General features: G+C 72.2%; 54 protein-coding genes and 2 pseudogenes (2 of these 56 running past the window's edge). 9 read left to right on the forward strand and 47 right to left on the reverse strand.

What is annotated here, in order from left to right:
• From LIV37_RS15870 to proS, 15 genes are all read right to left on the reverse strand, one after another.
• Positions 1-909 carry the 5' portion of a YifB family Mg chelatase-like AAA ATPase gene (locus LIV37_RS15870; RefSeq protein WP_020868139.1) on the reverse strand. It extends 714 nt beyond the left edge of the window, so the window shows 909 of its 1623 coding nt (coding positions 1-909); it begins with the start codon at positions 907-909; its stop codon lies beyond the left edge, outside the window.
• Complete coding sequence (locus LIV37_RS15875; protein WP_121824896.1) at positions 909-1268, reverse strand: YraN family protein; 360 nt, start codon at positions 1266-1268, stop codon at positions 909-911. The genes LIV37_RS15870 and LIV37_RS15875 overlap by 1 nt, the downstream gene beginning before the upstream one ends.
• 154 nt (positions 1269-1422) lie before the next feature.
• Entirely contained in the window at positions 1423-1731 is a 309-nt protein-coding gene (locus LIV37_RS15880; protein ID WP_009714730.1) for a DUF2469 domain-containing protein, read from the reverse strand.
• Between the two features lie 39 nt (positions 1732-1770).
• Positions 1771-2301 carry an NUDIX hydrolase gene (locus tag LIV37_RS15885; RefSeq protein ID WP_020868141.1) on the reverse strand — a complete coding sequence of 177 codons (531 nt, stop codon included), beginning with the start codon at positions 2299-2301 and terminating at the stop codon, positions 1771-1773.
• A complete protein-coding gene (gene lepB / locus LIV37_RS15890) occupies positions 2294-3064 on the reverse strand; it encodes a signal peptidase I (RefSeq protein WP_121824895.1) in 771 nt (256 codons plus the stop codon). Before lepB (LIV37_RS15890) ends, LIV37_RS15885 begins: the two co-directional genes overlap by 8 nt.
• A gap of 96 nt (positions 3065-3160) precedes the next feature.
• Positions 3161-3958: a signal peptidase I gene (lepB, locus tag LIV37_RS15895; RefSeq protein WP_020868143.1), complete on the reverse strand. Its 798-nt coding sequence runs from the start codon at positions 3956-3958 to the stop codon at positions 3161-3163.
• 82 nt (positions 3959-4040) lie between these two features.
• Positions 4041-5234: a signal peptidase I gene (lepB, locus tag LIV37_RS15900; RefSeq protein ID WP_121825432.1), complete on the reverse strand. Its 1194-nt coding sequence runs from the start codon at positions 5232-5234 to the stop codon at positions 4041-4043.
• The gene (lepB, locus tag LIV37_RS15905; RefSeq protein WP_020868145.1) at positions 5227-6075 is read right to left on the reverse strand and encodes a signal peptidase I; all 849 of its coding nucleotides are present in this window, start codon (positions 6073-6075) and stop codon (positions 5227-5229) included. The genes lepB (LIV37_RS15900) and lepB (LIV37_RS15905) overlap by 8 nt, the downstream gene beginning before the upstream one ends.
• Positions 6076-6158: 83 nt before the next feature.
• On the reverse strand, positions 6159-6509 hold the full coding sequence (gene rplS, locus LIV37_RS15910) for a 50S ribosomal protein L19 (protein WP_020868146.1): 351 nt from the start codon (positions 6507-6509) through the stop codon (positions 6159-6161).
• Positions 6510-6641: 132 nt separating this feature from the next.
• Positions 6642-7508, reverse strand: a complete 867-nt coding sequence (trmD, locus tag LIV37_RS15915; RefSeq protein ID WP_020868147.1) for a tRNA (guanosine(37)-N1)-methyltransferase TrmD — start codon at positions 7506-7508, stop codon at positions 6642-6644.
• On the reverse strand, positions 7505-8173 hold the full coding sequence (gene rimM / locus LIV37_RS15920) for a ribosome maturation factor RimM (RefSeq protein ID WP_121825431.1): 669 nt from the start codon (positions 8171-8173) through the stop codon (positions 7505-7507). Before rimM ends, trmD begins: the two co-directional genes overlap by 4 nt.
• An 81-nt stretch (positions 8174-8254) precedes the next feature.
• Positions 8255-8494, reverse strand: coding sequence for an RNA-binding protein (locus LIV37_RS15925; RefSeq protein ID WP_020868149.1), 240 nt, complete (start codon positions 8492-8494; stop codon positions 8255-8257).
• 2 nt (positions 8495-8496) lie between these two features.
• Positions 8497-8940, reverse strand: a complete 444-nt coding sequence (gene rpsP, locus LIV37_RS15930; protein ID WP_020868150.1) for a 30S ribosomal protein S16 — start codon at positions 8938-8940, stop codon at positions 8497-8499.
• Between the two features lie 155 nt (positions 8941-9095).
• Positions 9096-9689, reverse strand: coding sequence for a hypothetical protein (locus LIV37_RS15935; RefSeq protein ID WP_020868151.1), 594 nt, complete (start codon positions 9687-9689; stop codon positions 9096-9098).
• 261 nt (positions 9690-9950) lie between these two features.
• On the reverse strand, positions 9951-11366 hold the full coding sequence (gene proS / locus LIV37_RS15940; protein WP_020868152.1) for a proline--tRNA ligase: 1416 nt from the start codon (positions 11364-11366) through the stop codon (positions 9951-9953).
• Positions 11367-11700: 334 nt separating this feature from the next.
• Between proS and LIV37_RS15945 the strand changes: the two genes are divergently transcribed.
• Positions 11701-12603, forward strand: coding sequence for an SAM-dependent methyltransferase (locus tag LIV37_RS15945; protein ID WP_121824894.1), 903 nt, complete (start codon positions 11701-11703; stop codon positions 12601-12603).
• 86 nt (positions 12604-12689) lie between these two features.
• Here the strand turns inward: LIV37_RS15945 and ffh are convergent, their stop codons facing one another.
• From ffh to nsdA, 5 genes are all read right to left on the reverse strand, one after another.
• Positions 12690-14237 (reverse strand): signal recognition particle protein, encoded by a 1548-nt coding sequence (ffh, locus tag LIV37_RS15950; RefSeq protein ID WP_020868154.1) that lies wholly within the window; start codon positions 14235-14237, stop codon positions 12690-12692.
• Between the two features lie 455 nt (positions 14238-14692).
• Positions 14693-17266 (reverse strand): [protein-PII] uridylyltransferase, encoded by a 2574-nt coding sequence (locus tag LIV37_RS15955; RefSeq protein WP_020868155.1) that lies wholly within the window; start codon positions 17264-17266, stop codon positions 14693-14695.
• A 40-nt stretch (positions 17267-17306) separates the two neighbouring features.
• The gene (locus tag LIV37_RS15960; protein ID WP_014055184.1) at positions 17307-17645 is read right to left on the reverse strand and encodes a P-II family nitrogen regulator; all 339 of its coding nucleotides are present in this window, start codon (positions 17643-17645) and stop codon (positions 17307-17309) included.
• Positions 17642-18934, reverse strand: coding sequence for an ammonium transporter (locus LIV37_RS15965; RefSeq protein WP_121824893.1), 1293 nt, complete (start codon positions 18932-18934; stop codon positions 17642-17644). Before LIV37_RS15965 ends, LIV37_RS15960 begins: the two co-directional genes overlap by 4 nt.
• Positions 18935-19141: 207 nt before the next feature.
• Entirely contained in the window at positions 19142-20656 is a 1515-nt protein-coding gene (gene nsdA / locus LIV37_RS15970; RefSeq protein WP_121824892.1) for a transcriptional repressor NsdA, read from the reverse strand.
• Between the two features lie 450 nt (positions 20657-21106).
• On the opposite strand from nsdA, the gene LIV37_RS15975 reads away from it, so the two are divergent.
• Positions 21107-21778, forward strand: coding sequence for a bifunctional DNA primase/polymerase (locus LIV37_RS15975; RefSeq protein WP_020868158.1), 672 nt, complete (start codon positions 21107-21109; stop codon positions 21776-21778).
• 96 nt (positions 21779-21874) lie between these two features.
• Here the strand turns inward: LIV37_RS15975 and ftsY are convergent, their stop codons facing one another.
• The 5 genes from ftsY to LIV37_RS16000 all read right to left on the reverse strand — a co-directional run bounded on the left by ftsY (position 21875) and on the right by LIV37_RS16000 (position 26905).
• The gene (gene ftsY, locus LIV37_RS15980; RefSeq protein ID WP_020868159.1) at positions 21875-23092 is read right to left on the reverse strand and encodes a signal recognition particle-docking protein FtsY; all 1218 of its coding nucleotides are present in this window, start codon (positions 23090-23092) and stop codon (positions 21875-21877) included.
• A 35-nt stretch (positions 23093-23127) separates the two neighbouring features.
• Entirely contained in the window at positions 23128-23754 is a 627-nt protein-coding gene (locus LIV37_RS15985) for a response regulator (protein ID WP_202979606.1), read from the reverse strand.
• A 148-nt stretch (positions 23755-23902) separates the two neighbouring features.
• Positions 23903-26035 carry a sensor histidine kinase gene (locus LIV37_RS15990; RefSeq protein WP_020868161.1) on the reverse strand — a complete coding sequence of 711 codons (2133 nt, stop codon included), beginning with the start codon at positions 26033-26035 and terminating at the stop codon, positions 23903-23905.
• A gap of 1 nt (position 26036) precedes the next feature.
• Entirely contained in the window at positions 26037-26345 is a 309-nt protein-coding gene (locus tag LIV37_RS15995) for a hypothetical protein (RefSeq protein ID WP_020868162.1), read from the reverse strand.
• Positions 26346-26476: 131 nt separating this feature from the next.
• Complete coding sequence (locus LIV37_RS16000; protein WP_020868163.1) at positions 26477-26905, reverse strand: hypothetical protein; 429 nt, start codon at positions 26903-26905, stop codon at positions 26477-26479.
• A gap of 203 nt (positions 26906-27108) precedes the next feature.
• Here LIV37_RS16000 and LIV37_RS16005 point away from each other — a divergent pair, with 203 nt between their 5' ends.
• Entirely contained in the window at positions 27109-28095 is a 987-nt protein-coding gene (locus LIV37_RS16005) for an LLM class flavin-dependent oxidoreductase (protein ID WP_020868164.1), read from the forward strand.
• Positions 28096-28139: 44 nt separating this feature from the next.
• Here LIV37_RS16005 and LIV37_RS16010 read toward each other — a convergent pair whose 3' ends face one another.
• The 4 genes from LIV37_RS16010 to LIV37_RS16025 all read right to left on the reverse strand — a co-directional run bounded on the left by LIV37_RS16010 (position 28140) and on the right by LIV37_RS16025 (position 35171).
• Positions 28140-29558: a sugar porter family MFS transporter gene (locus tag LIV37_RS16010; RefSeq protein WP_020868165.1), complete on the reverse strand. Its 1419-nt coding sequence runs from the start codon at positions 29556-29558 to the stop codon at positions 28140-28142.
• Between the two features lie 216 nt (positions 29559-29774).
• Positions 29775-34070, reverse strand: coding sequence for a chromosome segregation SMC family protein (locus tag LIV37_RS16015; protein WP_121824890.1), 4296 nt, complete (start codon positions 34068-34070; stop codon positions 29775-29777).
• Between the two features lie 239 nt (positions 34071-34309).
• Positions 34310-34516, reverse strand: coding sequence for a hypothetical protein (locus LIV37_RS16020; protein ID WP_020868169.1), 207 nt, complete (start codon positions 34514-34516; stop codon positions 34310-34312).
• 373 nt (positions 34517-34889) lie between these two features.
• Positions 34890-35171 carry an acylphosphatase gene (locus LIV37_RS16025; protein ID WP_037948581.1) on the reverse strand — a complete coding sequence of 94 codons (282 nt, stop codon included), beginning with the start codon at positions 35169-35171 and terminating at the stop codon, positions 34890-34892.
• 191 nt (positions 35172-35362) lie between these two features.
• On the opposite strand from LIV37_RS16025, the gene LIV37_RS16030 reads away from it, so the two are divergent.
• Together LIV37_RS16030 and LIV37_RS16035 are read left to right on the forward strand one after the other, a co-directional pair.
• Positions 35363-36307: a CAP domain-containing protein gene (locus LIV37_RS16030; protein ID WP_121824889.1), complete on the forward strand. Its 945-nt coding sequence runs from the start codon at positions 35363-35365 to the stop codon at positions 36305-36307.
• A 161-nt stretch (positions 36308-36468) separates the two neighbouring features.
• Positions 36469-36963 (forward strand): winged helix-turn-helix transcriptional regulator, encoded by a 495-nt coding sequence (locus LIV37_RS16035; protein WP_020868172.1) that lies wholly within the window; start codon positions 36469-36471, stop codon positions 36961-36963.
• Here the strand turns inward: LIV37_RS16035 and mutM are convergent.
• The 9 genes from mutM to LIV37_RS16080 all read right to left on the reverse strand — a co-directional run bounded on the left by mutM (position 36873) and on the right by LIV37_RS16080 (position 46252).
• Positions 36873-37811, reverse strand: a complete 939-nt coding sequence (gene mutM / locus LIV37_RS16040; protein WP_020868173.1) for a bifunctional DNA-formamidopyrimidine glycosylase/DNA-(apurinic or apyrimidinic site) lyase — start codon at positions 37809-37811, stop codon at positions 36873-36875. The genes LIV37_RS16035 and mutM overlap by 91 nt on opposite strands.
• Before the next feature lie 125 nt (positions 37812-37936).
• Positions 37937-38770: a ribonuclease III gene (gene rnc / locus LIV37_RS16045; protein ID WP_020868174.1), complete on the reverse strand. Its 834-nt coding sequence runs from the start codon at positions 38768-38770 to the stop codon at positions 37937-37939.
• Between the two features lie 19 nt (positions 38771-38789).
• Positions 38790-38963 carry a 50S ribosomal protein L32 gene (gene rpmF / locus LIV37_RS16050; protein WP_037948573.1) on the reverse strand — a complete coding sequence of 58 codons (174 nt, stop codon included), beginning with the start codon at positions 38961-38963 and terminating at the stop codon, positions 38790-38792.
• A gap of 2 nt (positions 38964-38965) precedes the next feature.
• Positions 38966-39556 (reverse strand): YceD family protein, encoded by a 591-nt coding sequence (locus LIV37_RS16055; protein ID WP_185057970.1) that lies wholly within the window; start codon positions 39554-39556, stop codon positions 38966-38968.
• Positions 39557-39754: 198 nt separating this feature from the next.
• Positions 39755-40837, reverse strand: a complete 1083-nt coding sequence (locus LIV37_RS16060) for a hypothetical protein (RefSeq protein ID WP_020868177.1) — start codon at positions 40835-40837, stop codon at positions 39755-39757.
• A gap of 107 nt (positions 40838-40944) precedes the next feature.
• Complete coding sequence (coaD, locus tag LIV37_RS16065; protein ID WP_086885393.1) at positions 40945-41454, reverse strand: pantetheine-phosphate adenylyltransferase; 510 nt, start codon at positions 41452-41454, stop codon at positions 40945-40947.
• A complete protein-coding gene (gene rsmD, locus LIV37_RS16070) occupies positions 41451-42038 on the reverse strand; it encodes a 16S rRNA (guanine(966)-N(2))-methyltransferase RsmD (RefSeq protein ID WP_020868179.1) in 588 nt (195 codons plus the stop codon). The genes coaD and rsmD overlap by 4 nt, the downstream gene beginning before the upstream one ends.
• A 111-nt stretch (positions 42039-42149) precedes the next feature.
• Complete coding sequence (recG, locus tag LIV37_RS16075; protein ID WP_243146334.1) at positions 42150-44297, reverse strand: ATP-dependent DNA helicase RecG; 2148 nt, start codon at positions 44295-44297, stop codon at positions 42150-42152.
• 152 nt (positions 44298-44449) lie between these two features.
• A complete protein-coding gene (locus LIV37_RS16080) occupies positions 44450-46252 on the reverse strand; it encodes a DAK2 domain-containing protein (protein ID WP_167525881.1) in 1803 nt (600 codons plus the stop codon).
• Positions 46253-46468: 216 nt separating this feature from the next.
• Between LIV37_RS16080 and rpmB the strand changes: the two are divergent.
• Positions 46469-46579: pseudogene (gene rpmB, locus LIV37_RS53030) on the forward strand (50S ribosomal protein L28); the annotation flags it as partial.
• A 175-nt stretch (positions 46580-46754) separates the two neighbouring features.
• Here rpmB and thiD read toward each other — a convergent pair.
• The gene (gene thiD, locus LIV37_RS16090; protein WP_121824886.1) at positions 46755-47594 is read right to left on the reverse strand and encodes a bifunctional hydroxymethylpyrimidine kinase/phosphomethylpyrimidine kinase; all 840 of its coding nucleotides are present in this window, start codon (positions 47592-47594) and stop codon (positions 46755-46757) included.
• A gap of 92 nt (positions 47595-47686) precedes the next feature.
• Positions 47687-48655 (reverse strand): thiamine-phosphate kinase, encoded by a 969-nt coding sequence (locus LIV37_RS16095; protein WP_020868182.1) that lies wholly within the window; start codon positions 48653-48655, stop codon positions 47687-47689.
• Positions 48656-48791: 136 nt separating this feature from the next.
• On the opposite strand from LIV37_RS16095, the gene LIV37_RS16100 reads away from it, so the two are divergent.
• A complete protein-coding gene (locus tag LIV37_RS16100) occupies positions 48792-49025 on the forward strand; it encodes an Lrp/AsnC family transcriptional regulator (RefSeq protein WP_020868183.1) in 234 nt (77 codons plus the stop codon).
• A 20-nt stretch (positions 49026-49045) separates the two neighbouring features.
• Positions 49046-49543 (forward strand): DUF3515 domain-containing protein, encoded by a 498-nt coding sequence (locus LIV37_RS16105; RefSeq protein ID WP_167525808.1) that lies wholly within the window; start codon positions 49046-49048, stop codon positions 49541-49543.
• A gap of 69 nt (positions 49544-49612) precedes the next feature.
• On the opposite strand, the gene LIV37_RS16110 is transcribed toward LIV37_RS16105, so the two are convergent.
• Genes LIV37_RS16110 through LIV37_RS16120 form a run of 3 tightly spaced genes read right to left on the reverse strand, consistent with a single transcriptional unit; the run spans position 49613 to position 52576 of the window.
• Positions 49613-50785 (reverse strand): D-alanine--D-alanine ligase family protein, encoded by a 1173-nt coding sequence (locus LIV37_RS16110; protein WP_020868185.1) that lies wholly within the window; start codon positions 50783-50785, stop codon positions 49613-49615.
• 34 nt (positions 50786-50819) lie between these two features.
• A complete protein-coding gene (locus LIV37_RS16115) occupies positions 50820-51821 on the reverse strand; it encodes an NAD(P)H-dependent glycerol-3-phosphate dehydrogenase (RefSeq protein ID WP_020868186.1) in 1002 nt (333 codons plus the stop codon).
• A complete protein-coding gene (locus LIV37_RS16120) occupies positions 51818-52576 on the reverse strand; it encodes a lysophospholipid acyltransferase family protein (RefSeq protein WP_020868187.1) in 759 nt (252 codons plus the stop codon). Before LIV37_RS16120 ends, LIV37_RS16115 begins: the two co-directional genes overlap by 4 nt.
• A gap of 170 nt (positions 52577-52746) precedes the next feature.
• On the opposite strand from LIV37_RS16120, the pseudogene cofC reads away from it, so the two are divergent.
• A pseudogene (gene cofC / locus LIV37_RS16125) lies at positions 52747-53361 on the forward strand (2-phospho-L-lactate guanylyltransferase); the annotation flags it as partial.
• 381 nt (positions 53362-53742) lie between these two features.
• Here the strand turns inward: cofC and LIV37_RS16130 are convergent.
• The 4 genes from LIV37_RS16130 to leuC all read right to left on the reverse strand — a co-directional run.
• Positions 53743-54318 carry an HU family DNA-binding protein gene (locus LIV37_RS16130; RefSeq protein WP_020868189.1) on the reverse strand — a complete coding sequence of 192 codons (576 nt, stop codon included), beginning with the start codon at positions 54316-54318 and terminating at the stop codon, positions 53743-53745.
• A gap of 125 nt (positions 54319-54443) precedes the next feature.
• Complete coding sequence (locus LIV37_RS16135) at positions 54444-54689, reverse strand: SCO5555 family protein (protein ID WP_020868190.1); 246 nt, start codon at positions 54687-54689, stop codon at positions 54444-54446.
• A gap of 124 nt (positions 54690-54813) precedes the next feature.
• A complete protein-coding gene (leuD, locus tag LIV37_RS16140; protein ID WP_020868191.1) occupies positions 54814-55407 on the reverse strand; it encodes a 3-isopropylmalate dehydratase small subunit in 594 nt (197 codons plus the stop codon).
• A gap of 6 nt (positions 55408-55413) precedes the next feature.
• Positions 55414-56086: the 3' portion of a 3-isopropylmalate dehydratase large subunit gene (leuC, locus tag LIV37_RS16145; protein ID WP_020868192.1), read on the reverse strand. It continues 758 nt past the right edge of the window; only the last 673 of its 1431 coding nucleotides appear in the window; the start codon falls outside the window, past its right edge; its stop codon occupies positions 55414-55416.

Below are 56086 nucleotides of genomic sequence, written 5' to 3' on the forward strand. Positions count from 1 at the left end.
GGCCATGGTCGCCGAGTGGTGCGGGGCACAGTACGGCGGGGTCTCCACCAGGGGCTGCCCCGGCGGGAGGACCCCGGCGACCGAATGGACCGCGGTGACCTCCAGGGCCTCCTGCTGGGTGAGCGGCGGCAGCAGCCCGGGCAGCCGCTCGGCCAGCATGGTCTTCCCGGCGCCCGGAGGCCCGTTCAGAAAGAGGTGGTGCCCGCCCGCGGCCGCCACCTCCAGGGCGGTGCGCGCGGCCCGCTGTCCGGCGACCTCGGCCAGATCGGGCCGCCCCGCCCCGGCCCCGGGCACCGCGGCGACACCGGTGCCCATACCGGCGCCGGGCACGGTGAGCCCCGCCAGCATCGGATCGGGGCGGCCCAGCTCCTGGGGCTCCTCCTCCTCGGGCTCCGGCTCGTCCGTCAGCACCGCGATCAGCTGGCGCAGGCTCCGCACGCCCAGCACCGAGACGCCCGGCACCAGGGCCGCCTCCGCCGCCGTCTGCTCGGGGACCACGACCTGGCGGTAGCCCGCCTCGGAGGCGGCGAGCACGGCGGGCAGCACGCCGCGGACCGGCCGCACCCGGCCGTCAAGACCCAGCTCCCCGATCATCATCAGATCGGCGATCTCCCGTGGGTCCACGCGCTCGGCCGCGCCGAGCACCGCACAGGCCACGGCCAGGTCGAAGCCGCTGCCGCCCTTGGGGACGGATGCCGGGCTGAGCCCGACCGTGAGCTTCCGCTGCGGCCATTCACCGCCGGAATTGACCACGGCCGCGCGGACCCGGTCCCGGCTCTCCACCAGGCTCTTGTCGGGCAAACCGACCAGGGTGAAGGCGGCCACTCCCGGCTCCAGATCGGCCTGGACCTCCACCACCACGCCCTCGACGCCGACCAGCGCCACCGAGCAGGTGCGGGCGAACCCCATCAGGCCACCCCTCGCACATGCTCGACCACGGGCGCTCCCCGGCGGGGCAGCACCACCCCCACCACATCGATCCGCACCCCGCCCGGCGGCGGGCCGCCGTGCCGCTCCAGCCAGCGCTCCGCCAGCCACCGCAGCCGCTCGGTCTTGTCCGGTCCGACTGCCGCCATCGGATGCTCGTAACCACCCTCACGGCGCGTCTTGACCTCGCACACCACCAGCGCCCCGGCGTCGAGCGCGACGATGTCGATCTCGCCGTCCCGGCATCGCCAATTGCGCTCCAGGACGGTCATCCCGGCTTCCGCCAATGTGCGGACCGCCACACCTTCGCCATAGCGGCCCAGCGCTCCTCGGGCGTTCATTCGGCACCACCTCCGGCACCGACTGTGACGCCCCCGCACCCCGCTCAGGGATCTTGGAGCATTCCTGTGGACAGCCATCCGGCTGTGGAAAACCCAGCCACCCGGAAGACTGAGTCAGCCGCCCGAAAGTGGGTCAGCCGCCCGGAAGGTGCAGTCAGCCGCCCGGAAGGTCGAGGTCGCTCTTGTTCAGCTCCTCGATATTCACGTCCTTGAACGTGAGAACCCGTACCTGCTTCACGAAACGGGCCGGGCGGTACATGTCCCAGACCCAGGCGTCGGCCATCGACACCTCGAAGAAGACCTCACCCTGGACCGAGTGCACCTGCATCTCGTAGTCGTTGGTGAGATAGAAGCGGCGCTCAGTCTCGATCACGTATTTGAACAGACCGACGACATCGCGGTACTCCCGGTAGAGCTTCAGCTCCATCTCGGTCTCGTACTTCTCGAGGTCCTCGGCGCTCATGGCATGTTCCCCTTCAGCCGTGCGTCCCCCCATTGTGCGTCAGACGCGCTCAGTCTCCAGGATCACCGGTGCACTCGGGGGTCCCTCGACGAGCAGCGTACGCAACAGCTCCGGCAGCCGTGTCGGGTACACCGGCTCCGTCGCCGTGGCCAGCTCATCCGCCGTCCACCAGCGCAGACCGGCCACGCTCCGCCGCTCCAGCTCCGTCAGCCCGGCGCCGGCGCGCGCCGGCGTCTGTTGGGTACGACACAGGTAGTACCACTCGTCCTGGTCCCAGCGCCGCCCGGCGAACGGGAAGGAGCAGATCCGCCGCCACAGCAGCGGGCCGAGCCGCACATCGGTGATCCCGGTCTCCTCCGCGAGCTCGCGGAGCGCGGCCTCCTCGCGGCTCTCCTGGCCCTCCAGACCGCCGCCCGGGGTGAACCACCAGGTCGAGGTCGGATCGTCCGGTTCGAAGCCGTGCAGCAGCAGGATCCGGTCCTGCGGATCCAGCAGCACCACCCGGGCGACCTTCCGCAGCCGCCGCTCGTCCGCTCCGGTCCGCTCCGCTCCGCCGTGCCCTTCAGCCACTCGCGGCCACCTTCCCCTTCGCCGCCTGGTCCCGCCGGGCGCCGCCGCCCGCCCTGCGCCGGGCGATCGGCCCGTGCGCCGCGCCCGCCAGGATCAGCACCGCGCCCACGATGACCGCGATCAGGATCGGCCCCAGCGGCCCCGGCTGCGAGATCCCGCCCGGCAGCGCCTTGAAGGCGTCGGGCCGCCCCACGGTCCCCCAGGACCCCAGCGGCCAGGCGGTGGCGTCCACCCGGGCGTCCACCGCGCCGCGCTCCACGGCGCCGCCCGCCTCGTCGGTGAGGTGCACCCGCGAGTCCAGGGAGTCGCTGCGATGGTCGCCCATCAGAAACAGCCGGTTCTTGGGCACGGTGGTGGAGAAGACCGAGGCGGACGCCTGCTCCCCCGAGCGCAGATACGGTTCCTCGAGGACCTTGCCGTTCACCCGCAGCCGGCCCTGCTTGTCACAGCACTCGACCCGGTCGCCGCCGACCCCGATGACCCGCTTCACCATGGGCAGGTCGCCCCACACCTGGTCGCGGAAGACCACCACATCGCCGCGGCGCACGTCGCCGCCGTCGACCCGCTCCGCCAGCACCCGGGCGCCCTTGCCGATCGTCGGCGTCATGGAGTCGGTGGGGACCGTGTACGGCTTGTAGAGCACCGCGCCCCAGACGAAGCCTCCGAGGAACAGCACACAGCCGACGGCCACCGCCAGCCCGGACAGCACGCTGCCGGGCGTGCGCCGCGGCTTGCCGCCCCCCACCCCTTGGGCTCCGCTCATTCCAGTGCTCCCGCCGTACGCAACAGACGTAGAAGATCAGGTTCCGTGTGCCCCGGGGCACACGGAACCGCACCTTACCCGGCGGTACGGGCCCCGTCAGCAGTCGGCAGTCAACCGCTCCGGCCGGCTCTCGGCCTCCGTACGGACCTTGGCGATCAGCCGGCGGCGGCGCCACAGCACGATCGGCAGCGCACCCGCGAACCCCAGGGCCGAGGGGGCCATCGCGGCGGCCGCGCTCAGACCCGGCTGGTCGAAGGTGCTCGGCACCGACAGGGTGGTCCAGCGGTTGATCGGCCAGGCGATGACGATCGCGCGCCCGACGACGTCGTCCACCGAGACCGTGCCGTTGTTCAGGTTCTGGTGGTAGCGGGAGTCCAGCGAGTCCTGTCGGTGGTCGCCCATCACCCAGATCCGGCCCTCGGGCACCTTGATCGGGCCGAACGGCTTCTCGTCACAGGGGGTGTTCCCGGGGAAGATGTACGGCTCGTCCAGCGGCTTGCCGTTGACCATCACCTTGCCGCCGCGCTTGCAGGAGACGGTGTCCCCGCCGACCGCGATGACCCGCTTGATCAGGTCCTTCTCCTCCGCCGACGGCATCAGCCCGATGAAGCTGAGCGCCTTCTGGATGCCCTCGGCGACCGGGCCGGAGCTCTTGGTCTGCGACTCGCCGAGCCAGCCGCCCGGGTCGTGGAAGACGACCACCTCGCCGCGCTCCGGCTCGGAGCCGAACCACGGGGTGAGCTTGTCCACCAGCACCCGGTCGCCCCGCTGCAGGGTGTCCTGCATCGAGTCGGACGGGATCGAGAACGCCTGCACCAGGAAGGTCTTGATCAGCAGCGCCAGAGCCAGCGCGATGACGACCAGGATCGGCAGCTCCTTCCAGAAGGAGCGCACCTTCTTGGGCCTGCCGAGCTTCCCGGGCCCGCCGGGCTTCCCGGGGCCCGGCGTCGACGCCCCGTCCCCGGGCCCGGACGGATCAGCCGCGCCGGGACCGTCCGGGGGATCGGAGGGTTCCGGCCCGCCATCGGCTCCGTGTGGGTCCGACGCCCTGGGCGCGGCAGCCGCCCCGTTCGTGGGTGCACCGGCTTCGGGCGCCTCGTCCGTCCCGTCCGTGGGGTGCTCCGCCCCCGTCCCGGGCTGCCTCTCGGGCTCTTCGTGACCGGATCGTGCGCCGACCGCCAAATCCCCCACATCCACTCCTCACGCCTGACTGCCGCCTGCCCCACGAACGGCGCAGGATCACCACTCCCATAACGAGCGGGAGTTCCGCAGGGGTCGGGAGCTGGACCATTCCTTGCTGATCCATGGGGGACAGCCTATGTGCCGAGCCCTCGGCCTGTGTCGCCCCACTCGGCGCGTCCTTCACCGAGGCGTAGGTGCCCGGCTCCTCGAGCCGCCGCATGTGCCCGAACGGCCAAGCGATCACCACGGCGCGGCCGACCACCATGTTGTCCGGCACCGTGCCCTGGTACGGCTCGTCCAGATGGACCCGGGAGTCCGCCGAGTTGGACCGGTGATCACCCATCACGAACATCCGCCCCTGAGGGACCGTCACCTTGAACTGCTTCTGCGACGGCGGGTTGCCCGGGTGCAGATACGGTTCGTTCAGCGGCGTCCCGTTGACGGTGACCTTACCGTTCGTATCGCAGCACTCGACCGTGTCGCCGCCCACCGCGACCACCCGCTTGATCAGGTCCTGCTCGTCGGAGGACGGCAGCAGCCCGATGAAGGTCAGGAACTCCTTGCCCTGCTTGATGACCGGCGGGTCGTCCTTGGGCGGCTTCCGCTCGTCGTCCAGCCACCCGCCGGGATCCTTGAACACCACCACATCGCCGCGCTCCGGCTTCGAGCCGAACCACGGGGTGAACTTGTCCACCAGCACCCGGTCGCCGATCCGGATGGTCTGCTCCATCGAGCCGGACGGGATGACGAACGCCTGCACCAGGAAGGTCTTCAGGACGAGCGCGATCACCAGCGCCACGCCCACCAGGATCGGTATCTCCTTGACGGCCGAACGGCGCCGCCTGCGCTTGATACGGCGCTGGATCTTGCGCCGCTCCGCACGGCCGCCCACCCGGCGCTCGCCCGGCGGACGGGGAGCGCCCAGGTCGACGCCGGCGGGCGGAGGGGCCTGGCGCGCCCTGGCACGAGGACGCCCGCGCTTACCCATGGGCACCACCGCGGGCAGCGGACGGTATGCGGGCGGGCTCCGCGGGCACGCTCGTGAAGGCGTCCGTCCGGGGTACGCCGGACCAGCGGCCGAACGGCCAGCCGATCCATTCGGCGCGGCCGATCACCTTGTCGACGGGGACCGTGCCCCCGCCCGGGGCGCCCAGATAGTCGCGCGAGTCCCGGGAGGCGTCGCGGTGATCGCCCATGACCCACAGCCGTCCCTCGGGCACGACGATGTCGAAGGGCACCCGCGAGGGGCTGTCCCCGGGGTGCAGATAGTGCTCGTCCACCGGTTGACCGTTCACCTCGATCCTCCCCCGCTCGTCGCAGCAGGTGACCCGGTCACCACCGATGCCCACCACGCGCTTGACGTAGTCGGACTCGGCCGGTTCGGCCAGCCCGACCGCCGCGGCCGCCTCGCGCAGCAGACCCGTCACCGGATTCCCGGACGGCTCCTCCTCGCCGAAGGAGCCGGCTCCATCGAACACGACAACGTCGCCGCGGCGCGGATCGTCCCCGAAACGGTAGGCGAGCTTGTTCACAAGCACCCGGTCCCCGGGGCGGAGGGTGCTCTCCATGGAACCGCTCGGGATCAGGAACGGCTGCAGCACAAAGCCGCTCACCAGCAGCACGAACGCGGCACACGCGGTCGCGAGCAGCGCCGCCCGCCGCCAGCGCCCGCCGCCGGTCAGCCAGCCCCACAGCCGGTGCGGCGACCGCCCGGCGGCCGGGGGCTCCCCGGTCCGCGCGGAGGCATGCGAAGAGCGCGACCGCCCCTCGCGCTCCTTCTCGGAGCCCTGGGAGCGGTCGCGCTCCGCGAGCTGTCCTTCGGTGTTCATCGGGCCAGAGCCTATCCGGCCCGGCCGGATGATCCGGCGGTAGCTCAGTAGTCGCGCAAAATCGCCGCGATCCCGCCGCGAGCTCAGCTCTCGCGCTTCTCCTTGATCTTGGCGGCCTTGCCGCGGAGGTCGCGCAGGTAGTACAGCTTCGCCCGGCGCACATCACCGCGGGTGACGACCTCGATCTTCTCGACGATCGGGGTGTGCACCGGGAAGGTGCGCTCCACACCGACGCTGAAGCTCACCTTGCGGACGGTGAAGGTCTCGCGGACACCGGAGCCCTGGCGGCGGATGACGACGCCCTTGAACTGCTGGACACGGGAGCGGTTGCCCTCGATGACGCGGACGTGGACGTTGACCGTGTCGCCGGGGCGGAAGGTCGGGATGTCGCTGCGCAGCGACGCGGAGTCGACGGTGTCGAGCAGGTGAGACATGATCGTCTGCTTTCCTCGCTGATGCCACAGGTCATCAGCGGCATATCGGATGATGATTCGGAGTGCCGCCCTCATCGGGTGGGCGTCGGTCCCCCTGTGGCAGGGGCGCACACCCGGACGTACGGCAGCGGCCTATTCTTCCACGGCCCGGTCCGGCCGCCCAAATCGGGCCCCACCGGTCGTCCCACCGGTTGCTCCGTCGGCCGTCCCGCCGGTCCCGGGGAGCTCCTCCCAGCCCAGTTCGGCCAGGATCGCGCGGTCGTGCTTGTCGAGCGTCGCCGGGTCGCAGCGCTCGATCAGATCGGGGCGGTTCTCGCTGGTGCGGCGGAACGCCTCGTCCCGGCGCCAGCGGGCGACCCTGCCGTGGTGGCCGCTGATCAGCACCTCCGGGATGGAGCGGCCGCGCCACTCGGGGGGCTTGGTGTAGACGGGCCCCTCCAGGAGGTCGGCCATCGTGCCGGGGGCGAAGGAGTCGTCGCGGTGCGACTCGGCGTTGCCCAGTACGCCCGGCAGCAGCCGGGCCACCGCCTCGGTGATCACCAGCACGGCGGCCTCGCCACCGGCCAGGACGTAGTCGCCGATCGAGACCTCGTGGACCTCCAGCAGCTCGCCGTACTCCTCGATCACCCGGCGGTCGATGCCCTCGTAACGGGCGGGCGCGAAGACCAGCCAGGGGTGCTCGGCGAGCTCGACGGCGAGGGCCTGGGTGAACGGACGGCCGCTAGGGGTCGGCACGATCAGCGTGGGCTTGACCAGCCCCTCGGCCTCGCCCGACGCCATGATCGAGTCAAGCGCCTCGCCCCAGGGCTCGGGCTTCATCACCATGCCGGGACCGCCGCCGTACGGGGTGTCGTCGACCGTGTTGTGCCGGTCGTGCGTCCAGGCGCGCAGATCGTGGACCCGGACGTCGAGCTGACCGCGGGCACGGGCCTTGCCGACCAGCGAGACGTTCAGCGGCTCCAGATACTCGGGGAAGATCGTGACGACGTCGAGCCTCATGACGACTCATCCCCACGGCCGCCCGCGGTGTCGCCCTTACGGTCGTCGCCCGCGGTCTCACCGCTGTCCGCGGCCGCGCTCTTACGGCCGCCCTCGGCCTCGTCCTTACGGCTGCCCGCGGGCTCCTCGTCACGGCTGCCCGCGATCTCCGCCTCGGCCTCGTCGAGCAGGCCCGGCGGCGGGTCGATCACGGCGCGCTGCGCCTCCAGATCGATCTCCGGCACGACCTCGGAGACGAACGGGATCAGAGCCTCACCCCCGTCGGGGCGCTTCACGACCAGCAGGTCCTGGTACGGCAGATGGGAGATCTCGGAGATCCGCCCGACCTCCGTGCCGTCCACGGTGACCACATCGAGGTCGATCAGCTGATGGTCGTAGAACTCCTCGGGATCCTCGGGGAGTTCCTCCGGGTCGACCTCGGCGATCAGCAGGATGTTGCGCAGCGCCTCCGCGGCGCTGCGGTCGCGTACGCCGTCGAAGCGCAGCAGCAGCCGGCCGCTGTGCACCCGGCCGGACTCGATGGTCAGCGGCCCGGCCGAGGCGGGCTCGGTGGCCAGCACGGCGCCCGGGCCGAGCCGCAGCTCCGGCTCGTCCGTCCGCACCTCGACGGTGACCTCGCCCTTGATGCCATGGGCACGGCCGATCCGCGCGACAACCAACTGCACGATGCGATGTCCCTTCACACACACGGGCCGGGGACGGCCCAAAGCCCTCCCCGGCCCGTGCCGGTGCTCTTCTTGATCGCCTCAGCGGACCTGATCGACGTCGACGAGGTCGACGCGGATCCCACGGCCGCCGATGGCGCCCACGACGGTGCGCAGGGCGCGTGCGGTGCGGCCGTTGCGGCCGATCACCTTACCGAGGTCATCGGGGTGCACCCGGACCTCGAGCACCCGCCCGCGCCGCAGGTTGCGCGAGGCGACCTGCACCTCGTCGGGGTTGTCGACGATGCCCTTCACCAGGTGCTCGAGGGCCTCCTCGAGCATCCTCAGGCCTCAGTCGACGCGGTGGACTCGGCGGACCCGGCCGCCTCGTCCGACTTCTTGTCGGCCTTCTTCGCCTTCGGGGTGATCGCCTCACCCTTCGGCTCGTCACCGGCGTCCTTGGCGGCCGCCTCGAACAGCGCGCGCTTGTCGGCCTTCGGCTCGGCGACCTTCATCGGAGCCGGGGCGGGCAGACCCTTGAACTTCTGCCAGTCGCCGGTGACCTTCAGAATGGCCAGCACCGGCTCGGTCGGCTGCGCGCCGACCTTCAGCCAGTGCTGCACGCGCTCCGAGTCCACCTCGATGCGCGACGGGTTCTGCACCGGGTGGTACAGACCGATCTCCTCGATCGCCCGGCCGTCACGGCGGGTGCGGGAGTCGGCGATGACGATGCGGTAGTGAGGCGACCGGATCTTGCCCAGACGCTTCAGCTTGATCTTGACTGCCACGGGAGTGGTGTCTCCTGGTCTTGACGTGGTTGAGCACTGCGACGTGCCGCGTGGGGTTGCGGTACCCGAGTGCCCGATGGACGCGTCAGCCGGAGGAGAGAGGGGTCCTGGTCGACTGTCGAGTACAGCAGACCATTGTGCCACACCGTTACAGGTCAGCCGACCGCGGCCACCGGCTCCGGAATGCGGAACGGCTTCCCGCATCCACCGCACATGATCGGCGCCTGGGCCAGCACCGACGGGACGACGCGGACATTGCGCCCGCAGTCGCACACCGCCTTGACCCGGACCCCGCCACCGGACGAGCCGTGGCGCGCGGCGGGCCCGCGGAAGGTGCGGGAGGTCTCGGCGGTGGTCGCCACGGTGTGCGCCTTGAGCGCGCGCTGGAGGCGTTCGATCGTCGTCCGGTACCGCTTTCTCGCCTCTGGGCTGAGGGTGACCAGCGAGAAGCCGCTGCTGGGATGCGGCTCCTCGGGATGGTCCAGCCCCAGATCCTCGGCGATCGCCAGGAACCGGCGGTTGTGGTAGCGGCCGGCGCGTGAGGTGTCACGGACACCGCGGGCAGCGGCGATCCCATGCACTGCCTCATGCAGCAGCCGTTCGAAGGAGAGCTCGGCGCCACATGCGGACGACGATTCTCCGATCAGCGATTCGGGCGCGGCTAGATCCGGCAGCTCGGGGTGGTGCCGTTGAATGTCGGCCCACGCCTGCGCCAGTTCTGCGGCGAGAACAGGTGGTGTCGTGCTCACGTCGTCCTAACGAGCGGGACCGGTCCGGTGTTCCGATTCCGGGGCATCCCAAATAATTTGCACGTACCAGTCAGTTCACGGTGATGTACGACGACGAGGGGCGGGTGCGTAAATGTATGGATGAGCCACGCACCGCGCACCAAGCCGGTACGTACCGGTTCAGTAGGCCCTCGCGACGTCTGCTCTCACGACGTCAGTAGGCCCTCGCGACGTCTGCTCTCACGACGTCAGTAGGCCCTCGCGACGTCTGCTCTCACGACGTCAGTAGGCTCTCGCGACGAACGCGACGTTACCGGGAGCGTCGTCGGCGTCCGGCACCGCCCCGTCCTCGGTGACCAGACACCGGACGGACACGGACCGCTCGGCGAGCGCCGCCTCACCCTCCGGCCCCAGATCCGACCACCGGATGCGGGCCCAGCCGCCCGCCGCCGCGACCTCGGCGGCCTCCTCCATGGTCGTCACGTCCGTGGTGCGCGCCTTACGGCGCTCACGGGCCTGCCGCAGCAGCAGCGCCTGGTCCTCCTCCAGGACCTTGGGCAGCAGCTCCGGCAGCAGTTCGGCGCGCACCGGCTCCTTGCCGCCGGGGATCCGCCTGACCACCATCGCGGTGCCGCTCTCCAGGTCGCGCGGGCCGACCTCGACCCGCACCGGCACGCCCTTGAGCTCCCAGTCGACCGCGCGCCGGCCGAAGGCGGTGTCCGTACGGTCGTCGACATGGGCCCGCACGCCCGCCGCGGTGAGCAGTTCGCCGATCTCGCGGACCTTGGCGAGCACCGCGTCGTCGCCCTTGATCGCCACCACCACGACCTGCACCGGGGCCAGCCGCGGCGGGATCCGAAGGCCGTTGTCGTCGCCGTGCATCATCACCAGCGCGCCGACCATCCGGGTCGTACTGCCCCAGGAGGTCTGCCAGACCAGTTCCTGCTCGCCGTCCTTGGACAGATAGCTGGTGTGGAAGGCCCGGGCGAAGTTCTGGCCGAGCTCGTGGCTGGTGCCCAGCTGGAGCGCCTTGCCGTCGCCCATCATCCCTTCGAGGGTGAGGGTGTTGAGGGCGCCGGCGAACCGCTCCCGGGCTGTCTTGCGGCCCAGGACCACGTCCATCGCGAGGACGTCCTCCATGAACCGGGCGTAGACCTCGCGGTGGATCCGGGCGGCGAAGGCCCGGGCGTCCTCGTACGACGCGTGCGCGGTGTGGCCCTCCTGCCACAGGAACTCGGTCGTCCGCAGGAACAGCCGCGGCCGCAGCTCCCAACGCACCACATTGGCCCACTGGTTGATCAGCAGGGGCAGATCGCGGTAGCTCTGCACCCACTTGGAGAAGTACTCGTTGACGATCGTCTCGGAGGTGGGCCGGACGACGACCGGCTCCTCGAGCTCCTTACCGCCGCCATGGGTGACGACCGCGAGCTCCGGCGCGAACCCCTCGACGTGATCGGCCTCCTTGGCCAGATACGACTGCGGGATGAAGAGCGGGAAGTACGCGTTCTGGACGCCGACCGCCTTGATGCGGGCGTCCATGTCCTGCTGCATCCGCTCCCACAGCCCGTACCCGTACGGTCGGATCACCATGGTGCCGCGCACCGGGCCGTTGTCGGCCAGTTCGGCCTTGTTGATCACGTCCTGGTACCAGCGGGGGAAGTCCTCCGCCTGGGGGGTGAGCACGGGAGCCTTGGCCATGGCGCCGATCGTACGGCCCAGGGGTACCGAACCGGGAATCGGGCCAGAACGAGCCGATCAGTGCCGGCCATCCCCGCGCCGCGCCCATGGCCGTCCGGCGGCCCGGCGGAGGCCAGGGGGCGGTTCGGGGAGCGAGACGTACGCACAGGTGTGCGGGGGCGCACAAAGGGGGCACGCAAGCACGGCCGTGAAACCTCTGGACGCGGGGACGGATGCGGAGTTCCCTGGCATTTGGGGGTGGGACGTCACAACGCACCACGGGGGAAACGCACCACGGGGGATGTGACACCGAATCTGACGACGGCACAGCTCTTCGCTGATTGGGGCCCTTTCGATGACATCTACGCTCGTACGGCGGCACCGCCCGCGCCCCTCCTCGTCGTGGACGACGGACGCGCCCGCTCGCACCCGGGACTGGGCGGAGATCCAGGAGCGGATGCTGGTCCCGCTGTACGAGGCCGTGTACGAACGGCTGGACGTCGGCGCCGGAACGCGTCTGCTGGGCCTGGGCTGCGGCTCCGGGCTCGCCCTCCTCATCGCGGCCGCGCGCGGCGCCGCGGTCTGCGGGGTGGACAAGGACGAGCGGCGCCTGGACCTCGCGCGGGAGCGGCTGACCGCCGCGGGCGCGCCGGGCGATCCGGCGCGGCCCGCCCGGCTGGGCCTCGGCGGCCCGGAGAGCCCCTGCGTGCGGGAGGCCGCCGCGGACGCTGACTTCACGGTGGTGACCGCCTTCGAGCCGCTGTCGGCCCTGGGCGCGGGGAGCCCCGGTGCGACGGTGGCCGCCGCCGCGTCCACGCTGGTGGCAGCCGCGGCCGGCACCGAGCGCGGCGGGGCCGTGGTGCTCGCCGGATGGGGCCCGCCGGAGCGCTGCGCCACCTCCGGGGTGCTGCGGGTGGGCGCCCGGCTCGCCGACCCCATGTGCGCCCCCGGCTACCACGGGGAGGTGCCCCCTCCCGCGCGCTGGCAGCTGTGCGGCCGGGACGACCTGGAGGAGCTGGCCGCGCGGGCGGGCCTGCGACCCGACGGCTCGGGCCGGGTGGCCTGCCCGTTCGGGTACGCCGACATGGACAGCGCGGTGCGTGGGCTGCTGTCGACGGGGCTGTTCGACGCGGCGGAGCGGGCCACGGATCCGATCCAGGTCCGTAAGGAGATCACCGAGGCACTGCATCCGCATCAGCGGGCGGACGGCACGGTGTGGATGCCGAACGTCTTCCGCTATCTGATCTGCCGCGTCTGAACGGGGCCGTCGCGTAAGGCCCCTGACGGTGTGCGCAGGGGCCTTACGGTTCGCTCGTACGGGGCCGGCTCGGGAGCCGGGGCGGCTCAGCCCATGAACTTCTTGAACTCGTCGGGGAGTTCGAAGTCCTGACCGCCCTGGTCGCCGTTGGGCAGCCCGAACGCGCCGCCCTGCTCGCGGCGTGCCGCGGCGGCCTGCTCCTCGGCCTTGCGCTTCATGGGGTTGCCCGAGCGCTGCTTGCCCTTGGCCTTCTTCTGCTGCTTGCCCTTGCGCTTGTTGGCGCCGCCCACGCCCGGCATGCCCGGCATCCCGGGCATCCCCGGCATGCCGCCCTGGGCCATCTTCGACATCATCTTGCGCGCGTCGAAGAACCGCTCCACCAGGTTCTTGACCGCGCTCACCTCGACGCCGGAACCGCGGGCGATACGGGCGCGGCGCGAGCCGTTGATGATCGTGGGGTCCTGGCGCTCGCCAGGGGTCATCGACTTGATGATGGCGGCGGTGCGGTCCACATCCCGCTCGTCCAGGTTGTTGATCTGGTCCTTCATCTGGCCCATGCCCGGCAGCATGCCGAGCAGCTTGGAGATGGAGCCCATCTTGCGGACCTGCTCCATCTGCGCCAGGAAGTCGTCGAGCGTGAACTCCTTGGGGCCCTTCGCCAGCTTGGCCGCCATCTTCTCGGCCTCTTGCTGGCTGAAGGTCTGCTCGGCCTTCTCGATCAGGCTGAGCATGTCGCCCATGCCGAGGATGCGGGACGCCATGCGGTCCGGGTGGAACGCGTCGAAGTCGTCCAGCTTCTCGCCGTTGGAGGCGAACATGATCTGGCGGCCGGTGACATGCGCGATGGACAGCGCGGCACCGCCGCGCGCGTCGCCGTCCAGCTTGGAGAGCACCACACCGTCGAAGCCGACGCCGTCGCGGAACGCCTCCGCGGTGTTCACCGCGTCCTGGCCGATCATCGCGTCGACGACGAAGAGGACTTCGTCCGGGCTGACGGCGTCGCGGATGTCGGCGGCCTGCCGCATCAGCTCCTCGTCGATGCCGAGGCGGCCCGCGGTGTCGACGATCACGACGTCGTGCTGCTTGGTGCGGGCGAACTCGATCGAGTCCTGCGCCACCTTCACCGGGTCGCCGACGCCGTTGCCCGGCTCGGGGGCGAAGACGGCCACACCGGCCCGCTCCGCGACCACCGAGAGCTGGTTGACCGCGTTGGGGCGCTGGAGGTCACAGGCGACGAGCAGCGGGGTGTGGCCCTGGGCGTTCAGCCAGCGGCCGAGCTTTCCGGCGAGCGTGGTCTTACCGGCGCCCTGCAGACCCGCGAGCATGATCACGGTCGGCGGCTGCTTGGCGAAGCGGAGGCGCCGGGCGTCGCCGCCGAGGATGCCGATGAGCTCCTCGTTGACGATCTTGATGACCTGCTGGGCGGGGTTGAGCGCCTGGGAGACCTCCGCGCCGAGGCTGCGCTCCTTGACCTGCTTGATGAACGCCCGGACGACGGGCAGCGCCACGTCGGCCTCGAGCAGGGCGATCCGGATCTCGCGTGCCGTGGCGTCGATGTCCGCCTCGCTGAGGCGTCCCTTGCCCCGGAGGTTCTTGAAAGTCGCTGCGAGGCGATCGGAGAGGGTATCGAACACGGTGGTCGCGAATCCTTCGGTCGGATGTCGGGTCGGTGGTCGGCCTCCAAGGGTATCCGCCCATCGCGTGAACGGTCTGCCCCCGGGTTTGCGACGCGACTCTCGTTCCGGGGGCTCCGCCCCCGTGCCCCCGCCGGGGCTCCGCCCCGGACCCCGCTCCTCAAACGCCGGAGGGGCTGGGAAGTGGGGTCGATCCGCCCCCTCAGACAACGGTGGCCGGAGCGAGGCTCGGCCCCTCCCGGCCCCGCTCCTCAAGCGCCAGAGGGGCTGGAAGGTGAGCCAATCCGCCCCCTCAGACGACAGTGGCCCGAGCGAGGCTCGGCCCCTCCCGGCCCCGCTCCTCAAGCGCCGAAGGGCCTGGGAAGTGGGCCCCGCTCCCCAAGCGCCCGGAGGGGCTCGGCATAGGCCCCCGCTCCCCGGGCTCCGGGCTCCGGGCTCCGGTCGAGCTGAATCTCTCAAGCGCCAGGTGGGCTGGTCAGCGCGCGTTCGACTTCCTGGGCCACCTCTGCCGCGTGCATGGGCTTCAGGGGGGCGCCGGAGCCGTCTGTGACATAGAACGCGTCCACCGCGTTGGCGCCGAGGGTGGAGACATGGGCGCTGCGGACCGCGACGCCGGCGTGTTCCAGGGCGCGGCCGATGCGGTGCAGCAGGCCGGGGGCGTCCTGGGCGCGGACCTCGATCACGGTGGCGAGCTGGGAGCTGCCGGGGGCTACCGTGACCCGGGGTGGCGGGGCGTGCACCCCGCGGCGGCGGGGGTACTTGCGATAGGCGGCCTCGCGCTCGGCGAGGCGGGCGACGATGTCGAGCGAGCCGTCCAGGGCCCGGAGCAGGTCGTTCCGGAGCCGGGCGGCCTGGGGCAGCGAGCCGTACTCGGCCGCCACCCGCCAGCTCAGCAGCAGCACTCCGCCCGCCGCGCCCGCCGCGTCCAGCTCCGACGGCAGTTCGACGGCGCGCAGGTCCGCGGCGCGCACCGTAAGGCGGTGCAGGGCCAGGACACCGGCCGCCGTGGCGAGGACGCCGGACTGGTCGGGGACGGCGATGAGGAGTTCCACGCCGATCGGCTCGGGGCCGGTGGGCCCCTCCTCCGGCGGCCCTTCGGTGACGTCCGTAAGGAGGCCCGTTTCGCCCGGCGGCAGTGCCTCGGAGCGTGCGTGCAGGGCCAGCACCGGGCCGCCGGTGCGCCATGCCTCAACCGCGAGGCGCTCCTGCTCGGCCGTGGTGTGCTGCGGGGTGGACCAGTCGTCCGCGGGTTCGCCCGCGAGCACCGCCGATACCCGTTTGACGAGGTCGGCGACGAGGGAGCCGCGCCAGGCGCTCCAGGCCGCGGGGCCGGTGGCGAGGGCGTCGGCTTCGGTGAGGGCGTGCAGCAGTTCCAGGGTGGTGGCGCTGCCGACGGCCTCGGCGACCGAGCGCACGGTGGCCGGGTCGTCCAGGTCGCGGCGGGTGGCGGTCTCGACGAGCAGCAGATGGTGGCGTACGAGGGTGGCGAGGACCGCGACGTCCGCGCGGTCGAAGCCGATACGGGCGGCGACGTCGCGGACGATGGTCTCCCCGGCCACCGAGTGGTCGCCGGGCCAGCCCTTGCCGATGTCGTGCAGCAGCGCGGCGACCAGCAGCAGATCGGGACGGCCGACCCGGCGGCTGAGGGCGCTGGCCCGGACCGCGGTCTCGACCAGATGCCGGTCCACGGTCCAGCGGTGGACGGGGTTGCGCTGCGGGCGGCAGCGCACCCGCTCCCAGTCCGGCAGCAGCCGGGTGATCAGCCCCTCGGCCTCCAGGGCCTCCCACACCCCGACGGTGGACTCGCCCGCGCCCAGCAGCGTGATCAGCTGCTCCCTGGCCTCGGGCGGCCACGGCACGGGCAGCGGCCGGGCGGCGGCGGTCAGCCGCCGTACGGCGTGCGGGGACAGCGGCAGTCCGGCCTGGGCGGCGGCCGCGGCGGCCCGCAGGGGGAGCACGGGGTCGCGGTCCGGGCGTGCGGCGCGGGCCAGCACCACCTCGCCGTCCTGCTCCACCACGCCCTCGGCGAGCGGGCTGCGTTCCCCCGCGTCCGCGCCGCTTCCGGCGCCCCCGCGCCCGCCACGGCCGCCGAGGAGGGCGCGCAGCCGGGGCCGGGCGGCCGAGCGGGCGCGCAGCACCCGTTCGACCTCGCGCCAGGTGACATCGGAGGCGTAGGAGATGATCCGGGCGGATTCGTAGATCTGACGCAGCAGGGCGTCGGCGTCCAGCAGCCCGAGGGCGCCCGCGACCTGGTCCTGCTCCTGGAGGGCGAGGCGGTCGGTGGCGCGGCCGGTGGAGAGGTGGAGCGCGTCGCGGGAGTCCAGCAGCCGCCGCCGCGCGTCGTCGAGGCCCTCGCGGGGGGCGTCGGCGAGCCAGGAGGCGGCGATGGCGCGCAGCGCGGTGGCGTCGCGGAGCCCGCCGCGGGCCTCCTTCAGATCGGGTTCGAGCAGGAACTGGAGCTCCCCGTGGCGCTCGGCGCGCTCCTGGCACAGCGCGTGGAGCTCGGGCAGCCGCCGCGGGGCCTGGGCGCGCCAGTCGGCGAGGACGGTGGTGCGCAGATCGGCGGTGAGCGCGGCGTCGCCCGCGATGTGGCGGGCGTCGAGCAGACCGAGCTGGACCTTCAGATCCTCGGCCGCGGTTCCGCGGGCCTCGTCGGGGGTGCGCACGGAGTGGTCGAGGGCGAGGCCCATGTCCCAGACGGGGTACCAGATGTGGTCGGCGAGCGCGGCGAGCGCCGAACGGTCGGCGGAGCCGTCGTGCAGCAGCAGCACATCGAGGTCGCTGCGCGGGGAGAGTTCGCCGCGTCCGTAGCCGCCGACGGCCACCAGGGCGACGCCCCGGGCGATCCCGGCGGTCTCCGCGCCGCCGGTGAGCAGGGCGGCCAGCCACTGGTCGGTGAGGTCGGCCAGGGCGGTGCGGCGCGGTGGCCCGGACCGCGACTCCTCCTGGAGGAGTCGCAGCCGCGCCGCCGCGTAGCCGCCGGGCCCCGAGTCGGTGGTGTGGGTCGTGGTCTCGAGGCTGTCCGTCAACTCGGCTCCCTGTCCGCGTGCCACTGGTGGTCCGGAGGGGTCAGAGGGCGTCCGGGCCGCGCTCCCCGGTGCGGACGCGGACCGCGGTCTCGACGGGGACGCTCCAGACCTTGCCGTCCCCGATCTTTCCGGTGCGGGCGGCCTTGACCACGACGTCGACGAGGTCATCGGCGTCCTCGTCCTCGACCAGGACCTCTATGCGCACCTTGGGCACCAGGTCGACGGTGTACTCCGCGCCCCGGTAGACCTCGGTGTGGCCGCGCTGACGGCCGTAGCCGCTGGCCTCGGTGACGGTCAGGCCCTGGACGCCGAACGCCTGCAGCGCTTCCTTGATCTCGTCGAGCCGGTGCGGCTTCACTACTGCGGTGATGAGCTTCACGCGTCCACCTTCTTGTTGTGCGGCTTCTGCGGCGCGGACGCGCCGGCCTGGCCCGCGGCGGGCACCGTACTACGCGGGGATCCGCCGACCGCGCTGAAGTCGTAGGCGGTCTCGGCGTGGAACGCCTGGTCGACGCCGCCGAGCTCGTCGTCCTCATCGGCCCGGAAGCCGATGGTGACGTGGATGATCTTGGCCAGGATCCAGGAGACGGCGAAGGAGTAGAGCAGCACCGTGAAGGCGCCGAGTGCCTGCTTGCCCAGCTGGGTCACGCCGCCGACGCCGTCGGTGGCCAGGACGCCGACCAGGAGGGTGCCGATGAGACCGCCGACCAGGTGCACTCCGACCACGTCGAGCGAGTCGTCGTAGCCCAGCTTGTACTTGAGACTGACGGCCCAGGAGCAGACGACTCCGGCCACCAGGCCGATCACGATGGCGCCCCAGGCGTTGACCGCCGCGCCGGAGGGGGTGATGGCGACCAGGCCCGCGACCGCGCCGGAGGCGGCGCCCAGGGTGGTGAACGCGCCGTGCCGGATGCGCTCGTAGGCGAGCCAGCCGAGCATGGCGACGCCGGTGGCGATCTGGGTGTTGAAGGCCATGTTGGCGGCGGTTCCGTTGGCGGCGAGGGCGGAACCGGCGTTGAAGCCGAACCAGCCGAACCACAGCAGACCGGAGCCGAGCATCACCAGCGGCAGGTTGTGCGGGCGCATCGGGTCCTTCTTGAAGCCGATGCGCTTGCCGAGCACCAGGGCCACGGCGAGGCCCGCGGCGCCCGCGTTGATGTGGACCGCCGTGCCGCCCGCGAAGTCGATGACCTCCTTCTTGAACAGCCAGCCGTCGGCCTGCCAGACCCAGTGCGCGACCGGGAAGTAGACGACCGTGGACCACACGGTGATGAAGAGCGTCCAGGCGCCGAACTTGACGCGGTCGGCGACGGCTCCGCTGATCAGCGCGGGGGTGATCACCGCGAACATCAGCTGGAAGAGCGCGAAGGCCAGGACCGGGATCGCGTCCGGCTTCTCGCCCCACAGGGAGGTCGGCTCGATGCCCTTGAATCCGATGTGGTCGAGATTGCCCAGCAGCCCGCCGCCGACGTCATCGCCGAAGGTGAGCGAGTAGCCGAACAGCACCCACAGCAGCGAGACGACGCCGAGCGAGATGAAGGACATCATCAGCATGTTCAGGGCGCTCTTCACCCGCACCATGCCGCCGTAGAAGAAGGCCAGGCCGGGGGTCATCAGCATCACGAGCGCGGCGCTGATCAAGACGAACGCTGTATTTGCGCCATTCAATGTGGACGTCTCCTCGAAGCGACGGCCCGTGCGGGCAGGACATCGGTGGGCCGGTATTCGCCTCGAGGTTGGCGCAGCGCCGTTTCAGCCGATGCCGCCCGATGTTTCACCGCAGTGACGAAGGACGCGCGAGTGTTACGCGGCGGTGAACCGCGGTGGACGGGCCGGAGCCCTCCGTTACGGTGTCGCGATCATCGCCGGGGCCGCTCAGACGGCCTGGCCGGGGCCCGTCGTCTCGGGGGTGTCGGGCATGAGGGTGGCCAGCCGCTCGCTGAGATCGGTGACCTCGGGCACGTCGCCGAACTGGCGCACCGCCGTGTCCACGGTCTTGCGCAGCCGGTTGTTGACGCGCTCCGAGCGCACCCGCTTGGCGAGCGGCAGCGCCTCGTGGGCGACCGCGGCGGCCTGCTCGGGCTGCTTCTGCAGAAGGTGGACCGTGGCCATGCCGATCAGGTTGAGCGCATACGAACGCTGGGGGCCGGACTCGTTCTCGGTCTCCTGGCCGAAGAGCTGCACGGCCTTGCGCATCACCGGGTCGGCCATCTTGGCGTAGGTGGGGCTGCGGCCGGCCACATAGGCGAGGTCGCGGTAGGAGTGGGCGTTCTCCGCGTTGAGCTCGGCCTCGGAGAAGAAGCGGATCCAGTCCGGGTCGCCGTCGCCCCCGGCGCAATCGGCGAAGGTGTCCTCGGCCATCTTCACCGCGCGGTGGCACTTGCTGGGCTGGCCCATATTGGCGTAGGCGCGGGCCTCCATCGCATACAGCATGGCCTGGGTGCGCGGCGTGGCGTTCTCCCGGCTGCCGTACTGCGCGAGGTGGATCAGCTCCAGCGCGTCGTCGGGCCGCCCGACGTGGATCATCTGGCGGCTCATGCTGGAGAGGACGTACGAGCCGAGGGGGCGGTCGCCGGACTCCTTGGCGGCGTGCAGGGCGAGCACGAAGTACTTCTGCGCGGTGGGCTGGAGCCCGATGTCATAGCTCATCCACCCGGCCAGCTGGGCGAGCTCGCCCGCGACCTTGAACAGCCGCCGGGAGACGGCGTCCGGATGCGGCTCCTGGAGCAGGTCGGTGACCTCGTGCAGCTGGCCGACCACCGCCTTGCGGCGCAGCCCGCCCCCGCACTGGGCGTCCCAGGCGCGGAACATCACGATCGTGGACTCCAGCAGCTCCAGCTCGGGCTCGGAGAGCCGGGAGACCCGGCGCGCGCGCCCGCCGTCGGCCGCCCTGGCGCCGCCGGGCTGTCCGCTCGTCGAGGGCACGAGCCAGCGCTGCATGGGCTCGATGAGGGCGGGGCCGGCGGACAGCGAGAGCGAGGTGCCGAGGAAGCCGCGGCGGGCCAGCATCAGATCGCTGCGGGAGAACTCGCCGATCAGCGCGACGGTTTCGGGCCCGGCCCAGGGAAGGTCCACCCCGGACACGGACGGTGACCGGTGGACGGCGCGCAGCCCGAGGTCCTCGATGCCGACCACACAGCCGAAGCGCTCGGAGAAAAGCTCGGAGAGGATCTGCGGAATCGGCTCGCGGGGCTGCTCGCCGTCCAGCCAGCGGCGCACCCGCGAGGTGTCCGTGCTGATGTGGTGGGCACCTAACTGCCGCGCTCTGCGGTTGACTTGGCGCGCCAGCTCCCCCTTCGACCAGCCGCTGCGCACGAACCACGACCCCAATTGCGCATTGGGGCGCTTCCCAGCACCGCCGCCGCCGTCGCCCACCCGGAACGCCCCCATCCCACGAATCTTCCCGGACCGCCACCAGAATGCCTTCTGTCACGGTCAGTTGTCCCCGGGATGCGGCTCATCAACCGTCCGGACGGGGAACCGCCTCATGCCAGTGGCATGTACCGATCCGTACTCCGCCCGTCGTCAGCTCGCATTCGAGCGAGCGCCACTTCCAGGGACTGTGCACTGAAAGTAATCCTACGATCACGCCTCCGGCGAGGCGGTTCCCGAAAACGCCACCATTCGCCACCCCTTCGAATGAACCCGGTTGCCGTTTCCCACGATTCACTTGACACCGAGGCGACGGGAAGAGGTGAAGGGGTGCACGTGGGGGCGCGCGGGTCGCGTCTCACCACCTCCGTCACATCGGAGCGCACCCCGCCGCACCTCATCGGCGACGGAGCGTCATCGTGATGCTCCGACTCGTAACCATCGAGAGCGGGACCCGTTGGAGGGGGCATGGGCTTCACGATCGGCGGCATCCGGGACATGCGGTCCGGCTCACGGCGCCGCGGCCGTACGTCCGAGTCCACGACGGTGGCGGAGTACACCGGGCTGTGGGGCTGGGACGTGGTGCCGGGCGCACGGGCGGCACGGGGCTCGGGGGGCGGCAGAAACGAATGCTCATGCGGTGACCGGGACTGTCCCTCCCCCGGCGCGCATCCGCTCGCCTTCGCCCCCGGCGTCCCGGCGGGCGCCACCCTGGACGCCGCCGCGGCCGCGTGGGAGCGGGTCCCCGGGGCGGCCGTACTGCTGCCCGTGGGCCGCTCGTTCGACGTCCTGGAGGTCTCGGAGTACGCGGGCGGACACGCGCTGGTCCGGCTGGAGCGGATGGGGCTGCCCCTCGGCCCGGTGGCCGCCACCCCGCACGGGCGCGCCCAGTTCTTCGTCGCCCCCGGCGCCGCCGCCGAACTCCCCGAACTGCTGTACCGCATGGGATGGGACGACGCCGATCTCGATCTGCGCTGCCTGGGCTCGGGCGACCACATCACCGCCCCGCCCTCGGACCTCGGCGGGCTCGGACCGGTCCGCTGGCTGCGCCCGCCGACCCTCGACACCGCGGGCCGCCCGCCGCACGCCCGGCTGGTGCTGGGGACCCTGGCCTATTTGAGCCATCGGGCCGGGGGCTGACCCCCGCGGTCCGCCCGATACGCGAAACGCCGGACGGGCCGGGAGTTCAACCCCGGCCCGTCCGGCGCGATACGGGTGATCCCCCCACCACGGGCCTCAGCCGCCGATCAGCGCGTCGACGAACGCCTCCGGCTCGAACGGCGCGAGATCGTCCGCGCCCTCGCCCAGGCCCACCAGCTTGACCGGGACGTTCAGCTCGCGCTGGACCGCCACCACGATGCCGCCCTTGGCGGTGCCGTCCAGCTTGGTCAGCACGATGCCGGTGATGTCCACCACCTCGGCGAACACCCGCGCCTGCACCAGGCCGTTCTGCCCGGTCGTGGCGTCCAGGACCAGCAGCACCTCGTCCACCGCGCCGTGCTTCTCCACGACCCGCTTGACCTTGCCCAGCTCGTCCATCAGACCGGTCTTGGTGTGCAGCCGCCCGGCGGTGTCGATCAGGACGACATCCGCGCTCTCGGCGATGCCCTCCTTCACCGCGTCGAAGGCGACCGACGCCGGATCGCCGGCCTCCGGTCCCCGGACCGTACGGGCACCGACCCGCTCGCCCCAGGTCTGCAGCTGATCGGCGGCCGCGGCGCGGAAGGTGTCGGCCGCGCCGAGCACCACCGACTTGCCGTCGGCCACGAGCACCCGGGCCAGCTTGCCGGTCGTGGTCGTCTTACCGGTGCCATTGACGCCGACGACCATGACGACACCCGGCTTCTCCTCGCCGTTCGCGCCCACACCGCTCTCGGTGTGCACCGAACGGTCGGCCTCGGTGCCGATGAGGTGCAGCAGCTCCTCGCGCAGCAGCCCGCGCAGCTCGTCGGGCGTACGGGTGCCCAGCACCTTCACGCGCTCCCGCAGCCGCTCGACCAGCTCCTGGGTCGGCGCCACACCGACGTCCGCGGTCAGCAGCGTGTCCTCGACCTCCTCCCAGGTCTCGTCGTCGAGGTGCTCCCGGGACAGCAGCGTCAGCAGCCCCTTGCCCAGAGTGTTCTGGGAGCGGGACAGCCGGGCGCGGAGCCGGACCAGCCGGCCGGCGGTCGGCTCCGGGACCTCGATCGGCGGGACCTCGGGCGCGGGTGCCTCCGCGGTCGCGGCCGGGGCCCCGGCGCCCGGAAGATCCACCTCCTCGATGGTTCTGCGTGGTTCCTCACGCGGGGTTTCGGCCTCCTCGCCGACGTGCGGTTCGGCGGGCGGCGCGGTGACGGTGGGGCTGCTCGGCGGGGGCGGGGGCAGCCGCTTCTTCTTGCGGCCGCTGATCACGAGCCCGCTGATCGCGGCGACCGCGACCACAGCGATGACTACGGCAAGGATGAGGTATTCCATAACGCCCCCCAGTATCAGCCACGAGGGGGAGCGAGTCATTCGCCTCCCAGCCCGGCCTGCCGGGCGCGCACGATCGCCTGCGCGCGGTCCCGCACCTGGAGCTTGGCGAAGATCGATCCGACGTGATTGCGCACCGTCTTGTCCGTCACCACCAGCCGCTGGGCGATCTGGCGATAGCCGAGCCCGGCCGCGAGCAGATCCAGCACCTCCAGCTCCCGGGCGGTCAGCGTCGGGAACGCCTCCTTCGCGGACGCCGAACCCGACGCGCCGACCAGCGCCCCGAGCCGCTCGGCCATCCGCGGGCTGAAGACCGCGCCGCCGCGCGCCACGGTGTGCAGCGCCCGCAGGATCTCGTCCCGGCCCGCGCCCTTGAGCAGATAGCCGCGGGCCCCGGCGCGCAGGGCGGCCAGCAGACTGTCGTCGTCCTCGGACATCGTCATGACCAGCACCCGGATCTCGGGGTGATCGCACAGGATCCGCCGGGTCGCCTCCAGCCCGGACCGGCCCGGCAGCGCGAGATCCATCATCACCAGATCCGGGCCGGTGCGCACGGCCTCGGCCATCGCCCCGTCCGCGCAGGCCGCCTGGCCGACGACGGTGAACGCGTCATCGAGATTGACGGCGGCGGCCAGGCCCTCCCGGAAGAGGGGATGATCGTCCACCAGCAACACTCTCCACCGCACGCTTCGCTCGCACCTTTCTTCTCGAGGCTCGGTTCTCCCCCAGCTACCGCTGGGAGGTACCCCCGCCGGGGCGCAAAAGCCTCCCCCGGCCACCGCTGCGAGGTGCCCCCTCCGGGGCGCAAAAGCCTTAAGGCGCCCGGCTCATCGATCCGATGCTCTTGAGGAGGGCCCGGCACGCCTCGTGCCCGGTCGGCTTCCGGTGCTCCTCCGGGTTGCCGTGTTCGCCCGGTCCGGCGAGGGGCAGCACCGCGTGGACCACCGTGCCGGTCGCCGATCCGGTCACCGAGCAGGAGCCGCCGATCTCCTCGGCCCGTTCGGTGACCGAGGCGAGGCCGACGCCGGGTACCGCGGTCTCGCGCAGTCCGCTGCCGTCGTCGGTGACCTTGACCTCGAGGGTGTCCGGGCCCGCGGTCAGCTCGACGCCCACCTGGCGTGCCCGGGCGTGCCGTACGGCGTTGGTCAGCGACTCCGCCGCGATCCGGTAGGCGGCCGTCTCCACACCGGGCGACAGCGGGGGCAGTGCGGCGGGGCGGCTGGCCACGTTGACCCGCAGGCCGTCGACGCCCAGCCGGTGCGCCAGGTCGCGGACCGCGCCGGCGAGTCCGCGCTCGGCCAGCGCGGCCGGGGCGAGGCCCGCGGTGATCCGGCGCACCTCGACCAGGGCTTCGGCGAGCGTCTCGGCGGCCTCGCACAGCTGCGGGGTGGCGGGGTGGCCGGGCGGGCAGGAGGTCTGGGCGATGTCCAGGCGCAGCCTTACGGCGGCCAGTTGGGGGCCGAGTCCGTCGTGGATCTCCCGGCGCAGCCGGCGGCGCTCCTGTTCGCGGGCGAGCACCATGCGCTCGCGGGCGGCCTGGGCCTCCTCGGCCAGGCGCAGCGCGGCAAGCGCGGGGGCGGCCTGGTCGGCGAGGAGGGAGAGCAGTCCGCTGTCGCGTTCGGCGGGGGTGCCGGAGCCGTCGCGGGAGACCTCCAACCGGCCGACGGTACGGCCGTGGTGGCGCAGCAGGAACGTCTGGACCGCGCCGGTCAGCGGGGCCCCCGCGGCGGCCAGCCGCCGGGGCCCGGCGCGGGTGTCGACGCTGACGGCGGCGCCGGAGACGCCGAGGTCCTCCACGGCGCTGCGGCAGATCTGCTGGGGCACCTCGCCGGGGTGCGGGGCCTGTTGGAGCCGTACGGCGAGGGCGCTCACAGCTTCGTGCGGGCGGGCCCGGGGCCCGTAGAAGGCGCGCTCGACGCAGAGGGTGAGCTTGCGGGCGCTGGGCCGCAGCCCCCAGCCCAGCACCAGGGCGCATCCGGCGGTGACGGTCGTGGCCCCGCTGCGCACGGAGGGGAGTCCGGCCTGGACGGCGACGACCGCGCAGACCACCACGGCGGCCAGGGAGGTGAGCACGAAGGCGCGGGCGAGGCGGTGGCTGGTGGAGCGGTCGAGCCGCCATATGCCGGTGCGGGCGACGCCGAGGCAGATCGCGGCGGCCCATACGGCGCTGCCGACCGTACGGGCCACGATGGTGGGCACGCCCTCGCCCCACTGGGACAGCAGGAGCGAGACGCAGGCGGGGTAGGCGGCGGCCAGCAGCGCCCAGTCGCGCCGCTCGGCGCCGCGCGAGACGGCGGCGCGGCAGCACAGGGCGGTGGTCACGGCCGCGGCGACGCTGCGCAGCACCCAGGGTTCGGCCTCGGCGTAGGTGTCGAGGTGGTCGAAGGCCCACTGGCCGCTCGCTGTGGAGAACGCCGGGTTGGCCACGGAGCCCACCCGGGGCTCGCTGATCAGCCACAGCCCCGCGTACCCCAGCCAGTAACCGGACGCCCCCAGGCTGATCACCCACCACTGCCACCGCCGGCGCCCGCCCCGGGGGAACAGCCAGAGCGGCAGCAGCAGTACGGTCAGCGGGCGGCAGGCCATCTTGGCGGCGGCGAGCAGCAGGGACAGCACGGCGCCCGTGGTGCCCAGGTCGGCCAGGCCCAGCAGTCCGGCGGCGGCCGAGGGCAGCAGCCACAGGCCGCCCGCCACCAGCAGGACGCCGCCGTAGCGCCGGGCCGAGCGCTCGGCGAGCAGCAGCACGCCGACGCCCAGCACCGGGACGCCGACGGCGACCCTGGTCAGCACGGTGGCGCCCCGGGGGTGGGGGTAAGCGAGCGCGAGCCACTCGTCGTTGACCCGCAGCAGCCCGGCCACCCATCCGGCCAGGACCACCACGATCAGTGCCGATACCCCGCCCGCGGCGCGCACGGCGCGGTCCTTCGGCAGTGCGGCCTGTCGCATCTCAACCGGCGACCGGCCCGGCGGTCAGGGCGCGCGCCGCGCCGGAGCCGCCTCTGGCCCACAGCGTGACGTAGTTGTCGTTGCGGCCGGGACGGCATTTGTACTCGGCCCACTTGTGCCGTTCGACACCGGCCTTGCCCGCGCGTTTGCAGGCCGCGGTGGTGTCGTAGTGCCCCGCCTCCCGCCAGTCGGTGTCGGCGGTCGTGACGGCGTGGGAGGAGGCGGTGGCGGGGGAGGCGGCCGCGGTCCACATGACGGCCCCGGCGCTCAGGCCGAGGGCGATCGCCGTGCGGATTCGGGTAGGGCGCATGGTCGTTCTCCTTGTGTCTCGCCCGAGCACTACCCGCCACCGCGGCCGTGAAGTGCGCGGATGCCCCGGCCCACCCGAACCGGTGACCTCCTAGCACCCCCGTTTCCATAGGCGGCGCCGGTCTCCGGTGCTCACCCCACGAGCAGCAGTACGGCCACCGCGATCGTCTCCGCCTCTCCGTAAGGCAGTCCGAAGCGCATCAGGGCGAGCATGATGGGCTGCGCCGCCCAGACCTCCAGCGTGTCGAGGAAGTTCGCGAGCCGGTGGGCGTAGCGGCGCACCATGGCGGTCTCGCGGGGGCTGAGCCGGCTGAGCAGCTTGGCCAGCAGCGCGCCCCCGTGGCGGAGGGCGGTCACCAGCAGCCGCTGCCGGATGAGCCGCGCCGCCTCGGGGCCGGGACCGGTGCGGGTGCCGTCGCAGTCGCCGTCGCCGTCGCCGGAGAAGAGCGCGGCCTTGGCGGATTCCAGGGGCCCGGGGTCGCCGGCGGTCTGCCGGACCCGGGTGATGAGGTCGTCGATGTCGGCCGCGGTGATGAGCGATTCCCCCGTGCTGATCGTCACGCGCCCCTCCTCAGTCGGTGTGTGCGGGCTGTGGCCCATGGGCGGGCCGGCCCTCACCTTCGGCCGCCCCGCGTCCCAGGCACATGAGTCATCCGCCCCGGCCGTGCCCGTGCGGTGGGCCGAACGGGCCATGATGGTGGCGATTTGACGGTCCGTCAGCTACGGTCCGGCTGCCGCGTCCCATGACGAAGGAGGACATCCGCATGCCCGTCACGGTCGTACGCCTCAACCTCGTCGATCCCCACGCGACCCCGCGCGGCCTGTCCGAGCGGTACCGCGCCGCGCTGGAGATGGCGGCCTTCGCCGATGAGCGGGGCGTCTCCACCCTCCAGACCGAGGAGCACCACGGGTCCCCCGACAACTGGCTGCCCGCCCCGCTGGCCTTCGCGGGCACGCTGCTGGGCGCCACCCGCCGGATCACCGTCACCGTCTCGGCGCTGATCGCGCCGCTGTACGACCCGCTGCGGCTCGCCGAGGACCTCGCCGTGCTGGATCTGGCCAGTGGCGGGCGGCTGATCACGGTGGCGGGGATCGGCTACCGGCCGGAGGAGTACGCGGCCCTGGGCACGGACTGGAAGCGGCGCGGCGCGCTTCAGGACGAGGCGCTGGAGACGCTGCTCGCGGCCTGGACGGGCGAGCCCTTCGAGCACCGGGGCCGCACCGTCCGGATCACCCCGCGCCCGTACACCCGGCCGCATCCGCCACTGCTGATCGGCGGCAGTTCCCAGGCGGCGGCCCGCCGCGCGGCGCGCCTGGGCCTGCCGTTCTTCCCCAGCGCGCATCTGCCGGAGCTGGAGGCGTACTACCACGCGCGGCGGGAGGAGTACGGCACCGAGGGCTGGTGCCTGATGCCCCCGGCGGCCACCCCGCTGCTGCACCTGTCCGAGGACCCGGACCGGGGCTGGGAGGAGTACGGCACCCATCTGCTGTACGAGGCGCGCAGGTACGCCTCCTGGCAGCAGGGCACGGTGCGTTCGGCGGTGCGGTCACGGGCCGAGGACGTGGCGGCGCTGCGCCGTGAGGGCGTCTACCGCATCGTCACCCCGGAGGAGTGCGTGGCGCTGGCGGAGGAGGGCGGCGAGATGGCGAGTCTGGTGCTCCATCCGCTGTGCGGCGGGATGCCGGTCGAGGAGGGCTGGCGGTCCCTGCGGCTGTTCGCGGAACGAGTGCTGCCCCGCCTCAAGGACTGAGGCGGGGCAGTTCTCCTGTTGCGAGGAGTGGGCGGCGGGGGGGGTTAGCCCATCTCCTCCAACGCCTTGCCCTTGGTCTCCGGCACCCACTTGAGGATGAACGGGATCGAGAGCAAGGCGAAGGCCGTGTACATGATGTACGTACCCGACAGGTTCCAGTCCGACAGGCTCGGGAAGCTGGCGGTGATGGCCCAGTTGGCGATCCACTGGGCGGAGGCGGCGACACCGAGGCCGGCGGCGCGGATCTTGTTCGGGAACATCTCGCCGAGCAGGACCCAGACCACCACGCCCCACGAGAGGGCGAAGAACAGCACGAAGGAGTGGGCCGCGATCAGCGCCAGGACACCCTCCGCGTGCGGCAGCTTGCCGTCCACCAGGTTCGCCGAGAAGGCCCAGGCCACCAGGGCGAGGGAGACGGCCATGCCCACGGAGCCGATGAGCGCGAGCGGCTTGCGGCCGACCCGGTCGACGAAGATCATCGCGATCACGGTGCCCAGGATGTTGATGATCGACGTGGTGAAGGAGTAGAAGAACGAGCTGCTCGGGTCGACGCCGACGGACTGCCACAGCGTCGAGGAGTAGTAGAACGCCACGTTGATGCCGACGAGCTGCTGGAAGACCGAGAGCCCGACGCCGATCCAGACGATGGGCAGCAGACCGAACCGGCCGCCGAGGAGGTCCTTGAAGGTCGACTTCTCCTCACTGCGCATGGCCCGGTCGATCTCGGCGACCCGCACATCGAGGTCCACGGTCCTGCCCTCGACCTCCTCCAGGACCTGCTTGGCCTGGGCGGTGCGGCCGACGGAGATCAGGAAGCGGGGCGACTCGGGGATGGCGAAGGACAGCAGCCCGTAGAGGACGGCCGGGATGATCATGACGCCGAGCATCCACTGCCAGGCCTCCAGACCGGCGATCTGCCCGCGCTGGTCCCCGTCGGCGAGGTTGAGGATGCCCCAGTTGACGAGCTGGGAGATGGCGATGCCGACGACGATCGCGGCCTGCTGGAACGAGGCGAGCCGGCCGCGGTAGGCGGGCGGGGCGACCTCGGCGATGTAGGCCGGGCCGATCACCGAGGCCATGCCGATGCCGACGCCGCCGAGCACCCGCCAGAAGGCCAGGTCCCACAGCGAGAAGGGCAGCGCCGAGCCGACCGCGCTGATCGTGAAGAGGGCGGCGGCGATCTGCATGACGCGGATCCGGCCGATCCGGTCGGCTATCCGGCCCGCGGTGGCGGCGCCGATGGCCGAGCCGATCAGGGCGATGGCCACGACCTGGGCGAGGGCCGCGGAGCCGATGTCGTACTTGCCGCGGATGGCCTCGACCGCTCCGTTGATCACCGAGCTGTCGTAGCCGAAGAGAAAGCCGCCCATCGCGGCGGCTGCGGTGATGAAGATGACGTGGCCGAGGTGGTCCGGCTGGGCCTTGCGGCCCTCGGCTCCCTGTGCCTGCACGGTGGTGGACAACGTGAACTCCTGACGCCCGCCCGGCAACGGCGCCGGACGTGGGGGGACGGCTGACCCTTCCAGCGGTCGCTGCTGAGGCGTCGACCACCACTTGAAGGTAAAAGCAACGTTGCAGAGACTATTCCTTCAAGTTTCGAAGTCAATAGAGTGTGACGAAGAAATCGCTCCAGCGTGTCGACACGCAGGAGCAAGTATTGACTTCAAGTATTGAAACGGTCACCGCAAGCGCTGGCTGATGACCTTCGAGACGCCGTCACCCTGCATGGAGACGCCGTACAGCGCGTCGGCGACCTCCATCGTCCGCTTCTGGTGGGTGATCACGATCAGCTGGGAAGCCTCCTGGAGCTCCTGCATGATCCGGATCAGCCGCTGCAGATTGGTGTCGTCGAGCGCCGCCTCGACCTCGTCCATCACATAGAACGGGCTCGGCCGCGCCTTGAAGATCGACACCAGCAGGGCCACGGCGGTCAGCGAGCGCTCACCGCCCGACAGCAGCGACAGCCGCTTGACCTTCTTGCCCGGCGGCCGGGCCTCCACGTCCACGCCCGTGGTCAGCATGTTCTCGGGGTCGGTCAGCACCAGCCGCCCCTCCCCGCCCGGGAACAGCCGCGAGAAGACGCCCTCGAACTCGCGCGCGGTGTCCCGGTACGCCTCCGTGAAGACCTGCTCGACCCGCTCGTCGACCTCCTTGACCACCTGGAGGAGATCCGCCCGGGTCTTCTTGAGGTCCTCCAGCTGCTCGCTCAGGAACTGATGCCGCTCCTCCAGCGCCGCGAACTCCTCGAGCGCCAGCGGATTGACCTTGCCGAGCTGCTGGTACGCCCGCTCCGCGGCCTTCAGCCGCTTCTCCTGCTGCGGTCTCACGTACCGCACCGGCTGGTTGCGCGGATGCTCCGGATCGTCCGGCAGCACCTCGCCCTCGGCGGGCGGCGACGGCGGGACGAGCTGGTCGGGGCCGTACTCGGAGATCAGCCCGGCCGGTTCGACGCCCAGCTCCTCCAGCGCCTTGGTCTCCAGCTGCTCGATCCGCATCCGCTTCTCGGCGCCCAGCACCTCGCCCCGGTGCACCGAGTCGGTCAGCTTGTCCAGCTCCCCCTTGAGATCACGCCCCTGGCCGCGGGCGGCGTCCAGCTCCCGCTCGCGCTCGGCCTTGGCGCGCTCCGCGGCGTCCCGCTCCTGCTCGGCCCGGACCAGCGACACCTCGACATGCGCCAGCAGCTGGCGGGCGCCGGAGGCCACGGCCGAGGCCACCTCGGCCTCATGGCGCAGCCGGGCGCGCCGCTGCTCGGCGCGCGCCCGGGCCTCGCGCTCGGCGCGCGCGCCCCGGTCGAGCGCGTCGGCGCGCCCCGCGAGCCCCTTGACGCGCTCCTCGTGCGTACGGACCTGGAGCCGCGCCTCCATCTCGGTCTGCCGCGCGTTGGCGCCATCGGCCGCCAGCCGGTCCCGTACCGAGGTGTCGGGCTCCTCCTCGCCCGGCTCCTCCTCCGCCACGGCCAGCCGTTCGGCGAGCTCCTCGGCCTCCTCGGTCGCCCGCGCCAGCGCCTCCTCGGCCCTGGCGACGGCCGCGGCGCTCCGCTCGGCCTCCCCGGCGGCCCCGCGCGCCTGCCCGGCCAGCCGGCCCAGCGACTGCGCGACCCGCGACTTCTCCCGGTCCGCCGCGCTCCGGCGGCCCGCGAGCTCCTCGACGAGCGCCAGGCACTCGGCCCGCCGCTCCTGCGCCGCGCGCTGCGCCCCGGCCAGCTCCTCGCACCGTACGGCGAGCCGCTCGAGCTCCGCCGCGGCCTCGTCGACGGACGCCTGCACCTCCAGCAGCGTGGGCGCCCCGGCGGACCCGCCCTGCGCGAAGTGCGCCCCGAGCAGATCGCCCTCGGCGGTCACGGCCGTCAACTCCGGCCGCCGCGTGAGGAGTTCCTCGGCCTCCTCCAGGCTCTCGACCACCACCATGCCGTCGAGCAACCGCCTTACGGCGGGCAGCAGCGCCGCGGGCCCAGCCACCAGATCCGCCACCCGCGGCATCGCTTCGACGGCCGCGGGCTTCCGGCCCGGCTCCTCGCCGGGTCCGGCACCCGGTACGGCCGCCTCTCCCCCGGCGGGCTGCGGCACCCGCGCGGAAACCACCGCCGGGGACGCCCCACCGGCGGCGGCGACCGCGGCACCGGGCTCGGTCGCGGCACCGGGCTCGGTCACGGCCGGGCCGCCGCCGGACGCCGTAAGGAACTCACGCCCCTCGTCCGCGGCTTCCGCGTCGTCCCTGCGCGCGGAGTCGGCACCCGGCACCCGTGTGCCGGGCACGGCGCCAGCGCCGTCTGCCGCGCCGGGAGACGCCCCCGCGGCATCGGCGACGGCCCGCGGGGCGCCGGGACCGCCGGGCTCCGAGGCGCCATCCGGCCAAGGGCCCTCATCGGAGCCGGAGGACTCGGGCGCCGGACCGTCCGCGGGCCACCGTGTGCCCGGCACGGCGGCGGCGCCATCAGCCGGGTCGGGGGAGCCCTCCGGTGCGGGCGCGTGAGCCGCGGAACCAGCCCCGGCCGTAGGCGTTTCGGCGTCCGCGCCCGGCTCGGAGCGGGGAGCGACGGAACCGGGCGCCGCGGGGGTGGCCGCCGATCGCGGCACGGGCCCCTGACCCGGCTCACTCGGCCCCTGACCCGGCTCACTCGGCCCGGCCCCCTCGGCACGCGTGCCCGGCACGAGGGCGGCGCCGCCCGGCGCGGGCCCGCCGGAGCCGCCCGGCTCCGGCGCGGCGGACGAGGGCCCCGCGAGGTTGGCGGACGGGGGCTCCTCCTTCTCGGCGTCCGGCGTCGTCAGCAGCAGGGCGGCGCGTCCGGCGTCGTCGGCGCGCAGGAGGCGGATCGCCTCGGCGGCCGCGTGGGGGCCGCTGACGGCGATCGCGTCGGCGGCGGCACCCAGGGCCGTGGCGACGGGCACCTCGAAGCCCGGGGTCACGGTGAGGAGTTCGGCGGCGGGGCCCAGGAGTCCGCCGAGGCGGTCGGCGGCGGCCATAAGGGCGCCCGTGCCGTCCTTACGGCGCAGACCGAGGGCGAGGGCGTCATGTCGGGCGGAGGTCGCGGCGCGCTCGCGTTCGGCGGCCGTCGCCGCCTCGCGGGCCGCGCTCAGCGCGGCCTCCGCCTCGGCGAGCTCACGCTTCGCGGCCTCGTGGCGCTCCGCCAGTTCCGCGTCATCCGCGTCGAGTCCGTCGACCTCCGCCTTGAGCTGCTCGTACTCCTCCTGCGCGGCGACCGCGCGGGTCTGTGCCTCGTCGCGGGACGCGGCCAGCCGCTCGATCTCGGCACGGGCCGAACCGGCCCGGCCGCGGGCGGCGTTCACCTGGCCCTGGAGCCGGGCGAGCCCTTCGCGTCGGTCGGCGATGGCGCGGGCCACGTCCTTGAGCCGGCGCTCCTCCTCGGCCAGGCTCCGCTCGAGCTCGGCCCGGTGCTCCACGGTGTCGTCCAGCGCCCGGCTCGCCGCCTCCAGGGCGGCCTCCAGCTCGGCCTCCTGCTCCCGGATGCGGGCCGCCTCGCGCTCCATGTCCTCGGGGTCGCGGCCGCGCCGCTCCTCCCCGGGGGCGGACGTGGCGCTCTTGACCCGGGCGTCCGCCAGGCTGATCGTGCCGCGCACCCGCTCGGCGAGCTGCGAGAGCTCGTACCAGGTCTGCTGGGCGTCCCGGAGCCGGGGCGCGAGCCGCCGCACCTGCTCCTCCAGCGCCGCCTCGCGCTGCTGCGCGGTGCGCAGTTCGGTCTCGGCGGCCTCCTTGCGCCGCTTGAGCTCGGCCTCGTCGGCGACCTCGGCGCGCAGCGCCTCGCGCAGGTTCACCAGGTCGTCGGCGAGCAGCCGCAGCCGGGCGTCGCGCAGATCGGCCTGGATGACGGCGGCGCGCCGGGCCACCGCGGCCTGCCGGCCGAGCGGCTTGAGCTGGCGGCGCAGTTCGTCGGTGAGGTCCTGGACGCGGGCGAGGTTGGCCTGCATCGCGTCCAGCTTCCGCAGCGCCTTCTCCTTGCGCTTGCGGTGCTTGAGGACGCCCGCGGCCTCCTCGATGAAGGCGCGGCGGCCGGTCGGGTCGGCGTGCAGCACGCCGTCGAGCTGGCCCTGCCCGACGATGACGTGCATTTCACGGCCGATGCCGGAGTCGGAGAGCAGTTCCTGGATGTCCAGCAGCCGGCAGGTGTCCCCGTTGAGCTGGTATTCGCTGCCGCCGTTGCGGAACATGATCCGCGTGATGGTGACTTCGGCGTAGTCGATGGGCAGCGCGCCATCGGCGTTGTCGATGGTGAGCGAGACCTCGGCGCGGCCGAGCGGGGGACGGCCGGTGGTCCCGGCGAAGATGACGTCCTCCATCTTGCCGCCGCGCAGGGACTTGGCACCCTGTTCGCCCATGACCCAGGAAAGGGCGTCCACGACATTGGACTTGCCCGAGCCGTTGGGGCCGACGACGCAGGTGATGCCCGGCTCGAACCGGAGCGTCGTGGCGGAGGCGAAGGATTTGAACCCTCGCAGGGTCAGGCTCTTGAGATGCACGCCTTTGGACTCTACCCGCCGCGCTTCCTCCGGCACCGTCCCATGACGGTGGCGCGGCGCACCCGTCCCGGCTTTTTCTCCGTTTCAGCAATGATCGGTTTCACCGCTGGAAGAGAGGGGCACATCAGTCGGTAAGGGTGGCTGGGAAGCACACTGGGGATACGACGAAGGGACGCCGAAGCGTCCCTTGAAGATTCTCAAGCGGCTGACGATGCAGCCCGACCGGCCCTGGGGCTGGGTCAGGCGAGCGCAGGCTCCGCCTGGGATACGTCGAAGCTTTCGAGCAGCGAGTCGCCGTGACGAGCGGCGGCGGACAGCGCGTCGTTCTCGGCCTGAATCCGAACGATCTCGGATTCAAGGTCCTGGACGCGCTGCTGAAGCCGTCGCATCTCGGCGAGGACTCGGGGGTCGGAACCGCCGACGTAACCGAGAAGCGCCTTTGCCATGATGGATGGTCCTCCACACTGAGTGACCGACCGAAGCGGTGTGGGTCGTGAGGGAATTTGCACCCGCGCTGCCTGCCGAAATTACTACCGTGCTGCGCGGCAAACAGTTAAGGTGCGCGGGGCTTCCAGCGTCTCACCAATTGGTTTGAGGGTCAACACGATCACACGCCGACGGGCCCGCAGGGGCCGAGAGCACACTGACGGCGGACGGTCCCGCCCCTCTCCAGATGACCCATCGCGGTCGGGGATCTTTCGTGACTCCGCAGCCTTCCACGGCGCGGCCCCGTTGGCAACCATCAGCCGATTTCTGCTCACCGTGCGCAGGGAAGGCGTGGTCAGAGGGGGGCCGCGGAGGGTGTCTCCGGTGAGTTGATCAACGGATTTCGAAGGCGTCGTAGCCGCCGCGCGGTGTGTCCCAGATCTCGGTGATTCCCTCGACTTTCCCGGGCGTGTCACCGTCCCGGAGCCATTCGAGCAGCTGTTCGCATTCCGCACGCGGGCCCTCCGCGACCACCTGCACCCGCCCGTCGGCGAGGTTGGACGCAAAGCCGACGAGGTCCCCGATGCGCAACGCGTTGGCCCGGGTGTACCAGCGGAAGCCGACACCCTGGACGCGGCCGCGGACCCACACGGTGAGGCGGACTCTTTCGTTCATATGCGCACGCTAACCCCCCGTCCGAGCAGCCGCTAAACCATCGAATTGCCCAGTGGGCAGGCGCGTTGGGGCCCGAATGGCGTACAGTCCCGGCTCAACAGGACTCACCCACACGAGTGATACATGGCTCGCGCACACGAGTGACACATTTCGAGCGACTTTTGACGCCGAGCACACAAGGAAGGCAGGAGATGGGCCGCCATCGACGATCTGCCCCCGGTACCCCGGCGCAGGTGGCCGCCGCAGGCCGCCACCGGGGACCGCACCGGAGCCCCCTCGCTCCGGTCCGGACCGGACTGTTGGGCGTGTCCGCCGCTGTCGCGGTCGGCGCCGTGGCGATGGCCTCCGGACTCGGTCCGAACGGCTACGAACTCGGCGGGGGCAATGACTCCGCCGGACAGGTCCAGGCGGGCGGTCCCTCGGACTCCGGCCTGGAGACACAGGGCTCGCAGTCCGCGGCCCCCACCGATCGCGGCACGGTACCGCCCAGCCGTGGTGACGATCGCCCTCACGCACCCTCCACAACTCCCTCCAAGACCCCCGCCAAGCCCTCCGAGACGCCCTCCACCACCCCGCCGGAGCAGCCCGGGCCCTCCCAGCCCTCCGGGAACGACCGGCCCGGCGGAAACGGCAAGGGGAAGGGCAGCGACAACGGCAACGGCAAGGGCGGCGCGAACGGCGGCGGGCACGGCAAGCCGTCGCAGACGCCCTCGACGGAGCCGACCGCGCCCGAGCCCCCGGTGGAGTCGGCCGGTCCCGAGACCGCCTCGGAGGCCGAAGTCCTCACCCTCGTCAACAAAGAGCGCAAGAAGGTCGGCTGCGACCCCGTGACGGCCGACTCCAAACTCGCCCAGCTGGCCGAGGACTTCAGCGAGGACATGTCCCTGCGACAGTTCTTCGACCACATCAACCCCGACGGCGACAGCCCCTGGGAGCGCGCGGATGGTGCGGGCATCCTGGACCTGGGCGGGGAGAACATCGCCCGCGGCCAGTCGGACGCACAGTCCGTGATGGACTCCTGGATGAACAGCTCCGGCCATCGCGCCAACATCCTCAACTGCTCGTTCAAGCGACTGGGCGTCGGCGCGCACTTCGGCGACGGCGGCCCCTGGTGGACCCAGGACTTCGGCTACTGAGCCACTGAGCGGAGCCCCGAGCGGGCCTCCGCATCCGGACACGCGGGAAAGCCCGGGGCGTACGAAAGCGCCCCGGGCTTTCCCGTGCCCTTACGAGCAGCACGCTCACCATCCGAAAGCGCGACCCTGGAGTCAGCGCTGAGTGCGCGTATGGTGTGGGTATGGACAGTGAACGCACCGGCGGGGCGTCCAGCACGGTGGACGCGGAGAACGTGGACACGGAGGACCTGGCCTTCGACGTGTTCGCCCGCGCCTGCCCCTCACGCGGCACGCTGGAGCACGTCACCGGCAAATGGGGCGGCCTCATCCTGAGCGCGCTCCACGACAACACCTTCCGCTTCAACGAGCTGCGGCGGCGGGTCGACGGCGTCAGCGAGAAGATGCTGTCCCAGACGCTGCACGCGCTGGAGCGCGACGGTCTGGTGCACCGCGAGGCCCAGCCGACCAACCCGCCCCGGGTGGACTACCGGCTGACCCCGCTGGGCAGCGCGGTCGCCGACCGGCTGCTGGCCCTTATCCATCTGGTCGAGGACCGGATGCCCGAGGTGCTGACGGCCCGGGAGCGCTACGACACCACGCGCGCCGGGAGCGGCGAGGCGGCGGCCGCGCGGGACGCCGGACGGGCCCCCGAGGTGGCCGGGCGCGGCGGGCGCTGACAGCGCGGGCAGAAGTAGCTGGAGCGGTTCATCCACGGGCGGCGGCGCATCGCGGTGCCGCAGCGGCGGCAGGGCTCGTCCTCCCGGCCGTAGGCGTCCAGGGAGCGCTCGAAGTACCCCGACTCGCCGTTCACGTTCACATAGAGGCTGTCGAAGCTGGTGCCGCCGACGGCGAGCGCGGCGGTCATCACCTCGCGCACATGGTCCAGGAGTTCGGCGGCGCGCGGCCGGGCGAGGGTGGCCGTGGGCCGGTCGTAGTGCAGCCGGGCCCGCCACAGCGCCTCGTCGGCGTAGATGTTGCCGACCCCGCTGATCAGCGACTGGTCCAGCAGCGCGCGCTTGATCGTGGTGCGGCGGCGGCGCAGCGCGAGGTGGAACGCGGCCTCGTCGAAGGCGGGGTCCAGCGGGTCGCGGGCGATGTGCGCGATGACGTCCGGCAGCCCCTCCAGGTCGCCGGGGACGGTGTCGTGCAGCGAGAGCCCGCCGAAGGTGCGCTGGTCGACGAAGCGCAGCTCGGTGCCCGCGTCGTCGGCGAAGCGGACCCGGATCCGCAGATGCTTCTCGTCGGGCGCCTCGGCCGGCTGGACCAGCAGCTGTCCGCTCATCCCGAGGTGGGCCAGGACGGACTCGGCGGCCGCGTCGTCGTCGAACGGCAGCCACAGGTACTTGCCGCGGCGCCGGACGGTCCCGGCGCGGCGGCCCCGGAGGCGGGCCGCGAAGTCCTCCGCGCCGCCGAGATGGCGGCGGACCGCGCGGGGGTGCAGCACCTGGACCTCGGCGACCGTACGGCCGCTGACCCAGCGCTCCAGTCCGCGGCGGACCACCTCGACCTCGGGCAGCTCGGGCAACGGGGGCCTCCTCAAGCCTTCGAGCCCTCACCGCCCCCGGGCGGAGCAACCCGGGCGGGCCGTCCGCCCGGGGGCGGTGAGGGGCGTTACGGACGTGATGGACGGTGTGGGTGGGGGAAAGCCGATCAGCGTGCCGGGGAGGCGGTGTCGGCGGCGGCTCCGCCGTCCGCCGTGCCCGCGGTTCCGGCATCGGCCGCCTTGGCCTTCGCCTGGGCCTCGTCGGCAGCCGCGCGGATGGCGCGCCAGGCGGCCTCGGCCGCCTGCTGTTCGGCTTCCTTCTTGCTGCGGCCGGTGCCGGTGCCGTACGCGACACCACCGACGCGGGCGGCAGCCGTGAAGGTCTTCTCGTGGTCGGGACCGGTCTCGGAGACCAGGTACTCGGGGACTCCGAGACCCTCGGTGGCGGTCAGCTCCTGGAGGCTGGTCTTCCAGTCCAGGCCCGCGCCGAGGTTCGAGGACTTCTCGATGAGCGGGTCGAAGAGCCGGTGGACCAGCTCCGCGGCGGCGTCGAGCCCCCGGTCGAGATAGACCGCGCCGATCACCGCTTCAAGGGTGTCGGCGAGGATGGAAGCCTTGTCCCTGCCGCCGGTGCCCTCTTCGCCCCGGCCGAGCCGGATGAAGGCGCCGAGGTCGAGGCCGCGGCCCACCTCCGCGAGCGCACGCGAGTTCACCACCGCGGCCCGCAGCTTGGCCAGCTGGCCCTCGGGCAGGTCGGGGTGGATGCGGTACAGCGTGTCGGTGACCACCAGGCCGAGCACCGAATCCCCGAGGAATTCCAGCCGCTCGTTGGTGGGCAGCCCGCCGTTCTCGTACGCGAAGGAGCGGTGGGTCAGCGCACGCACCAGAAGGGCGGACTCGAGCTGGTACCCGAGCCGCCCTTCCAGGATCGTGTGAGACGAGGCCGTGTCCGCCTGGGCCGCTTCACCGCGCTTGCGCGGGGGCGTAGTGGCGTCTGACATAGAGCCTGTCACCCGCCGATCAGACCTCGAGGACCTGGCGGCGGTTGTAGGTGCCGCAGCTCGGGCACGCGATGTGCTGCTGCTTCGGCTCGTGGCAGCGCTCGCACGCCACCAGGTTGGGGACCGCAGCCTTCCACTGCGACCGGCGGTGGCGCGTGTTGCTGCGCGACATCTTCCGCTTCGGAACAGCCACGGCTACTTCTCCTGTGAGTCATCCCCGCGCTCGCGGGGTGCGTTGTCCTTCTCGCCGTCCCTCATGGTCTCGGCGAGTCCCTGCAGTGCCGCCCAACGGATGTCGGCGGACTCGTGGTGGTGGCCGGGGTCGTCCCCGAGCCGGGCGCCGCAATCGGCACACAGCCCCGGGCAGTCCTCCCGGCACACCGGCTGCAGCGGCAGTGCGAGCACCACCGCGTCGCGCAGCACGGGCTCGAGGTCGAACAGGTCGGCCTCGAGGAAGAGCATGTCCTCCTCCTCGGCGTCGTCGCCGGTATCCGCTTCGCGGCTCCGGTCGTCGGCGTCGGGGTAGGAGTACATCTCCTGGAAGTCCACTTCGAGCTCTCGCTCCAGCGGCTCCAGACACCTTACGCACTCCCCCGTGAGCGGCGCACGGGCGGTGCCTGTGACAAGCACCCCTTCCATGACCGACTCCAGGCGGAGGTCCAGCTCGATCGTCGCGCCCTCCCGCACCCCGATGACCTCGATGCCGAGGCCCTTGGGCGCCACCACGGAGCGGGAGACCCTTTTGAGCGCACCAGGACGACGGCCCAGCTCACGCGTGTCGAACACGAGAGGGGCACGGTGGTCGAGGCGGGCGTTCAGGGCTTCCTGCTTTCTACGCTGCGGCGGGCCACCCGATCCGCTACGAAACGGGCAGCCGAGATCGCGGACGTACGCGCGACCGAAGAGCCAGGATACTGGACGGGCCGCCGTAGACCCAATCCGCCCGGTGGGGAAGGGGTTCTCGCGGCCCGGTGGGGAGCGGGCCTAGCGGCCCTGCTCGTACTGGCGGAGCTGATCGAGGTCAATCATGCTCGTGTCGAACAGGCTGGTCTCGTCGAGCGCGGCGCCCGGCTGCTGCTGCTGGTGGTGGTGTTGGGGCAGCTGCTGGGGCTGCTGGGGCACGTAGGCCGCGTTCGGATCGTAGCCCTGGGCCTGGGCCTGCTGCTGCCAGCCATAGGCGTCCTGCTGGTAGCCGCCCTGCGCGGCGTACGGGTCCTGCTGCTGCACGTACGCCTGCTGGTAGCCGTACGCGTCCTGCTGCTGGTAGCCCGCGGTGGCGGCGTAGTACGCGGCGTCGGCGGCCGCCTGGTCGGGCGGGGCGACGGGCTGGACGAGGTCCGCCTGGGACTGGGCCAGGTCCGCCAGATAGTCGTCGTCGGTGGTCCGCACGGCCATGCCGGCCTCGTCCTGGGCCGCCATATGGGCGCCGAGCTCATCGGCGGGCCGGGCCCCGAGCAGCTTCTGGCGGCCCCGGCCGACCGCCTCCAGGGTCTTGCCGAGGACCGCCGAGACGGCCCCCAGCTTGGTGTCCACGTACTCGTCCGCGCGGTGCCGCAGGGTGGCCGGGTCGGCGCTGCGCTCCGGGCCCTCGTCGGGCTGCCCGAGACCGTCCTCGGCTCCGGGGGCGCGGCCGAGCAGCTTCTCCCGGCCGCGGTCGACCGAGCCGATGGTCTTGGTGAGCACGACCTCGAAGTTGGCCAGCTTGCTGTCCACGTAGTCGTCCGCCTCGACGCGGATCTCCTCGGCCTCCCGGCGGGCCTCGGTGAGGATCCGGTCGGCCTCCTCCTGGGACTTCCGCACCAGCTCGGTGTCCGAGATCAGCGAGGCGCGCTGGGCGTGCGCGGACTCGATGATCCGCTCGGCCTCCCGGTGGGCCTCCTCGACCATCTGGTCCCGGCCGCCGATCAGCTCCTGGGCGTGGGCCAGGGAGTCCGGCAGCGCCGCGCGCACCTCTTCGAGCATGGCGAGCAGCTCGGCGCGGTTGATCACGCACGAGGCCGACATGGGCATGGACCGGGCGCCGCCGACGGTACCGACGATCTCGTCGAGCTTCTTCTGCACGTCCACTGTGGGTGCTCGCAGACTGTCTGGATGCGGATGGGTACGGGACACGAACGGGACGACTGTACGGCCAGCGGCCGCCTCCCGGACAGCCGCTGACGTCCCGTCAGCCGCTACTTCCGGCCGAGCCGCTCGGCGAGTGCCTCCAGGACCAGCGGGGGCACCAGGTGGGAGACGTCGCCGCCCCACGCCGCGACCTCCTTGACCAGGCTGGAGGAGAGGAAGCTGTAGGTGGGGTTGGTGGGCACGAACAGCGTCTCCACGCCGGAGAGGCCGTTGTTCATCTGGGCCATCTGCAGCTCGTAGTCGAAGTCGCTGACGGCCCGCAGCCCCTTGACGATCGCGGGGATGTCCCGCTGCTTGCAGAAGTCCACCAGGAGGCCGTGGAACGCCTCCACCTGAACGTTTCCGTACTCCTCCGTGGTCTGGCGGAGGAGATCGATCCGCTCGTCCACCGTGAACAGGCCCTGCTTCGACTTGTTGATCATCACGGCGACGTGCACGACGTCATAGAGCTTGGAGGCACGGGCGATGATGTCGAGGTGTCCATTGGTGACGGGGTCGAACGACCCCGGACAGACTGCGCGGCGCAACGGAAGTTCCTCGCTCTCGGGTCCGGTCATGACGCGTTCTCGCACGTCGAGGCGGCGCGACCGTACCAAAGCGTGCCCTCGCCGTAGCGACGGGCCCTGAGCCCCTCGAATCCGGCAGGCCACACGAACTCCCCACCTCGTGTGCTCCGCTCAACGGTGGCCAGCGCACCGGGCACGAGCCAGCCCTTCCCCAGGAGTGTGAGGAGTATCTCCCGGAGTTGGCCGTCGGTGACCGCGTAGGGCGGATCCAGGAAAACGACGTCGTACGGGCCGGTGTCGGCGGCCTGTCCGGCGATGGTCTGTTCGGCCTTGCCGGTGCGCAGCTCCGCGCCGGGCAGACCGAGGGTGCGGACGTTCTGACGGATCGTGCGGGCCGCCCGCGGGTCGGACTCGACCAGCAGCGTGTGGGCGGCGCCGCGGGACAGCGCCTCCAGGCCGACCGCGCCGGAGCCGCCGTACAGGTCCAGGACGCGGGCCCCGTCCAGCGAGCCGAGCAGCGACTCCCAGGTGGAGAACAGGCCCTCGCGCGCCCGGTCCGAGGTGGGTCGGGTGCCGTTTCCCGGCGGCACGGCCAGGCGGCGGCCGCCGGCCGCTCCGGCGATCACGCGGGTCATGGGTGGGGGCCGTCCTTCGCGGTGGTCGGGGCAGCGGCGGCGGATGCCCGTCCGGGCGAGGCCGCCGCATCTCCACGATATGGCGTACGGGGGCGGGCGGGGGCCGCGGGCTCAGCCCTTGTCGAGGAACTCCGCGCGCTCCTTGTCCAGCAGGGCGTCCAGCGCGGTGCGCAGCTGCGGGTATCCGGTCAGCTCCGGGTCGGCGGCGACAATGGCGGCCGCCTCCTCCCGGGCCGCCGCGATGACCTCCTCGTCGTCGATGACGGCGAGCACCCGCAGCGAGGAGCGCACCCCGGACTGGGCCTGGCCGAGCACATCGCCCTCCCGGCGCTGCTCCAGGTCGATCCGGGACAGCTCGAAGCCGTCGAGCGTGGCCGCGACCGCGCCCAGCCGGGCCCGGGCGGGGCTGCCCTCGGGCATGTCGGTCACCAGCAGACACAGCCCGGCGGCCGAGCCCCGGCCGACGCGGCCGCGCAGCTGGTGCAGCTGGGAGACGCCGAACCGGTCGGCGTCCATGATCACCATGGCGGTGGCGTTGGGCACGTTCACACCGACCTCGATGACGGTCGTGGCGACCAGGACGTCCACCTCGCCCGCGGCGAAGCGGCGCATCACCTCGTCCTTGGCCTCGGGCTGCATCCGCCCGTGCAGCACCTCCACCCGCAGATCGCTCAGCGGGCCCTTGACGAGCTGCTCGGCGACGTCGACGACGGCCAGCGGCGGGCGCTTCTCGGCCTCGTCCTCGGCGGACTTCTCCTTCGCCGCCTTGGACTCGTCCTCCTCGTCCCCGATCCGCGGGCACACCACATAGCCCTGGTGGCCGGCGGCCACCTCCTCGCGCACCCGCTCCCAGGCGCGGGTCAGGAAGTGCGGCTTGTCCTTGGCGGGGACCACATGGGAGGCGATCGGGGAGCGGCCCGAGGGCAGCTGGTCCAGGACGGAGGTCTCCAGGTCGCCGAAGACGGTCATGGCGACCGTGCGCGGGATCGGGGTGGCCGTCATCACCAGCAGATGCGGGGGCTGCTTGCCCTTGGAGCGCAGCGCGTCGCGCTGCTCGACCCCGAAGCGGTGCTGCTCGTCCACGACCACCAGGCCGAGATCGTGGAACTGGACCTTGTCCTCGATCAGGGCATGGGTGCCGATCACGATCCCGGCCTCGCCGGTGACCAGGTCGAGCAGCGCCTGACGGCGGGCCGCGGCACCCATGGAACCGGTGAGCAGCACCACCTTGGTGCCCTGCTCGGCTCCGCCGAGCATCCCTCCCTCGGCCAGCTCCCCCATCATCTCGGTGATCGATCGGTGGTGCTGCTGGGCGAGCACCTCCGTGGGCGCGAGCATCGCCGCCTGTCCCCCGGCGTCCACGACGCCGAGCATCGCGCGCAGCGCGACCATGGTCTTGCCCGAGCCGACCTCGCCCTGGAGCAGCCGGTGCATGGGGTGGTCGGTGGCGAGGTCGGCGAAGATCTCCTCGCTGACCTTGCGCTGCCCCTCGGTGAGGGTGAACGGCAGCCGGGCGTCGAAGGCGGTCAGCAGCCCGTCCGGGGCGGGCCTGCGGGGCGCCGCGGGCAGCTGGGCGTCGGCCTGCCGCCGCCGGGCCAGCGCCACCTGGAGGACGAACGCCTCGTCCCACTTCAGCCGGTCCCGGGCCGTCGCGATATCGGCCTTGGTGCCCGGCCGGTGGATCCTGCGCAGCGCCTCGGGGAGCGTGGCCAGCCCCCGGCCCTCGCGCAGGCTCTCGGGCAGCGGGTCGATCAGCCCGGCCAGCGCGGACTCCTCATGACCGGCCGGGCCGAGCACGGTGTCGACGGCCTGCTGGATCTGCCAGGACTCCATCTGCTTGCACGCCGGGTACAGCGGCAGCAGCTGATTGGCGAACGCCTCCACGGCCTCCGCGCCGCTCCCCGCAACCAGCGTCTTGAACTCGGGGTGGGCCAGCTGCCGCTTGCGGTTGAAGACCGAGACCTTCCCGGCGAACATCGCGCGGGTGCCGGGCTGGAGCTCCGTACGCGGCTTGTGGACGCCCTTGCCGAAGAAGACCAGCTGGAGACGGCCGCTGCCGTCGGTGATGGTGACCTCCAGCCGCCGGCCCCGGCCGCCGTTGAACGTGTGCACCCGGGCGTCGGCGACCTGCGCCACCACGGTCACATGCTCGTCCAGGGGCAGGTCGGACAGCCGGGTCAGCTCACCGCGCTCCGCGTACCGCCGCGGGTAGTGGTGCAGCAGGTCGCCGACGGTGTGCAGGTCGAGATGGTCGGCCATCACCTTCGCGGTGTTGCCGCCCAGGACCTTCTTCAGGGGTTCATCCAGCACGGGCACCCGTCCATTGCACACCACGGGGGTGACAATCGGGGATGACGAGCGGGGTGATTCCAGCGAGGTGGTTCAACGGGGGCCGCTCCGCGCGGCCGGGCTCATTCGATGCCTATGATCAGCGGCGCGGTGGGCTGACCGCCGCGGTAGACGACCGAGTCGACGGCGAAGTGCCCCTCCCGCACATGCCGCTCCAGCCGTTCGGCGACCTCGTCCGGAAGGTCCGCGCCGAGCACCAGCGTGACCATCTCACCGCCCGACGCCAGCATCCGGTCCAGCACCGTCTCGGCGGTCGCGGCCAGCTCCGAGCCGATCACCGCCACATCGCCGTCGATCATGCCGAGGACGTCCCCGGCCTGGCACACCCCGGCCATGGTCCAGGACTGGCGCTCGGCGACGGCCAGTTCCGCGTAGCGGGTGGCGCCCGCGGCCGAGGTCATGGCGACCACGTCCTCGTCGAAGCTGCGGCCCGGCTCGTGGACGGCGAGCGCGGCGATGCCCTGGACGGCGGAGCGAGTGGGGATCACCGCGACCCGTACGCCCTCGGCGCGGGCCTGGGCCGCGGCCGCGGCCGCCGTGTGGTGCAGTTCGGTGTCGTTCGGCAGCAGCACCACCTCCCGGGCGTGGGCCCGGCGTACCGCGTCCACCAGCTCACCGCTGGCGGGCGGCTCCCCGGGGCAGGTGGCGACCGCGGTCGCGCCCGCCTCGGCGCACAGCGCGGCCAGCCCGTCGCCGGGGACGACGGCGACCACGGCACGGGGCGCGCGCTCGGCGCGCGGGCCGCCGGTGGGCGGCTGGGCGCCGGACTGGTCCGGCAGGACGATGGCCGGGCCCGGGCGGTCCGGACCGTCGGCGCCCGCCTTACGGACGGCGGCGCCGTCGAAGTGGCTGATCCGGATGCGGTACGGGCGCCCGGCCTGGATGCCCGCCTCCACGGCCGCCCCCGCGTCGTCCACATGGACGTGGACGTTCCACAGGCCGTCGCCGCCGACGACCACCAGGGAGTCGCCGAGGGCGTCCAGCCGCTGCCTCAGGGCGGTCACGGCCGTGTCGTCGGCCTCCAGGAGGTAGATCACCTCGAAGGCGGGCCCGCCGTCCGGGGCGCCGTCGGTGGAGCAGCCCGCCAGATCCCGCCCGCCCGTGGTCCCGGCGGGCGCCAGGGCGTCACGGCCGGGGCGGGCCGGGGCGAGCGCCGCGGGGGCCTCGCCCGACAGTGCCTGGGCGAGCCCGCCCAGGACCGTCACCAGGCCGTAGCCGCCCGCGTCGACCACCCCCGCGCGGGCGAGGACGTCGAGCTGGCCGGGGGTGGCCTGGAGCGCCGTACGGGCGCCCTCGTACGCGGCGCGGGCCACCGTGGCGACGTCACCCGTGGCGCGCTCCGCGCTCTCCGCGGCGGCCACGGCGACCGTGAGGACGGTGCCTTCGACGGGGTGCGCGACGGCCAGATAGGCGAGGTCGACCGCGCGCCGCAGCGCCCGCCGCAGCCCGTCCGCCTCGTCCTCGCCCGGGCCCCCGTCCGGCGTGCCGTCGGCCAGGACGTCCGCCATACCGCGCAGCAGCTGCGCCAGGATCGTGCCGGAGTTGCCCCGTGCGCCGATCAGTGCGCCATGGGCCATGGCGCGCACCACATCGGCGAGGGTGGGACGGGACACCGCGGCCGAGGTCGCGTGGCCGTCGAAGGCGGCGTCCACGGCCCGGGCGGCGGACTCGACGGTCAGATACAGATTGGTGCCGGTGTCCCCGTCCGCGACCGGATAGACGTTGATCGCGTCGATGTCCGCACGGGCCCGGCCCAGCGCGTCGAGGGCGAGCCCGCACCAGGTCCGTACCGCATCGGCGTCGAGCGTGTGCGGCACGAAAGGTCCTCCTCGGAGGCTGCTGGGGCGGGGTGGGCATCGCGTCATCGCAGGGTAGCCGCCGCCCTCGGCGGGTGCCGGGGCAGCCATGATAGTTTCGTTGTACGGGAGTGGCCGTTGTATGCTGCTCCGGTTGCCCGATGCGAATCGGGCCATTCCCCCAGGCGCCGCCGAATCCTCCACGATTCAGTCAACGTCCGGGGCATCCGTTCAGTGTCCTGTCTCCTCGCGAGAAGCGAGGTTGACCCGTCTTTGGAGTAACCCGTGGCTGCCAACTGCGACGTCTGCGGCAAGGGGCCGGGCTTCGGCAACAACATCTCGCACTCGCACCGCCGCACCCGCCGTCGTTGGAACCCCAACATCCAGACGGTGCGCGCTGTGGTCGGTCGTACCCCGAAGCGGCTCAACGTCTGCACCTCGTGCATCAAGGCCGGCAAGGTTTCGCGCTAGTCGTCTAGTCGCACGGCCTCCCCGCGCAAGCGGGAACCGGTACGCCCAGGCCGGTCCACCTTTGGCGTGGACCGGCCTTTCGCGTGCCCTGACACAGGCCTCAGCCAGTCCCCTCCCGCAGCCACCCGTGGTCGACCGGGCCGATGCCCGCGCCCAGGGGGAAGCCCGCCGCGATGGCGCCCGTGACGTAGTCCTTGGCCGCCGTGACGGCCTCGGGGACCTCGTAGCCGCCCGCCAGATACGTGGCGATGGCCGCGGCCAGGGTGCACCCCGTGCCGTGCGTATGGCGGTTGTCCTGGCGCGGCGCGCGCAGCCAATGCTCCTCGGTGCCGTCGGTGAGCAGATCCACCGCGTCGCCGCCGGGCAGATGGCCACCCTTGATCAGCGCCCACCGCGGGCCGTGGCCCAGCACCGCCCCGGCCGCCCGCCGCTGGCCGTCCTCCGACTCCACGCGGACGCCGGTGAGCTGGGCCACCTCGTCCAGGTTGGGCGTGGCGACGGTCGCGGTCGGCAGCAGCTTCGTACGGACCGCGTCGAGCGCCTCGGCGGCCAGCAGCGGGTCACCGTGCTTGGAGACGCCGACCGGATCGACGACCACCGGCGCGGTGAGGTCCGCGAGCAGCGCGGCGACGGTCTCGACCAGTTCGGCGGTCGCCAGCATGCCGGTCTTGACCGCCTGGACGCCGATGTCGTCGACCACGCTGCGGAACTGGGCCCGTACGGCCTCGGCGGGCAGTTCCCAGGCGCCCTGGACGCCCAGGGAGTTCTGTGCCGTCACCGCGGTGATCACACTCATGCCGTGGGCGCCCAGGGCCAACATGGTCTTCAGGTCGGCCTGGATGCCCGCTCCGCCGCCGGAGTCCGATCCGGCGACGGTGAGGACGCGCACGGGCGCCGAGCCGTGGTGGGCGGGGCGGGGGACACGGGGAGGTAGAGCCATGGCACCGAATCTACTCGGCGCCCCCGGCACCCCCGAACGTCCCCCACGGCGCCCTTACGGTCACTCGGCGCCCCTACCGCGACCAGGCAACGTCACTCGGCGCCCTTGCCGTCGCCGAAGTGATCCCAGCCCCCGTGTGCCCACGGGGCTCCGTCCACCGTCACCTGGGGCAGCGCCGAGGGGTTGAGCACCTCGCCGATCACCTTCCAGCGGGCGGGCAGCTTGGCGTCGGGCGGGAAGGTGGCCACGATCGCGTGGTCCTCTCCCCCGCTGAGCACCCACTGGAGCGGATCGACGCCCACCGCCTGCCCGATGTCCGACATCTGCGAGGGGACGTCGATGTCCGCCGAGCGCAGATCGATGCGGACCTTGCTGGCCTCCGCGATATGCCCGAGGTCGGCCACCAGCCCGTCGCTCACGTCGGTCATCGCGGTCGCGCCCAGCCCGGCGGCGGCGGGACCGGCGTGGTACGGCGGCTCCGGGCGCCGGTGTGCCTCGACGAAGGCCCGCGGCGAGCGGAACCCGCGCGAGAGCACCGCGTGTCCGGCCGCCGACCAGCCCAGCCATCCGGTGACGGCGACAACGTCGCCGGGCTGCGCACCGGATCGGGTGACCGGATCGTGGTTGCGCAGATCGCCCAGTGCGGTGATGGAGACGGTGATGGTGTCCCCGCGCACGACGTCACCGCCCACCACGGCCGCGCCCGCGACCTGGCATTCGTCGCGGATGCCGTCCATCAGCTCGGCCGGCCAGGTCACCGGCAGATCGGCGGGGACCACCAGGCCGAGCAGCAGGGCTGTCGGCACGGCGCCCATGGCCGCGATGTCGGCCAGGTTCTGGGCGGCGGCCTTACGGCCGACGTCATAGGCGGTGGACCAGTCCCGGCGGAAGTGCCTGCCCTCCAGCAGGATGTCGGTACTGGCCACGACCCTCCGGTCGGGCGCGGCCACGACCGCGGCATCGTCACCGGGCCCCAACCTCACCGCCGGGGTGGTGGTGAGCCGGGATGTGAGCTCTCTGATGAGCCCGAACTCCCCCAACTCGCCCACGGTGCCCTTCATCCCATCGCCCCTTCGTACTCGTGACCGCTTTCCGCCGCGCCGCGCTCCCCGCGCGGGTCTCCCCGCGCCGCATGGCGACGCGGTACCGTGGCGTCCCTTCTTTCCACATGATCCTCGTAGCCGCCCTGGAGGTTCCGTGGTACAGGCGTACATCCTGATCCAGACCGAGGTCGGCAGGGCCTCGACCGTGGCCGACATCATCGCCAAGCTCCCCGGGGTGATACAGGCGGAAGACGTGACGGGTCCCTACGACGTGATCGTGCGGGCCCAGGCCGACACGGTCGATGAGCTCGGCCGCATGGTGGTCGCGAAAGTCCAGCAAGTGGAAGGGATCACCCGTACCCTGACCTGCCCGGTCGTCCATCTCTAGCTCCCCCGTATGATCGCCCGGTGAATTCCGCACACCGTAGTCCCGCCCGACGGCTCGTTCCGCTGTCCGCCGCGGTGGCCCTGGCCCTGGTGCCGGTAGCCGGTTGCTCCTCCACCGGGGATTCCGACGACACCAAGGCGCTGGCGGTTCCCACACCGGCCCCACAGGCGGCCGCGATATGCCGGGCGCTGCACAAGGAACTGCCCGATGCCGTGAACGGGCTGAAGCGGGGCACCGCCCAGCCCGCCTCGGACTACACAGCCGTGTGGGGGGACCCCGCCGTGCAGCTGCGCTGCGGGATCCCCCGGCCGGAGGCGATGAGCTCCAAGACCGATTCGGCCGAGGTGAACGGCGTCGAGTGGCTCCCGGAGAAGCACAAGGACGGCTACCGCTTCACCACCGTACTGCGCCGGGCCTATGTCGAGGTGACCGTGCCCGGGAAGTACTCCCCCGAGATCAACCCCCTGCTCGACCTCGCCCGCGCCGTCAAGAAGACGGTCCCGAAGGGCGTGGCCTAGCGCGCCCCATGCCACTGCCGCGCCCCCGTGCCACTGGCGCGGCCCCGTGCGACCGGCGCGGCCGTCCCGCTAGCGCAGCCCCGTCGAGCGGCGCAGCGCGGCCTCCAGCAGCCGGTCCACCAGCTCGGGGTAGCTCACGCCGCTCTCCTGCCACATGCGCGGGTACATCGAGATCGGGGTGAAGCCGGGCATGGTGTTGATCTCGTTGATCACGAACTCACCGCTGTCCAGCAGGAAGAAGTCGGCCCGCACCAGCCCCTCGCAGGACGCCGCCTCGAAGGCGGCCACCGCGAGCTCCTGGACCCGCCGGGTCTGCTCCTCGGTGAGCGGCGCGGGCACGATGCCGTCCGCCGCGTCGATGTACTTCGCCTCGAAGTCGTAGAAGGCGTGGGAGGAGACCGGCGGGATCTCGGCGGGCAGGCTGGCGCGCGGCCCGTCCTCGTACTCCAGCACCCCGCACTCGATCTCGCGGCCGCGCAGCAGCGCCTCCACGATGACCTTCGGGTCGTGGCGCCTGGCCTCCTCGACGGCCGCGTCCAGGTCCGCCGGGCCCTCGACCTTGCTGATGCCGAAGGACGAGCCGGCGCGCGCGGGCTTCACGAAGAGCGGCCAGCCGTGCTCCTCGGCGAACTCCACGATCCGCCGGCGGGCGGCGGAAGGTTCCTGCTCCCAGGCCCGGGGGCGGATCACCTCGTACGGGCCGACGGGCAGCCCGAAGGAGACGAACACCCGCTTCATGTACTCCTTGTCCATGCCCACGGCGGAGGCGAGCACCCCGGCGCCCACGTACGGCACCCCGGACAGCTCCAGCAGCCCCTGGAGGGTGCCGTCCTCGCCGTACGGCCCGTGCAGCATGGGGAAGACGACGTCGACGTCGCCCAGCGCCTTGGGCACCGCCCCCGGCTCGCTGTAGACGACCTCGCGGTTCCCCGGGTCGACCGGGAGGACGACCGAGCCCTCGCTGGACTCGGCGAGCCGTTCGACGCTGGGCAGCTCGCGGTTGGCGATCGCCATCCGCTCGGGCTCGTCGGCGGTCAGCGCCCAACGGCCGTCCGTGGTGATGCCGATCGGCAGCACGTCGTACTTCTCGCGGTCGATGGCGCGCAGCACGGCGCCCGCGGTGACCACCGAGATGGCGTGCTCGGAGCTGCGGCCGCCGAAGACGACGGCGACGCGCGGCTTCCGCCGCTCGCCTCCGGAGGAAGCCGGGACAGGGCCTGGGGAAGGGGTCTGGCTGCTCATATCGCGTTGAGGTTACCTTGCGGTCCGCGTGGCGTCAGTGCCGCTCGGCCTTGGCGCTGCGGGACATCAGCTCTTTGAGCGCGACAAGGGGCTGTTTGCCGTCGTGCACGATCTCGACGACGGTTTCGGTGATGGGCATGTCGACGTCGTGGCGGCGGGCGAGATCCAGCACCGACTCGCACGACTTGACGCCCTCCGCGGTCTGCTTGGTGACCGCGATGGTCTCCTCCAGCGTCATCCCGCGGCCCAGGTTGGTGCCGAAGGTGTGGTTGCGGGAGAGCGGGGAGGAGCAGGTGGCGACGAGGTCGCCCATGCCCGCCAGGCCCGCGAAGGTGTGCGCGTCGGCGCCCATCGCCAGGCCCAGCCGGGTCGTTTCGGCGAGGCCGCGGGTGATGAGCGACGCCTTGGTGTTGTCGCCGAGGCCCATGCCGTCGGCGATGCCCACGGCCAGCGCGATGACGTTCTTCACCGCGCCGCCCAGTTCGCAGCCGACCACGTCGGTGTTGGTGTACGGGCGGAAGTACGCGGTGTGGCAGGCGGTCTGGAGGCGGCGGGCCACGCTCTCGTCGGGGCAGGCCACCACGGAGGCGGCGGGCTGCCGGGCGGCGATCTCCTTGGCGAGGTTGGGCCCGGTGAGCACCGCGACGCGCTCCGCGGGCGCCTTGGCGACCTCCTGGACGACCTCGCTCATCCGCTTGGCCGTGCCGAGTTCGACTCCCTTCATCAGGGAGACCAGCACGGTGTCGGCGGCCAGCAGCGGGGCCCAGTCGGAGAGGTTGCCGCGCAGCGTCTGGGAGGGCACGGAGAAGACGGTGAACTCCGCGCCGGCGGCGGCCTCGGCCGGGTCGGTGGTGGCGCGCACACCGTCGGGAAGCCGCACTCCGGGGAAGTAGTCGGGATTGCCGCGGCCGGTGTTGATGGCCTCGACGACACCGGGCCGGCGCCCCCACAGCGTCACCTCGCACCCCGCGTCGGCGAGCACCATCGCGAAGGCGGTGCCCCAGGAGCCGGTGCCGAAGACGGCGCAGCGCGTCACTTGCTCTCCTCATCGGCCAGCGGGAGCGGCGGGCCGTCGGTGCCGGACCGGGTGGGCCGGTCGTACCTCTGAACGGGCGCTTGCTCGCCGCGCACCTCGGAGAGGAGTTCGGTGATGGCGTCCATGATGGTGTCGGTGGCCGCCCTGAGGACCTCGGCGGTGGGCTCCTGGCCGTAGTACTCGGACAGGTCCACCGGCGGGCCGGCGTGCACCTTGAGCGTCTTGCGGGGGAAGAGGCGGACCCGCTTCTCCTTGGCGTAGGGCGGCACGGCCTCGTTGGCGCCCCACTGGGCGACGGGGATGACCGGGGCCTTGGTGAGCAGCGCGACCCGCGCGGCGCCGGTCTTTCCGCGCATGGGCCACATGTCCGGGTCGCGGGTGAGGGTGCCCTCGGGGTAGAAGGCCACGCACTCCCCCTTGTTGATGGCGTCCACGGCGGACCGGAAGGCGTTGGCGGCGTCGGTGGACTCGCGGTAGACGGGGATCTGGCCGGTGCCGCGGAGCATGGTGCCCACGAAGCCGCCTCTGAAGAGGGCGGCCTTGGCGAGGAAGCGCGGCACCCTTCCGGTGTTGTACTGGAAGTGCGCGTAGGAGAGCGGGTCGAGATACGAGTTGTGATTGATCGCGGTGATAAATCCACCGTCGGCGGGAATGTGCTCCATTCCGTGCCAGTCCCGCTTGAACAGAACCACCAGCGGCGGTTTGCACAAGACCGCTGCCATGCGGTACCAGAAGCCGATTCTGCGGCCGGACACTCGGAACATCCTCTCTTGGACCCTGCTGACCTGCTGGCTTGCTGCCGCCCGGGCAGCCGCACAAGTGTCGCTCCAGGCACCCCGTCTGTCGAGGACACCGTAACCCCGCAGGTCTTCGGCGAGCCGGGCAGCAGGTCAGAATGAGGCCCGTGGGAAGAAACGGAGCTCCTGTGACCTGGACCCTCGTGGTGCCGCTGAAGCCCTTGGGGCGGGCCAAGACCAGGCTCTCCGACGCCGCGGGGGACGGTCCCCGGGCCTCGCTCGCCCTCGCGTTCGCCCAGGACACGGTGGGCGCGGCGCTGGCGAGCCGGTGGGTGCGGGAGGTGACCGTCGTCACCGACGACCCGCTCGCCGCACGTGAGCTGTCGGCCCTCGGCGCCCGGATCCTGCCCGACTCCCCGGGGCGCGGGCTGAACGCGGCGCTGGCGCACGGCGCCCGCGCGGTCCGCGGGGAGCGCCCCGAGGCCGCCGTGGCGGCGCTCAACGCCGATCTCCCGGCACTGCGGACGGTGGAGCTCGACCTGGTGCTCGAGGCCGCCGCCGGCTTCTCACGCGCCTTCCTGGCGGACGCCGCGGGGGTGGGGACCACGCTGCTCTCGGCGGCGCCCGGCGCCGAGCTGGCGCCCGCCTTCGGGGGCCCGTCGCGGGACCGGCACCGGGCGTCGGGGGCGCGGGAGATCGAGCTGGCGGGGGTGGACTCGGTGCGGCGCGACGTGGACACGGCCGGGGATCTGCGCGCGGCGGTGGCCCTGGGCGTGGGCGCCCACACCAGGGCTAGGCTGGCGGACATGCAGGGAACCGCCTATACGTACGACCCCGAGACCCGCGCCGGCAGCGTGCTGCTGGACGACGGCACCCCGCTGCCGTTCGACACCGCGGCCTTCGACGCCGGGGGGCTGCGGATGCTGCGCCCGGGGCAGCGGGTGCGGATCGAGGTGGCGGGCGAGGGCGAGCAGCGCCGGGTCGTCTTCGTCACGCTGCAGACGTTCTGAGCGCCGTGAGGCCCCGGGCCCGGCGGACGAATCCGAGCGGCAGGGGGGTTCCGAGCGCCACGGAGGTGCCGGGCGCGAACCCCTGGGACGCCGGGCGCCGACAGCACCGCGGGCCGGGCTCCCTCGGGGAGCCCGGCCCGGCGCGGATGCGGTGGGGCGCCTGAGCGCCGCCGGCTAGCGCTTCCTGGCGGTGGTCTTCTTCGCGGTGGTCTTACGGGCACTCGTCTTGCGCGCCGGGGCCTTCTTCGCGGTGGCCTTGGCGGGGGCCTTCTTGGCCGTGGTCTTCTTGGCGGGGGCCTTCTTGGCCGTGGCCTTCGTGGCGGGGGCCTTCTTCGCCGTCGCCTTCTTCGCGGCAGCCTTCTTCGCCGGAGCCTTCTTGGCGGTCGCCTTCTTGGCCGCGGCCTTCTTCGCCGCCACCTGGAGACTGCCCTTGGGGGCCTTCTTCACGGCGACCTCGCCGCCGCGCGGGAGCTTCTTGGAGCCGCTCACCAGATCCTTGAAGCCCTGACCGGGACGGAAGCGGGGCACCGAGGTCTTCTTGACCCGCACGCGCTCCCCGGTCTGGGGGTTACGGGCGTACCGGGCGGGTCGCTCCACCTTCTCGAACGAACCGAATCCAGTGACCGAAACTCGCTCCCCGGAGACGACCGCCCGGACGATGGCGTCCAGAACGGCGTCTACGGCATCGGCGGCCTGCTGACGGCCGCCGACCTTGTCGGCAATCGCTTCTACGAGCTGCGCCTTGTTCACGTCTTCCCCTTCGGAGACATTGCCGGAATCAATGTGTTCAAGCCTTTTCGCACGTTAGGCAGATATATACCGCAAATCAAACACGAAACGGGCTAATCACCCTTGTGCCGCAACGCACTCGATCGTCACGGACTTCCGTCGGTGTCGGGATCTTGGGGGAAACGCCCCTCGTCGAGGTCGTTCATCAACCGCTCCAGACGCTTTGCCGCGTCTGCGAGATCGTGTTTCGCCGCTGAGGTGATGACCAGCAGCTTCCGGGACAGCGCCATCCGTACGCCCTCCGGGACTTGCAGTGCGCGCACCTTTGCGTGCGCTTCCTTGAGCCGGTCGGCGACGATGCCGTAGAGCTCGAGTTGGCCGTCGCGTTCCATGCACTGATTGTGCCATCTGAGGCGAGTTGTCGCTTCACGGGGCCTCAACATGCCGATGCGCCGCCGGTCCGAGGACCGGCGGCGCATCTTGCCAAACCCGCTCTGTACAGGGAGAACCGGGGGGTCAGACCTCCACGGTGCGGGGCTTGAAGGAGGGGCGACGCGCCTCGTACGAAGCGATCGAATCCTCCTCCCTGAGGGTGAGGCTGATGTCGTCCAGCCCCTCCAGGAGTCGCCACCGGGCATTCTCGTCAAGCTCAAAATCAGCCGTGATGCCCTCGGCCCGGACCTGGCGCCCGACGAGGTCCACGGTGACCTCCGCGGTGGGGTCCGCCTCGACCAGCTTCCACAGCCGGTCCACGGTCTCCTGCGGCAGGACGACGGTCAGCAACCCGTTCTTGAGGGAGTTGCCCCGGAAGATGTCGGCGAAGCGGGGGGAGACGACGGCCTTGAAGCCGTAGTTCTGCAGCGCCCACACCGCGTGCTCGCGCGAGGAGCCGGTGCCGAAGTCGGGACCGGCCACCAGAACCGTTCCCCCCTTGTGCTCGGCCTTGTTGAGCACGAACTCCGGGTCCTTGCGCCACGCCTCGAAGAGGCCGTCCTCGAAGCCGTCGCGGGTGACCTTCTTGAGCCAGTGCGCCGGGATGATCTGGTCCGTGTCCACATTGCTGCGGCGCAGCGGGACGGCCCGGCCGGTGTGCGTGGTGAATGCTTCCATGACTGCTCAGGCCCCCACGGGAGTCGATACGGCGGCGTCGGACAGGTCGGCGGGCGAGGCCAGATGGCCCAGCACCGCGGTGGCGGCGGCGACCTGCGGCGAGACCAGGTGGGTCCGGCCGCCCTTGCCCTGCCGGCCCTCGAAGTTGCGGTTGGACGTGGACGCCGACCGCTCACCGGGGGCGAGCTGGTCGGGGTTCATGCCCAGGCACATCGAGCAGCCCGCGTGCCGCCATTCGGCCCCCGCGGCGGTGAACACCTTGTCCAGCCCCTCCTCGACGGCCTGGAGGGCGACCCGCACCGAACCGGGGACCACCAACATCCGTACGCCGTCGGCCACGGCACGGCCGGACAGCACCGAGGCGGCGGAGCGCAGGTCCTCGATGCGACCGTTGGTGCAGGAGCCCACGAAGACCGTGTCCACCTTGATGTCACGCAGCGGCTGACCGGCCGTCAGGCCCATGTACTCCAGGGCCTTCTCGGCGGCGTAGCTCTCGCTGGCGTCCTCGAAGGAGGCCGGGTCCGGGACCGACTCCGACAGCGGCGCGCCCTGGCCCGGGTTGGTGCCCCAGGTGACGAACGGGGCGAGTTCGGAGGCGTCGATGACGACCTCACGGTCGAAGACCGCGTCGTCGTCACTGCGCAGGGTGCGCCAGTACGCGACGGCGGCGTCCCGGTCG

Source organism: Streptomyces rapamycinicus NRRL 5491 (assembly GCF_024298965.1).
Classification (GTDB): Bacteria; Actinomycetota; Actinomycetes; order Streptomycetales; family Streptomycetaceae; genus Streptomyces; species Streptomyces rapamycinicus.

What these genes read in the sequence shown, in the direction of transcription:
- LIV37_RS15875 (WP_121824896.1), bottom strand. Translation starts at nt 1,268, where the DNA reads ATGAACGCCCGAGGAGCGCTGGGCCGCTATGGCGAAGGTGTGGCGGTC.
- LIV37_RS15880 (WP_009714730.1), bottom strand. Translation starts at nt 1,731, where the DNA reads ATGAGCGCCGAGGACCTCGAGAAGTACGAGACCGAGATGGAGCTGAAG.
- lepB (WP_121824895.1), bottom strand. Translation starts at nt 3,064, where the DNA reads ATGAGCGGAGCCCAAGGGGTGGGGGGCGGCAAGCCGCGGCGCACGCCC.
- lepB (WP_121825432.1), bottom strand. Translation starts at nt 5,234, where the DNA reads ATGGGTAAGCGCGGGCGTCCTCGTGCCAGGGCGCGCCAGGCCCCTCCG.
- lepB (WP_020868145.1), bottom strand. Translation starts at nt 6,075, where the DNA reads ATGAACACCGAAGGACAGCTCGCGGAGCGCGACCGCTCCCAGGGCTCC.
- rplS (WP_020868146.1), bottom strand. Translation starts at nt 6,509, where the DNA reads ATGTCTCACCTGCTCGACACCGTCGACTCCGCGTCGCTGCGCAGCGAC.
- trmD (WP_020868147.1), bottom strand. Translation starts at nt 7,508, where the DNA reads ATGAGGCTCGACGTCGTCACGATCTTCCCCGAGTATCTGGAGCCGCTG.
- LIV37_RS15925 (WP_020868149.1), bottom strand. Translation starts at nt 8,494, where the DNA reads ATGCTCGAGGAGGCCCTCGAGCACCTGGTGAAGGGCATCGTCGACAAC.
- proS (WP_020868152.1), bottom strand. Translation starts at nt 11,366, where the DNA reads ATGGCCAAGGCTCCCGTGCTCACCCCCCAGGCGGAGGACTTCCCCCGC.
- LIV37_RS15945 (WP_121824894.1), top strand. Translation starts at nt 11,701, where the DNA reads ATGACATCTACGCTCGTACGGCGGCACCGCCCGCGCCCCTCCTCGTCG.
- nsdA (WP_121824892.1), bottom strand. Translation starts at nt 20,656, where the DNA reads ATGGGGGCGTTCCGGGTGGGCGACGGCGGCGGCGGTGCTGGGAAGCGC.
- LIV37_RS15975 (WP_020868158.1), top strand. Translation starts at nt 21,107, where the DNA reads ATGGGCTTCACGATCGGCGGCATCCGGGACATGCGGTCCGGCTCACGG.
- ftsY (WP_020868159.1), bottom strand. Translation starts at nt 23,092, where the DNA reads ATGGAATACCTCATCCTTGCCGTAGTCATCGCTGTGGTCGCGGTCGCC.
- LIV37_RS15990 (WP_020868161.1), bottom strand. Translation starts at nt 26,035, where the DNA reads ATGCGACAGGCCGCACTGCCGAAGGACCGCGCCGTGCGCGCCGCGGGC.
- LIV37_RS15995 (WP_020868162.1), bottom strand. Translation starts at nt 26,345, where the DNA reads ATGCGCCCTACCCGAATCCGCACGGCGATCGCCCTCGGCCTGAGCGCC.
- LIV37_RS16005 (WP_020868164.1), top strand. Translation starts at nt 27,109, where the DNA reads ATGCCCGTCACGGTCGTACGCCTCAACCTCGTCGATCCCCACGCGACC.
- LIV37_RS16020 (WP_020868169.1), bottom strand. Translation starts at nt 34,516, where the DNA reads ATGGCAAAGGCGCTTCTCGGTTACGTCGGCGGTTCCGACCCCCGAGTC.
- LIV37_RS16025 (WP_037948581.1), bottom strand. Translation starts at nt 35,171, where the DNA reads ATGAACGAAAGAGTCCGCCTCACCGTGTGGGTCCGCGGCCGCGTCCAG.
- LIV37_RS16030 (WP_121824889.1), top strand. Translation starts at nt 35,363, where the DNA reads ATGGGCCGCCATCGACGATCTGCCCCCGGTACCCCGGCGCAGGTGGCC.
- LIV37_RS16035 (WP_020868172.1), top strand. Translation starts at nt 36,469, where the DNA reads ATGGACAGTGAACGCACCGGCGGGGCGTCCAGCACGGTGGACGCGGAG.
- rnc (WP_020868174.1), bottom strand. Translation starts at nt 38,770, where the DNA reads ATGTCAGACGCCACTACGCCCCCGCGCAAGCGCGGTGAAGCGGCCCAG.
- coaD (WP_086885393.1), bottom strand. Translation starts at nt 41,454, where the DNA reads ATGACCGGACCCGAGAGCGAGGAACTTCCGTTGCGCCGCGCAGTCTGT.
- rsmD (WP_020868179.1), bottom strand. Translation starts at nt 42,038, where the DNA reads ATGACCCGCGTGATCGCCGGAGCGGCCGGCGGCCGCCGCCTGGCCGTG.
- recG (WP_243146334.1), bottom strand. Translation starts at nt 44,297, where the DNA reads ATGGCCGACCATCTCGACCTGCACACCGTCGGCGACCTGCTGCACCAC.
- LIV37_RS16080 (WP_167525881.1), bottom strand. Translation starts at nt 46,252, where the DNA reads ATGACGCGATGCCCACCCCGCCCCAGCAGCCTCCGAGGAGGACCTTTC.
- thiD (WP_121824886.1), bottom strand. Translation starts at nt 47,594, where the DNA reads ATGGCTCTACCTCCCCGTGTCCCCCGCCCCGCCCACCACGGCTCGGCG.
- LIV37_RS16095 (WP_020868182.1), bottom strand. Translation starts at nt 48,655, where the DNA reads ATGAAGGGCACCGTGGGCGAGTTGGGGGAGTTCGGGCTCATCAGAGAG.
- LIV37_RS16110 (WP_020868185.1), bottom strand. Translation starts at nt 50,785, where the DNA reads ATGAGCAGCCAGACCCCTTCCCCAGGCCCTGTCCCGGCTTCCTCCGGA.
- LIV37_RS16135 (WP_020868190.1), bottom strand. Translation starts at nt 54,689, where the DNA reads ATGGAACGCGACGGCCAACTCGAGCTCTACGGCATCGTCGCCGACCGG.
- leuD (WP_020868191.1), bottom strand. Translation starts at nt 55,407, where the DNA reads ATGGAAGCATTCACCACGCACACCGGCCGGGCCGTCCCGCTGCGCCGC.